Here is a 55,788-nt window from a genome sequence, read left to right on the forward strand (position 1 = left end):
CGGAAGAGACTCGGGATTTCCACATGCGATAGCCCTGCCCTCCAGGGGAGGGTAAGATTCGGCCTACCCGTGCCGGTGCCCGTGCTTGCGCGACTTCCCCGGCTTGCCCTCGCCGGTCGGGATCATCACCACGCGGCCGTAGCGCACGCCGCGTTCGGCGATGATGTGGTCGGCGAAATGCTTGACCTCATCGGCCGAGCCGCGCAGCGCCGTCATCTCCATGCAATTGTCGTCGTCGAGATGGACGTGCAGCGTCGCCAGCGCGAGGTCGTGGTGGCCGTGGAATTCCTGCACCAGTCGCTTCGACAGATCGCGGGCGGCGTGGTCGTAGACATAGACGAGGCCGGCAACGCATGGACCGGTCTGCGCGGTGTCCTCGGTGCTCTGTTGCAGGCCGGCGCGGGCGAGATCGCGGATGATCTCGGAGCGGTTCTGGTAGCCGCGTGCTTCCGCCGCCGCGTCGATCTCCGCCAACAGATCGTCCTCGATCGTGATCGTAATTCGCTGCATCGGGTCCTCTCCGCGCATACCGCCGAATGGCTGTTTTACACGGATTTGGTCACTCTCACAGCTGCGTCGCACGCAGGCGCAGCGCATTCCCGACCACGCTCACCGAGGACAGCGCCATCGCCGCCGCCGCGATGATTGGCGAGAGAAGCACGCCGAATGTGGGATAGAGGATGCCGGCTGCGATCGGAATTCCGGCGGCGTTGTAGATGAAGGCGAAGAACAGGTTCTGGCGGATGTTGCTCATGGTCGCCTGCGACAGTTTTCGCGCGCGGACGATGCCGATGAGATCGCCCTTGAGCAGGGTCACGCCAGCGCTCTCCATGGCGACGTCCGTGCCGGTGCCCATGGCGATGCCGACTTCGGCGGCCGCCAGCGCCGGCGCATCGTTGACGCCGTCGCCGGCCATCGCAACGACGCGGCCGGCCTTCTGCAGTCTTGTGACCACCGCGCTCTTCTGATCCGGCAGCACCTCGGCTTCGACCTCGGCGATGCCGAGCCGGCGCGCCACCGCTTCCGCCGTGGTGCGGTTGTCGCCGGTCAGCATGATGACCTTGATACCCTCGGCAGCGAGCGTCTTCAGCGCCTCCGGGGTCGAGGGCTTGACCGGATCGGCGATCGCGAACAGGCCGGCCAGCCGGCCATCGACGGCCATGTTGATCACCGTCGCGCCGTCGCCGCGCAGCCGTTCGGCTTCGGTGTCGAGCGCCCCGGTGTCGAGCGCCCCGGTGTCGACGCCAATCGACGTCAGATATTTTGCGTTACCGAGCGCGATGGTCTTGCCGTCGACCTTGCCGGTGGCGCCCTTGCCGGTCGGCGAGTCGAAGTGCTCGACCTGGCCGAGGGCAAGCTGCTTCTCTTTGGCCGCGCGCACGATGGCGTCGGCCAGGGGATGCTCGCTGGCGCGCTCGACGCTGGCTGCAAGCCGGAGGATGTCGTCCTCCGCAAAACCGGACGCGGGCACAAGCGCGACCACCTTGGGCTTGCCTTCGGTCAGTGTTCCCGTCTTGTCGACCACCAGCGTGTCGATCTTTTCCATCCGCTCCAGCGCCTCGGCGTTCTTGATCAGCACGCCACCTTGCGCGCCGCGGCCGACGCCGACCATGATCGACATCGGGGTCGCCAGTCCCAGCGCGCAGGGGCAGGCGATGATCAGCACGCTGACGGCGGCGACGAGACCGAAGGCCAGCCGGGGCTCCGGTCCGAACCAGGCCCAGGCTGCAAACGCGACAAGGGCGACAGCGATGACGGTCGGCACGAACCAACCGGCAACTTGGTCGGCCAGACGCTGGATCGGCGCGCGCGAGCGCTGTGCATCCGCGACCATCTGCACGATCTGCGACAGCAGCGTCTCGCGTCCGACCTTGTCGGCACGCATGATGAAGCTGCCCGACTGATTCAGCGTACCCGCGATGACCTTTGCGCCAGTTTCCTTGGTGACCGGCATGGATTCGCCCGTGACGAGGGATTCGTCGAGCGAAGAGCGCCCTTCCAGGATGACACCGTCGACCGGCACCTTCTCGCCGGGGCGAACGCGCAAGCGATCGCCGGCATGAAGCGTGTCGATCTCGACTTCATGCTCGCTGCCGGTATCGTCAACGCGGCGCGCGGTCTTCGGGGCGAGCTGCAGCAGCGCCTTGATCGCCCCGGAGGTCGCGTCGCGCGCACGCAGCTCCAGCACCTGGCCGAGCAGCACCAGCACGGTGATGACGGCCGCCGCCTCGAAATAGACCGCGACCGCGCCTTCATGGCCGCGAAACGTATCGGGGAAGGCCTGCGGCACGAGCGTGCCGGCGAGGCTGTAGACATAGGCAACCCCGGTGCCCATCGCGATCAGCGTGAACATGTTGAGATTGCGCGTCAGCAGCGACTGCCAGCCGCGCACGAAGAATGGCCAGCCGGCCCACAGCACCACGGGCGTCGCGAACACGAGCTGGATCCAGTTCGACAGCGTCGGGTCGATCCAGTTGTGCGGGCCGGCGAGGTGGCCGCCCATCTCCAGCACCACCGCCGGCAGCGCCAGCGCGCCGCCGATCCAGAACCGCCGCGTCATGTCGGCGAGCTCCGGATTGGGACCGGTCTCCAGGCTCGCGACCTCCGGCTCCAGCGCCATGCCGCAGATCGGGCAACTGCCGGGTCCGACCTGGCGGATCTCCGGATGCATCGGGCAGGTGTAGATCGTGCCCGCGGGCATCTCGGGCTCGGGTGCCTTCTCCTTGGCGAGATATTTGGCGGGATCGGCCGCGAACTTGGTGCGGCAGCCCGCCGAGCAGAAATGGAAGGTCTTGCCCTGATGGTCGAAGTGGTGCTTCGAGGTCGCGGGATCGACGCTCATGCCGCAGACAGGGTCTTTGACCTTGGTCGCGGTGTCGCCGTGATCATGCGCGTGATGGGCATGGCCGGAATGATCGCCGTGTCCGCCGCAGCACGAGGAAGCTGCAGGCTTGGCGGCCGGCGGCGCCGCCTTGCTCGAACAACCGCATCCGGCGTGAGCGTCTGCGTCGTGATCATGCCCGTGTTTCGCGTCGTTCATTGCCCTGCTCCGGCTGTATCCGGGTCCTGCCTAGACTCTTGCAACCAATACCCGGTAGGGGTATATAGACCCCATGCGCAAGGACATCAAGGCATCTGTCGGAAAACGCCTCGGCCGGATCGAGGGTCAGGTTCGCGGCCTCTCGAAAATGGTAGAGGAAGACCGCTACTGCATCGACATCGTGACGCAGATCTCGGCGGTGCGTGCCGCGCTGCGCCGGGTCGAGGAAGAGATCCTGAAGGACCACGTCGCCCATTGTGTCGAGCACGCGATCGCGAGCGGCGACAAGGCCGACCAACGTTCGAAGATCGCGGAGCTGATGGCGGTGATCGGACGGGCGGAGCGGTAGTTCGCGCTCTTCCCGGCTGTCGTGGCGCAAGGCCGTCGTCCCTGCGAACGCAGGGACCCATAGTCACAGGCAGATGTTGGGCTACGGCTAGTCGTGCGGTACTTCTACCGCAGGCAATCGATAGATCGCGCGGTATGGGTCCCTGCGTTCGCAGGGACGACAGCGAGATTTACGCCGCAATCTCGCAAATATCTCCGCGATGCCGCGCGCGGTACGTCGCGAGTTCGTTGAGTAGCACAAAATGCTCGGAGAACGCGGCTTCCATCTCGGCCGCCGCCTCGCGCATCACTTGCTCAGCCGGAATCTCATCCGGCGCTTCTTGGTCAATCGCTTCAGGAACGAGCGGCGGCGCACTGATCGTTTCTGGAAACACACTGAATGTGCCCGCTACCTCCTCGAGCGGCTTCTGCTTGTCGGCCCAGTGCAGCGCGGTGTAGTCGAATCCGTGCACGATGGTGGGTTTGACGACTTCGAAATAGGGCGAGATGTCGAAGTCGCGGGGCATGTAGAGCGAGGAATCGCGGATGTGCAGGATCTCGCGACGGGCGGCGCGGCTGCCGGCCTTGGTGATCTTCGGCAGGATCGGATAGCGCACCGCATCGAACGCCTGCGCGATCAGCGCCGAGCAGATGATCTTGGTCGGATCGCCCGAGCCGATCGCGATCATGCGTCGCCGCCAGCGCTGCGGCACCGGCAGCGGAAACAGGAATCGCATGAGGTCGACGATGTTCTTGGTGTCGTAGCCGAAGCCGATGCGGTTGATCGCATAACGGCAGACCGTGGTGCGGTCCTCATAGGACAGCCCGACCGGTCGGCAGACGCGGGTGTGATAGGGGAAATATTTCGACAGCGGTGCCGAGGTGACGCCTTCGCCGATATTGGCCTCGATCAGCACGTGCGGCTCGCCGTCGGGTTCCTCGGCGCCTTCGACCGGGCCGACATAGAGCGCGGCATGCGACCAGGTCGACTGCGTCAGATATTTGATGATGCCGGAGATGCGGTTGTTGCCCTCGACCAGCAGCACGTCGCCGGGTTCGATGACGCCGCGCAGGTGCTCAGGGTCGCTCGGCGTGAACGGCTCGTAGCCGGGCACCTCCTTGGAGAGGTACGCGGCAATCAGCTTGCCGACTGAATCTAGGACCGTCCCCATTTCAAACTCCCCCCACGGCCTTTTCCGACCGTCTTTTTCCCTTCTCTATCATGGTCGAAACGTCTTGCAATTCGGTTCATCAGTCCGTGAGGTCAAGCACGATTGATTCACCATGATGGTTGCCGTGCAACATCAGATGCGGCAAGGTTCGCTGAGTGTTCCCGTCAGCCGCAAGTCCTCGGAAACCATGACATGACAATCACGCGCCGCGGTTTCCTTGTCGCGTCGGCGGCCGTTGCTGCGATGCCGATCCTGCGCGCAAGTGCCGCGCCCCTGCCGCGCGAGGCCGACATCGTCGTGATCGGCGCGGGGGCTGCCGGAATCGCCGCAGCGCGGCGCATCATGGCAACGGGCCGCAAGGTCATCGTGCTGGAAGCGGGAGCCCAGATCGGTGGACGCTGTATCACCGACAGCACGACCTTCGAGGTGCCGTTCGAGCGTGGCGCGCGCTGGATGCACAATCCCGACACCAATCCGATGATCCGGCTTGCGCGCAATGTCGGGCTGGATGTGTTGCCGGCTCCCACGGGCCAGAAGATGCGCATCGGCCGTCGCAACGCGCGCGCAGGCGAAACCGAGCAGTTCCTGGCCGCGCTGGTGCGCGCCAACCGCGCCATCGACGAGGCCTCGCGGGCCAAGCTGGACACCTCCTGCGCCTCAGTCCTGCCCAAGGATCTCGGCGACTGGGCGGGCGCGGCCGAATTCATGCTGGGCGCGGGCTTTGCCGGCAAGGACCTGAAGGAGCTGTCCGCAATCGACAAGGGGCGTGCGCAGGATCGCAACGCGGCGATTGCGTGTCGTCAAGGTCTGGGCACGCTGATCACGAAGCTCGGCGAGCAGGCGCCGGTGGCGCTGTCGACGCCGGCGAGCCGGATCGCCTGGAGCAACCGCGACGTCAGCGTCGAGACGCAAGCCGGCAAGATCGCCGCGCGCGCCGTCATCGTCACGGTCTCAACCAACGTGCTGACATCGGGCATGATCAAGTTCACGCCCGATATTCCCAAACGCACGTTGGACGCGGCGTCGAAACTCGGCCTCGGCAGCTACGATCGCATCGTGCTGCAGCTGCCGGGTAATCCGCTCGGCCTGTCGCGCGACGATGTCCTCATCGAGCAGAGCAACTCGACGCGCACCGGCATGATGTTTGCCAATATCGGTGGCTCCTCGCTCTGCTCCATCGATGTCGGCGGCGCGTTCGGCCGCGACCTTTCCGAGCAGGGCGAGAAGGCGATGGCCGCCTTCGCGCAGGAATGGATCACAAAGCTGTTCGGCAGCGAAGCCGCGTCCGCCGTGCAGAAGACCAGCGCGACGCGATGGAATGCGTCGCCTTACGTGATGGGCGCGATGTCGGCGGCCTCCCCGGGCGGTCAATTGTCACGAAGAATCCTGACAGAGCCGATCGGCAACGTGTTCCTCGCAGGCGAGGCCACCCACGAGACGCTGTGGGGCACCGTCGATGGCGCCTGGGAAAGCGGCGAGCGCGCCGCGGACGCCGCCTTGCGCAAGATCGGTGCACTGAAGGACGAGCCCGCCGACGTGCCGACGCAGTCGACGAAGAAGCGGCGCGTGCCGAGGCCGCATTAGGGCAATCTGCTGCAAAACACTCCGCTGTCGTCCCGGACAAGCGCGCCTCAAGGCGCGCGCCGATCCGGGATCCATAACCACAGGGAGTAGTTTGACGAAGACTCGCGGTGACCAGCTCGCACTAAAAGAGCTGACCGGGGTAATGAGTCCCCGCGTTCGCAGGGACGACGGCAGGGGCTACCGCAAGATCCCGTCCAGCGCCGGCAGTCCGAAAACCACCGCCATCGCGATCAGCGCGTAGCAGATGCCGCGAAACATCTTTTCGCTCGCACGGCCGAACAGCGAGGCGCCGAAAGCAACGCCAACCGCATAGACCGGCCCCACGATCAGCGAGAGCACCAGAGATTCGCGGCTGATCAGCCCCGTGGTCGCATAGCTGACCATCGAGAAGAAATCGGACGCGCCGAAGAACAGCAAGATGTTGGCGCGTGCGACGATCGGGGCGATCGGGCGTCCCAGCCAATAGCCGACGATCGGCGGGCCGCCGGTCTGCGCGAGGCCGCTGCAAAAGCCCGAGAGGCCACCAATGCCGACCGAGAGCCAGGCGTGGTCCTTGCCGCGATAGCGCCAGCCTGAGAGCAGCAGAAGCAGCAGCGCGGCGACGAAGCAGGAGATGATCCAGCGCGTGGTGACGGGCTCGAGCACGCTGAGGAAATAGGTGCCGACGGGGACGCCGACCAGCGCGCCCAGCACGATCACGGCGGTCGCCTTGCGGTCCGCCTTGCGCCAGGCGTCCGGCAGCAGCGGCGCCGCCGCGACGAAATCGATGACGAGCAAGAGCGCCGCGACCAGCCGGGGCGCTGCGAAGCTGCTGGCCAGCGGCATAAAGATCAGCGCCGAGCCGAAGCCGGAGAAGCCGCGGGCGGTGCCCGAAACGAAGGCGACGGCGCAGAGCGCCATCGCAATGGTGAGGCTGACGTCCTTCGGAAGTAAATCCGCGAAGGTCATCCGCGCAAGACGCCGCCGGTCTTCTTGGTGACCTCGGCGACGATCTTGGCCGCGACGGCTTCGATCTCCTGATCGGTCAAGGTCTTCTCGCGCGGCTGGAGCGTGACCGCGACCGCGATCGATTTCTTGTCGTCGTCGATGCCCTTGCCCTCGTAGACGTCGAAGACGTTCACGCCGGTAATCAGCTTCTTGTCGACACCCTGCGCGGCACGCACGATGTCGGCGGCTTTGACGGTGCGGTCGACGATGAAGGCGAAGTCGCGGGACACCGGCTGGAACGCCGACAGCTCGATCAGGGGCTTTGCGCGCGTCGGCTTCTTCTTGGCCTCGGGGATGCGGTCGAGGATCACCTCGAACACGACGAGCGGGCCGTCGGCGCCGAGCGCCTCGAGCGCGCGGGGATGCACCTCACCGAAATAGCCGAGCACGTTCTGCGGCCCGATCTGGATCGTGCCGGAGCGCCCGGGATGCAGCCATTTCGGGCCGCCCGCGACGATCTGCAGCGCCTGCATCGGCGCGCCGGCTGCTGCCAGCACCGCAAGTGCATCCGCCTTGGCGTCGAATGCATCGGCTGGCGCCGAGCCGGTCCAGTGCCGTCCGAGTCCTTCGGACGACGCAAAGCCGCGGCGCACGCCGCTCGCCGCCATGAACTGGTCCTGCGGACGATCGCCCTTGAAGATCTGGCCGACCTCGAACAGCGCGACGTCGCTCACGCCGCGATTGGCGTTGGCTTGAGCCGCTGCGATCAGGCCCGCGAGCAGGGTCGGGCGCATGTCGGAGAGGTCGGACGCGATCGGGTTGGCCACTTCGAGGTCGCGCTGGCCGCCGCCGAACAATTCGGCAGCAATCTTGGTGATGAACGACCAGGTCACGGCCTCGACGATGCCGCGGCTCGCCAGCGCACGCCGGGCGCGGCGGGTGCGCAGCTGCAGCGGCGTCAGCACCGGCTTGCGCGCGTCGTCGCCGCGCTCGAACGGTGTCATCGGCACCTTGTCGACGCCGAAGATGCGGACGATCTCCTCGACGATGTCGGCCTTGCCGTGCACGTCGGAGCGCCACGAGGGCACCGCGACCTTCACGACCGGGCCGGGGCCCGCCATCATGAAGCCGAGATGCGTCAGGATGCGCTTCATCTCCGGCTGCGGCACCTCGATGCCGGAGAGGCGCTTCACTTCAGTGATCGGGAAATCGATCACGCGGTCATCGGCAAAGGACTTGCCGACCACGACGTTCTCTGACGGCGTGCCGCCGCACATCTCCATCACCAGCCTGGTCGCGAGCTCGAGGCCGGGCACCATGAAGGCGGGATCGACGCCGCGCTCGAAGCGGTAGCGCGCGTCCGAATTGATGCCGAGCTTGCGGCCGGTCTGGGCGATGTTGATCTCGTTCCACAACGCCGATTCGATCAGCACGTCGGTAGTGCTCTCGTCGCAGCCCGAGGCCTCGCCGCCCATGATGCCGGCAAGCGATTCCACGCCATGCTCGTCGGCGATCACGCAAGTTGAGGGATCGAGATTGTAGGTGCGGCCGTCGAGCGCGAGCAGCGTCTCGCCGTCGCGCGCGCGGCGCACCACGAGATTGCCCTTCACCTTGTTGGCGTCGAACACGTGCAGCGGGCGCGCGCGGTCGTAGGTCATGAAGTTGGTGATGTCGACCAGCGCGTTGATCGGGCGCAGGCCGATTGCCGTCAGTCGCTTCTGCAGCCATTCCGGCGACGGTCCGTTCTTCACACCGCGCACGAGGCGGAGCGCGAAGCCGGGACAGAGCGTGGCGTCCTCGACCGTGACCTTCACGGGACACGGAAATTCGCCCTTGATCGGCTTGATCGTGGGGTCCTTGAACTTGCCCATGTCGGCGGCGGCGAGGTCACGCGCGATGCCGTGCACGCCGGTGCAGTCCTGCCGGTTCGGCGTCAGATTGATCTCGACCACGGGATCGCCGAGCGCGGCCCATTCGGCATAGCCGGCGCCAACAGGGGCATCCGCCGGCAATTCCATGATGCCGTCATGATCGTTGGAGATCTGCAGCTCTGCGGCCGAGCACAGCATGCCGCGGCTCTCCACGCCGCGAATGGTGCCGACGCCCAGCGTGATGTCCTTGCCGGGAATGTAGGTTCCGGGCGGCGAGAACACGCTGACGAGACCCGCACGCGCATTCGGCGCGCCGCACACCACCTGCACCGGCGCACCGCCATCGCCGGTGTCGACCATGCAGACGCGCAGGCGATCCGCATTCGGATGCTGCTCGGCCGAGATCACCTTCGCGATGGTGAAGGGTTTCAGCGCCTTCGCCTTGTCCTCGATGTTCTCGACCTCGAGCCCGATCATGGTGAGCTTCTCGGCGAGCCTGTCGAGCGGCTCGTCGGTCTCGAGATGGTCCTTCAGCCAGGAGAGGGTGAATTTCATGGCTGTTTCTTCTCCACGGAGACGGTCTGCTCCCTCTCCCGCTTGCGGGGGAGGGCTGGGGTGGGGGCTCTCTCCGCGACGGTGGTCGCGATTGTTTCGAGAACGCCGCCACGATTGGTCATGACGTCGAGATTGCTGAAGCGAAGCACCTTGAATCCCTTCGCTTCGATCGCGGCAGAGCGACGCGCGTCGGCGCGTTCGCCTTCATCAGTGAAGTGCTGGCCGCCATCGAGCTCGATGACGAGCTTGGCGGCGTGGCAGATGAAATCGGCGATGTAGCGATCGATCGGCACCTGGCGACGGAAGCTCGCGCCGTTCAATCGGTGGCCGCGCAGCTCCGACCAGAGGATGCGCTCCGCATCGGTCAAGTCGCGCCTGAGCGCGCGCGCATTGCCTCGCAGCTTGCCTGAGACCGTCCAGTCCGGATGTTCAGGATCGACCATTGGCAACCCCATCGCCGAGAGACCCCCACCCCAACCCTCCCCCGCAAGCGGGAGAGGGAGTCCGACCGTCCTTGTGGCTAGAGCAATCGTGTCCCGGCAAGCGTTCACGAGCTCAGCCCTCCGGCAAGCGTTGGCACTTCGAGCGGCTTGAAGCCGTAATGGGACAGCCAGCGGACGTCGCTGTCGAACAGCTGGCGCAGGTCGGCGATGCCGTATTTCAGCATGGCGATGCGGTCGATGCCCATGCCCCAGGCAAAGCCCTGGTACTCGTCGGGATCGATGCCGCAGGCGCGCAGCACGTTCGGATGCACCATGCCGCAGCCGAGAATCTCCAGCCAGTCCTCGCCCTCGCCGAAGCGGATCTCGCCCTTGTCGCGGCGGCACTGGATGTCGACTTCCAGCGACGGCTCGGTGAACGGGAAGAACGACGGGCGGAAACGCATGTTGATGTGGTCCACCTCGAAGAACGCCTTGCAGAACTCGTGCAGGATCCATTTGAGGTGGCCGAGATGCGAGGTCTTGTCGATGACGAGGCCTTCGACCTGGTGGAATTGCGGCGTGTGGGTCGCGTCCGAATCGATGCGGTAGGTGCGGCCCGGGCAGATCACGCGGATCGGCGGCTTCTGGCTCAGCATGGTGCGCACCTGCACCGGCGAAGTGTGGGTTCGCAGCAGCATTCGCGAGCCGTCTTCCTTCGGATGGAAGAAGAACGTGTCGTGCATCTCGCGCGCCGGATGACCTTCCGGGAAGTTCAGCTTGGTGAAGTTGTAATCGTCGGTCTCGATGTCGGGGCCTTCGGCGACCGAGAATCCCATGTCGGCGAAGATCGTGGTCAGTTCGTCCCAGACCTGGCTCAGCGGATGGATGCGGCCGGCCTCCGCCGGCGCATCGCGCAGCGGCAGGGTGACGTCGACGGTTTCGGACGCGAGCCGGGCATCGAGCGCGGCCGATTTCAGCACATCGCGCCTTGCGGCCAGCGCCGCAGTGACCTTGTCCTTGGCCTGGTTGATCGCCGCGCCCTGGGTCTTGCGTTCGTCGGGCGACATTTTGCCGAGCGTGGCGAGCAGCGCGGAGATCGAGCCCTTCTTGCCGAGCGCTGCGACGCGCACCGCTTCGAGCGCGGCTTCGTCGCCGGCGGCGGCGACGTCGGCGATGATCTGGGCTTGGAGCTGGGCTAGATCGGTCATGGCAATCCCTTTTGGCCAGGATGCTGAGCCGATGATCCTAGCCCGTTACGCCCGGCCCAAAAGCGCGAAGCGCGTCTTCGCGTTAGATGCGCCGGGCTTCCACGTCGGAGAAGTGTTTGCGCGAGAGACGGCCGGGGCAGTCAAGCGCAAGACGCGCCTCTGCCCGGGCCATCACAAGCTGAACGCTGCGCAGCGCACAGTGGAGGACAGCTTTTACGCCGTCCAGTGCAGCCTTCTAGGCGGCGAGAGCGGCTTTGGCCTTCTCGGCGATCGCCTGGAACGCCGCAGGCTCGCTGATCGCGAGATCCGACAGCACCTTGCGGTCCACGGTGATCCCCGACTTGGCCATGCCGTCGATAAACTTGCTGTAGGTCAGGCCGAACGGACGGACGGCAGCGTTGATGCGCTGGATCCAGAGCGCGCGGAACGTCCGCTTCTTACGCTTGCGGTCGCGGAAGGCGTATTGCTGGGCCTTCTCCACGGCCGGCTTGGCAGCGCGGATGGTGTTCTTGCGGCGGCCGTAGAAGCCCTTGGCGGCCTTGTAGACTTTCTTGTGCTTGGCGTGGGCGGTCACACCGCGTTTGACGCGTGCCATGACGAATATCCTTCAGAGATGACTTAGGTTTGGGATCGCCGCGAAAGGCGCGGCGGAGCTGGCAATGATCTTGGACGATCGCTGGACGCGATCAGGCGTTCGGCAAGAAGTACTTCTTGACGTTGTCGCCGTCGGTCTTGAACAGCACGGCGGTGCCGCGCAGCTGACGGATCTGCTTCTTCGTCCGCTTGATCATGCCGTGACGCTTGCCGCGATGGGCGAACATCACTTTGCCGGTGGCAGTCACCTTGAAGCGCTTTTTGGCGCCCGATTTGGTCTTCAACTTGGGCATTTGGCTCTCCTAATGGCCACAGAATTCCGCCCGCGAAGGCGGCTGGCCGTCAAAAATGCTCGTTAGAGCGTTGATTGTGCTCAGGTTTTGCGAACAAGCGCAAAGCCCACACGAAACACCGCCACGGCAGCCCTTAATCAGCCGGGCGATGAAGGCCGGGCTTATGACAGGAAACGGGCGAATTGGCAACGATGAACCGGCGGAACCTGGCCGCCGACTATTCGGAATTGCTACCTTCATGTCCAAGTTTGTCGCCTGGAGCAGGACCAAAATGGCTCATTTCCCCCAATCGCTTCCGTCCTTCACCAATTTCGCTCGTCCGCGCCATCTGGCGCTGTTCGCCGTGCTGGCCACGGCCGCGCTGCCATCGACGGCCGACGCCCGCGGCGCCGGCTATGACGGCATCTGGAACGTCACTTTCGCCACCACACGGGGCAATTGCAGCTCCGGCTACAGCGTCCCCTTCACCGTGACCGGCAGCCGGGTCTCCTCCGCCGGCGGAGGCCGGGTCACGGGCAGGGTCAATCGGGGCGGCGCCGTCGCCGTTCAGGTCTCGGTCGGCGCCTCCCATGCCAGCGGCGGCGGCCGGCTCGCCGGCGTGAACGGCACCGGCTCCTGGAAGGGCGTCATTTCCGGCGACCAGTGCAGCGGTACCTGGCAGGCGACGCGGACGTAGTCGCCGGGAAGGTGGCGCGCTCCTTCCCCAGCATACGGGGGAGGGTCAGGAGAGGGTGCAGCGCCCGCGGCTTTTACCTCGCCCAAAAAAACAAAACGGCCCGCCGGAGATCCGGACGGGCCGTCGAATCCTTAGTCCTGAACGGCAGCCGTCAGCGCGGCGCCAGCACCATGACGACCTGACGGCCCTCAAAGCGCGCGTCCTGCTCGACCTTGGCGAGCTCGGCCACGTCGGTCTTGATCTTGTCCAGCAGCTTGGTGCCGATCTCCTGGTGCGCCATTTCGCGGCCGCGATAGCGCAGCGTGATCTTGACCTTGTCGCCCTCTTCGAAGAACCGCTGCATCGCGCGCATCTTCACGTCGTAATCGTGGTCGTCGATCATCGGGCGGAGCTTGATCTCCTTGATCTCGACGATCTTCTGCCGCTTGCGGGCTTCGGCAGCCTTTTTCTGGGCGGAATACTTATACTTCCCGTAGTCCATGATCTTGCAGACGGGAGGGCTGGTATTCGGCGAAATCTCGACCAGATCCATGCCGGCTTCCTGAGCCATGCGAATGGCGACGACGGTCTCGACCGTGCCTTTGTTGTCACCGGTCTGATCGATCAGCTGGATCTGCGCATTGCGAATATCATCATTGATGCGCGGCCCGTCTTTGCTGGCAACGGGCGGGGCTTTATTGGGACGGCGAATGGGTGGTTCTCCAAAGTTGTGAAAGAAGCGGCTATCTTGAAGGAAGATGCGGTTGCCGGCAAGCAAGTCGCTCGTGCGGCAAGCGAAAAACCCTCAAATGCGAGGCATTTTAGTCACGCCTGGGCACGCTGATCGACATAGACACCTTGCTTCTGTTCCGCAAGCGTCCCAAAGGGCCAATGCCACATCCAGTCGCCTCGCTGGAGGCGCCCCTGACAGCTCAAACTGCAAAACCAGAGTAAACGTTCCATGACCGATGCAATTGCCGATGCCGTCCTCGACTTCATCGAATTGGGCGAGGGGCCGGCCGCGCGCAGGATCGCGGTGCGCCACCGTGCCGGGAAGGCTCCGGGGCCCGGCCTGGTCTGGCTGGGCGGATTCAAGTCCGACATGCAGGGCGGCAAGGCCGTGGCGCTGGACGGTTGGGCCCGTGATCACGGCCGCGCAATGGTCCGGTTCGACTATTCCGGCCACGGCGAATCCGGAGGTGATTTCGCCGACGGAACCATCGGCAGCTGGCTCGAGGATAGCGTCGCGGTCTTCGAACGTTTTTGCGACGGTCCACAGGTCCTGATCGGTTCATCCATGGGCGGCTGGATGGCGCTGCTGCTCGCGCGCGAGATCAAGAAGCGATCCGGCAGGGGATCACTGGCGGGCCTCGTGCTGATCGCACCGGCGCCCGACTTCACCGAAGAGCTGATGTGGAAGAAGTTTCCGCCCGCGGTGAAGCAGGAGATCGAGACCAAGGGCTTCTGGCTGCGCCCGTCGGAGTATGGCGACGGCTCGCCCTATCCGATCACGCGGAACCTGATCGAGGAGGGGCGCAATCACCTCGTGCTCGGCAGCGCCATCGATCTCGGCTGTCCCGTCCGCATCCTGCAAGGCGCGCAGGACCCTGACGTGCCCTGGCAGCACGCCTTCGCGCTGACGCATCGCCTGCCGGCCGACGACGTCGTGCTGACCATGATCCAGGACGGCGACCACCGCCTCTCCCGCCCGCAGGACATCGCGCGCATTCTTGCCGCGGTGGCGGAGATCGGGTGAAGTGAGCCACAACAAGAAATGCCGGGAGGCAATCCAATGACCGCCACCGCCATGTTGCGCGCGTTCTGCGAGGCCGTCGAGCAGCGCAACGGCAAAGCCTTCGCCGATCTCTTCACCGAGGACGGCGTCTACCACGACGTCTTCTACGGCGCCTTCGCGGGCCGTGCGAAGATCGCCGAAATGATCGACGACTGGTTCTATCGCACGGCGACCGATTTTCGCTGGGACATGCATGCCCCCGTGTCGGACGGCACCACGCTCTATGCGCGCTACACGTTCAGCTACAGATCGACGCTGCCCGAAGCGAATGGTGCACGGGCGATGTTCGAGGGCGTCGCGATCATGACGTTACGCGAGGGCAGAATCGTCAGTTATCACGAGGTCGCCAACACCGCGCCGGCCTTCGTCGACCTGAAGTTCGCGCCGGAGCGGATCGCGAAGATCGTCGCCAAGCAGGGCGCGGAATTGAAGGCGAGGCCGGAGATGCAGCGGCATCTCGGTTAGCCAGCCGTCCCCTTAAGGCGGCGGCACCTTCGCCATCGGCTTGCGCTGCGCCAGCGCCGCGACCGTGGCGGTGCCGATCGGGCCCTGCTCGTCATAGAGCCAGCACTCGCCGATCGCGACGCCGTCGGTGGCCTGATGGTTCACCACGTCGAAGCCGATCCACTTCGTCACCGGCAGGCGGTGCAGATAGATCGTCACGTCGCTGTTGATGTAGCCGAGCCCCTTGTCGCCGGCGTTCGCAAACGGGCTGGCGAAATCGGCGCCAACGGCGACATGGACGAACGGCGTCATCGCAACGCCGGCGACGAGCTCGCGCACCTCGCTCATCCACAGCCGTCGCGGTCCGAGCGAGCCCATATGGCCGACGATGGGACGCGTCGTCCATTTGCCGTTCATGCCAAGCCTGGGATCGCTGGGCTTGGGAATGTCATCCGGCTTCGGCACGTCCCAGCTCGGCGGCGACCAGACATTGCCATCAGGATTTTGCGTCTTGCGCAGCAACTGGCACGAGGCCCGCGCCATGCTGACGCCGCCGGAGACGAACTCGGCTTCCACCACACGAATGCGCAGACCATCGCGCACCAGGCGCGTCGTCACCTCGATCGGCTTGTCGATGGTCGGCAGCCGAAACATGTCGACGGTGAGCCGTGCCGGCACGAATTCCGGACCGGAATGGCGCTCCTCGATGGCAAAGCCGAGCAGGCCGACGATGACGCGTCCGTGCAGCGATTTCGGGTCCCACGGACCGTTCGCCACTTCCGTCGGGTGGAATGTCTCGCCCTCACGGGTGAAGAAAGGCATGTTTGTTGTCATGCGCGCGACTTTGCGGGAAGCGGCGCGGAAATCAAGTGTGGTGAGACGCGCGCACCGTGACCACAACAATGGTGCCATCGCCCGACTTGATCGGGCGATCGAGTACTCCGAGACGTCAGTGATCGACTCGATAGGCCGCAGCGTACTGGATTCCCCGCCCCCGTGCGCAATTGCGCACTAGGCGAGGAATGACCGAGCGCTAGGAAGCGTGCTCCCACTCCTCACGCACGCTGTCATCATGCTCGTTGGCAATCGTACTTGCGCGAACCGCATCGAACTCTTCCCGCGCCACCAATTGCCCCAGCGCCCACACCGCGGCGCCGCGTACCAGGGGGCTCCCATCATCCAGCAATCGCCGCGCTTCGTCCGCCAGCGTCGCGTCGCTCGAGTTGCCGATCGCAATCAGCACGTTGCGCAAGAAGCGGTCGCGGCCGATGCGCTTGACCGGGGACTTTGTGAACAGCGCACGGAATGTCGCATCGTCAAGCCGTGCCAGCTCCGCAAGACCGGGCGCCCGCAGTTCGTCGCGCGCCGCGAGTTTCGCTTCACGCCCCTCTTGTGCGAACTTGTTCCAGGGGCAGGCGGCGAGGCAGTCGTCGCAGCCATAGATGCGATTGCCGATGGCTTTGCGGAATTCGTGCGGGATCGGTCCCTTGTTCTCGATGGTGAGATAGGAGATGCAGCGCCGTGCATCGAGCTTGTAGGGCGCGGGAAACGCCGAGGTCGGGCAGATGTCGAGGCAGGCCTGGCACGAGCCGCAATGATCGATCTCCGCGTCGTCGCGCGGCAGCTCGAGCGTGGTGTAGATCGCACCGAGAAAGAGCCATGAGCCGAATGCGCGCGAGACGAGATTGGTGTGCTTGCCCTGCCAGCCGAGACCCGCGGTCTGCGCCAGCGGCTTCTCCATCACGGCGGCGGTGTCGACGAACACTTTCACGTCCGACGGCGCGGTCGCGACCAGCCAGCGCGCCAAAGCTTTCAGCCGCTTCTTGATCAGGTCGTGATAGTCGTCGCCCTGCGCATAGACGGAGATCGCCGCACGCGTGCGCTGCTCGAGAATTGCGAGTGAATCGGAGTCGGGGCCGTAATTGACGCCGAGCATGATGACGCTGCGCACGTCGCTCCACAGTCCCCGCGGATCGACCCGACGCTCCGGCTGGTTCGCGAGCCAGTCCATGTCGCCATGGCCGCCCGAGGCGATGAACTCGAGGAAGTGTCGTCCGGCCGCCTCGATCGTGCCTGATACTGTGACGCCGATGCAGTCGAAGCCGAGCGCGCGCGCTTCGTCTTCAAGCGCTGCCTTCAGTTCAGTCGGAGCGGAGTTCAGAAATCCAGGTCCACGTAAGTTCGCGACGCCGGCACGCCGGCCAGCCATTCGCTGAGCAGCGGACGGAACGACGGGCGGGATTTCACCCGCGCGTACCACGCCTTTGCCGCGTCGTCCTCGCTCCATGGCACATCGCCCAGATAATCGATCGCCGAGAGATGCGCCGCGGCGGCGAGATCCGCGTAGGTGAGCCGGTCGCCGGCGAGGAAGTTGCGCGTCTGCGCCAGCCAGCCGATATAGGCCAGATGATAGCGCACATTGGCCTTGGCCGCGCGCATCACGTCGGCCGAAGGCGGGCCGCCGCCATTCTCCTCGCTCATGAAGCGCTTGTAGATGCGCTCGGTGACGAGGGGGTGCGAGACCTCCTCGAAGAATTTCTCGTTGAACCAGGCCATCAGCCGGCGCACCTCGACGCGCTCGGCGACCGTCTCCGGCATCAGGCGCTTGGGTCCCATCTCGGCGCCATAGGCCTCGTCGACATATTCGGCGATGATGGCCGCGCCCGGGATCGGCGGCTGCTCGTCGTCCAGCAACACCGGCGTCGTGCCGGCTGCGTTGAGCAGCAGGAATGCCTCGCGCCGTTCCCAGCTGCGCTCTTCGACCAGCTTGAGGTCGAGCCCGTATTCGCCCGCGATCAGACGGATGAAGCGCGAATGCGGACAGAACGGATGATGAAACAGCGTAAACATGAAGCCTTTGACTATTTGATGGTGCTTAAGAATCCATCAATGTTTGTGCGGCGCCACACTAGCCCTTCAAAACCGCGAAGCAAGGGCGTCATTTCGCATTTTGCGATTGCGGCATGGGGGCGAATAAGCGAGAAGAGCCCCGCTTTTCCAGCCGAAATGGACCGTAAATATGTCAGACGCAATACGGGCAGTGATCCTCGGCATCATCGAGGGTGTGACCGAGTTCCTTCCCGTATCCTCGACCGGTCATTTGCTGCTCGCGGAGCGCTTCTTCCACCTCGGCGAAGGCGCTTTCTGGGATTCGTTTACGGTTCTGATCCAGCTGGGCGCGATCCTTGCGATCGTCGGGCTGTATTTCAGGAAGCTCTGGGACGTCGTCATCGGCTTTTTCACGGGCGATGCCTATGCGCGCCGCTTCGTCATCGGCGTGCTGGTGGCTTTCTTGCCCGCGGTCATCGTCGGCCTCGTCGCCGGCAAATACATCAAGACCCTGCTGTTCAATCCCTGGGTCGTCTGCTTCACGCTGATCGTCGGCGGCGCCATCCTGCTCTGGGTCGACAAGCTCGATCTCAGGCCGCGCGAGCACGACGCCACCAGGTTCCCGCTGCTGATGTATCTCTATATCGGCATCGCGCAGTGCGTCGCGATGATCCCGGGCGTGTCGCGTTCCGGCGCCAGCATCGTGGCAGCCATGCTGCTCGGTGCAGACAAGCGCGCGGCGGCGGAGTTTTCATTCTTCCTCGCCATCCCCACCATGATCGGCGCCTTCGCCTACGATTTCTACAAGAACCGCGCCGAGATGACGATGGATCACATGAACATCGTCGCCATCGGCTTCGTGGTGTCGTTCATCACCGCGATCATCGTGGTCAAGACGTTTCTGGAATACGTCACCCGGCACGGCTTCGTGGTGTTCGCGTGGTGGCGCGTCATCGTCGGGACGCTCGGCCTGATCGCACTGGCGCTCGGGCGTTAAGATTCAAGACCCGCGCCCGGGCCTCCCACCACGCTTTCAACGCAAAATAAGCTTTTGATCGGTAGGCAGTTTCCAAGGCAGGGCGGTACGCGTCCTGCACAGGAGCTGAGCCATGACCCTCGTCAGCGGCTGGGGGCGTTTCCCGGTCGTCGATAGCGACGTGCTGCGCCCGCGCTCGTTCGCGGCGGTCGGCGAGGCTGTCTCGGCCGGCACCGTCGCGCGTGGCAGCGGCCGCGCCTATGGCGATGCCGCGATCGGCTCCGTCAGGACGGTCGCGATGACCGGCTTCGACCGGGTCCGGTCGTTCGATCCGGCCACCGGCCGCATCCGCCTGGAAGCCGGCGTTCTCCTGTCGGATCTGATCGACACTTTCGGCCCGCGTGGCTTCCTGCCTTTCGTCGTGCCCGGCACGCGCTTCGTCTCGGTCGGCGGCGCCATCGCGGCCGACGTGCACGGCAAGAACCATCATGGCGAAGGCGGCTTCGGGCGCTACGTCGAGAGCCTCTTGCTGCGCACCGGGCAAGGCGATGTGATCGAGGCCTCGCGCGAGCAGAACGCCGACGCGTTCTTTGCGACCGTCGGCGGCATGGGCCTGACCGGCATCATCCTCGAAGCGACGATACGGCTGCGGCGGGTCGAGACCGGATGGATCCGCGAGCGCGTGATCTCCGCGTCCGATCTCGATGCCGCGATGCGCGCACTCGAGGCGAGCAATTCCGCGACCTATTCGGTGGCCTGGATCGACTGCGTGGCGCGAGGGCGCGATCTCGGCCGTTCGCTGATCTATCTCGGCGAGCACGCGGGCAGGGGTGAGCTGGCGGAAGGTGCCGACGCATTTCCGGCCGGCAGGAAATCCGGCCTCAGCGTGCCGGTCGACCTGCCTTCGATGGCGCTGAACCGCACCAGCGTCCGGGCCTTCAACGAGCTCTACTACCGCATGGGCGCGCGTCGCGCCGGCGGCAGTCATGTGGTCTCGCTCTATCCGTATTTCTTTCCGCTCGACAGCATCGGTGACTGGAATCGCATCTACGGCAAGCGCGGCTTCCTGCAGCATCAATGCGTGATCCCGGAAGCGGGCGCACGCGCCGTGCTCGGCGAAATCCTCGATCGCGTGGCGCGGCGCGGCGATGCGTCCTTCCTCGCCGTGCTCAAGAAGCTCGGCCAGGGCGACGGCATCCTGTCGTTCCCGCTGCCCGGCTACACGCTGGCGCTGGATTTCCCGGTCAAGGGCGACATCCTGAATTTTCTCGACGAGATCGATCGTGTGGTCGTCGACGCCGGCGGACGGCTGTATCTCGCCAAGGACGCGCGCCAGTCGCGCGCGACGTTCGAAGCCGGCTATCCCGCGCTGTCGCGCTTCAAGGCGATCCGCAAATCGCTCGATCCAGCCGGGGTCATCCGCTCGAAACTTTCACAGCGTCTGTTTGATGAGGTCTAGCCCGTGACGTCGCGCAAATCCGTTCTGGTGCTCGGTGGCTCCTCCGATATCGGCCGCGCCGCCGCGCGCGCCTTTGCCAAGGCGGGGTACGATGTCGGGCTCGCAGGCCGCGACGTCGCCGCGCTGGAGCCCGACGCTGCCGATCTGCGCGCGCGCTACAATGCCGAGGTCGACCTCCATCAATTCGATGTGCTCGACACCGCCTCGTTCGACGGCTTCATCGCCGGCCTTCCCGCGCTGCCTGATGTCGTCATCTCGATCGTCGGCCTGCTCGGCCTGCAGCAAAATGCAGAAAGCGATCTCGCCCATGCCACTGCGATCATGCGCTCGAACTACGAAGGGCCCGCGCTGATCCTCGGCCTGTTCGCGGACAAATTCCTGGCGCGGGGCAGCGGCACCATCGTCGGCGTGTCCTCCGTCGCCGGCGACCGCGGCCGCGCTTCGAACTACGTCTATGGTTCGGCCAAGGCCGGCTTCTCGGCGTTCCTGTCGGGCCTGCGCGCCCGCGCCAGCCGCGGCGGCGTGCATGTCGTCACCGTCAAGCCCGGCTTCGTCCGCACCAAGATGACGGAAGGCATGAAGCTGATCGGTCCGCTCACCGTCGAAGCGCCGGTGGTTGGCGATGCCATCCTGGCCGCGGTCGAGAACAAGACTGACGTCGTCTATGTCAGCGGCAAATGGCGCCTCGTGATGCTGATCATCAAGGCGCTGCCGGAAGCGGTGTTCAAGAAGCTGAAGTTTTGACTGACGGTGCGCTCCCTCGCCCCGCTTGCGGGGAGAGGTGAAGAAGAATCTCACACGCCCATGCGCTGGAACTGACCCGCCGCGCGAAAACGCCAGAGATATTGCGGGGCGATCGCTTCCAGCGAATCGGCTGATATGCCGAGCCCTTCCAGCGTCAGGCCGGCGGCCTTGGCCGTATCGGACACGACGTTGTCGCGCTCGAGCAGCGTGACCTGGTCCGGCGTCAGCTTGAACGCGCCCGGCGCGAATTGCAGGAAGGCGGCCTTGAAGCGGGCGAGGCCGAACGGCAGCGGTACCAGCATCCGCTCGCGGTCGGTGATCTCGAGGATGGCCTCGATGATCTCGCGCATGGTCAGCACTTCCGGCCCGCCGAGCTCATACGTCGCGCCGGCCTTGGCCTTGCCGTCGACGGCGTCCGCGATCGCGGTGGCGACGTCGCCGACATAGACCGGCTGCATCTTGGTCTCGCCGCCGATCAGCGGCAGCACCGGCGACATCCGGGCCAGCGCGGCAAAGCGGTTGGTGAACTGGTCCTCGGGGCCGAACATCACCGAGGGGCGGAAGATGGTGGCGGAGGGCACCGCAGCCAACACCGCAGCCTCGCCGGCCGCCTTGGCCTTGGCGTAGCGCGAGGGCGATTCGGCGTCGGCGCCGATCGCCGAGACGTGAACCATACGGGCCCCGGCGGCCGCGGCCGCCTTGGCGACGGTCTCGGCGCCCTTGGCCTGGACGGCGTCAAAAGTCTGCGGGCCGCTCTCGGCGAGGACGCCGACCAGATTGATCACGAGATGCGAATCACGCAGCGCCGCCTCGACCGAGGCCGGATAGCGCAGGTTGGCCTGCACGGTGTGGACCTGCCCGACCTTGCCCGAGGGCTGGAGGTATCCGGCCAGTTCCGGCCGCCGGACCGCGACCCGGACCCGGTAATCGCGCTTGCACAGGGCCCGGACGACATTCCGGCCCAAAAACCCCGATCCGCCGAAAACCGTGACGAGAGTTTCCAGATTCGATGCCATGGGAGCCAATCCTGCGGAAAAGAGTGCGTCTTGTCAGGCTTGTATCGAGCCGGTTTGCGTTGCGCAATCGGCATCCCGAACCGGGCCTCAAGCATGAATTGACAACGGCGTCACCGAACCGTAGTAACCGCCTCCGTGCCCCAAACGGCATGCCCAGGTGGTGGAATTGGTAGACGCGCTGGCTTCAGGTGCCAGTGGCTTAACGGCCGTGAAGGTTCGAGTCCTTTCCTGGGCACCATCGCTTTCTTTCGCGTGGCTTCAAAGCGCGATCTGGGAGGATGAAGGGTACTCCGGTCCGATCCAGTATTGCTGAATTGGTCCAGAATTGTCGCTCACCGGTCTTTTCGCGGCCCGCCGCCGTCACGATATTTTTCTCGACGAGATCGTGAAAGTTGTGATTTCGTTGGCGGACCAAAAGGTTGGGATCATGGCAACGCTCGACATCAGTCGTCTGACGCCCAAGGAGCGGCTTGAGCTCATTGGCGAGCTTTGGGACAGCCTCTCACCCGCTGACGTGCTGTTGACCCCGGCCCACGAGGCCGAACTCGACCGTCGGCTTGCGAGTTTCGACTCGGACCGCCGCGAGGCGATTTCGTGGGAGGACCTTGACGCTGAGCTTGACCGTCGGTCGCGCTAATTGGCCAAGCTTCTTTTTACGCAAGCGGCTCGGGCCGATCTCGTCGACGCAGTCACTTGGTACGGTACTCACGCCCCGCACGTTGTACCGCAATTCCGCGATGCCCTGCGTGCCGCGCTGGCCCGGATTGCGGAGCATCCCAAGCAGTTTCCACCGGCTTACAAAGACACATGTCGCGCTCTGCTACGTCGGTTCCCGTACATCATCGTTTTTCGCGAACTGCAGGATACAATCTATGTCGTTGCGGTCTTTCACACGAGCCGCGACCCCTTGATCTGGCAAAGCCGTCCGTAGCTAGGTTGTGATCACGGACGCTTCGAGGCCTGCGCGCCAACTGGGTTGCGATTTTCTGGTTCGTGGCATCAGTGGATTCGCCCGCCCTCACATCACGCTTCTCCCCGCCCGCTCCGCCACCTCCTTCTGCACGAAATACATCGCGACCAGCGTGACCAGCGTCGTCGTGACCACGACGTAGCCGATCCGGTCGAAATGGAGCAGCGAACCGTCCGGTCCCTGCGCGACGATCGCGGCTGCCAGCACCGAGCCGAGGCCGCCGGAGAGTTGCTGCAGCGAGGCGCTGACCGCGCTGAACGAGCCGCGCTGGGTCGCGTCGGGGATTGCCGATATCAGCGCCTGCGACGGGATCATGCGCGAGAAGATGCCGACGAACATCAGCACGTTGACGGTGATCGCGGTCACCAGCGAGACGTGGCCGAGATGGGTGTAGATCAGCACCATGATCACGGTCATCACGCAGCCGAACACGAAGGTCGGGTATTTGCCGAAGGCGTCGCTGGCCCGGCCGACCAGTGGCCCCGTGACGATGCTGAACAGGCCGGAGACGAGATAGATCGTCGGCAGATGCGCCATGTCGATACCGAGATTGTTCACGGTGAAGGCGCTGGAGAACGGCATCAGCATGTATCCGCCCGTCGCCAGCAGCGTCGTGACGGCGAAGGCCAGGGTGTAGCGCGGCTGTGCGACGGTCGCGATCAGGTGGTGGAACGGGTTTCTGTCCTGCTTCAGCTTCAGATGCGCATCGACCGGCTCCATGGCGAAGGCGATGACGGCGATCGCGACGATCGACACGATGACGATCGCGATGAAGCAGACGTGCCAGCTCCAGTGATTGGCGAGAAACAGGCCTGCGGGAATGCCGAGCACCTGGCTCGCCGCGAACGAGGTCTGGATGAATCCCATCACGCGGCCGCGCATGGAGAGCGGGAACAGATCGGTGATGATGGCGAGCACGATCGAGCCGATCACGCCGCCGAACAGGCCCGTCACGATCCGGCCCATCAGCAGCACGTGATAGTTCGGCGCCACCGCGCAGAGCATGGTGCCGAGCGTGAAGCCGACATAGAAGAACAGCAGGATCCGCTTGCGGTCGAAGCGATCGGCAAAGCCGGCGGCGAGGATGCCCGACAATCCCGCGCTGAACGCGTAGGCCGACACCGCGACGCCGAATTGCGCAGCGGTGATGTCGAGCGCGGGCATCAGGATGGCGCCGAGCGGCGACATGATGATGAAATCGAGGATGATCGTGAACTGCGTGAACGCGAGCAGCGCGATGAGGAGCGCCTGGTAGCGCGAGAAGCCGCGCTGGCGTTCCCTGGGGTTGTCGATCGGCGCGGCGAGCGTCTGTTCGGTCATGGGTCTCGATTCGTGGTGAGTGGGAGAGAAATGGGCAGATAGGGAGGGCCCGCATGAATTCCACGGGGCGCGCGCCATTGGCTCGGCCGATTCGGGCAGTTCGAGCGCCGCTGTGGGTTCCATGCAACAGCCGGGGCGCTCCGCCAACGGTTCCCTCCTCGCGAAAAGGAGTGCGCGGACTGAGAAGCCGGCATCGGGCGGGGCCCCCCATGAACATGGGAGGACGCAATGCCGCGCAGGCCTTTGCGCATCGAGCGCCTTCCCAAAACCCTAGGCCGCATGCTTTGTCGCGAAGGCGTCAAATGCATTGGCGTGGTGACGGGCTGGGACTGGAATTGACGGCGGTCTTCATTCTTCTTCTTGCCGGTTGCGAGTTTGGAAGACGGGGGAACCGACATGATGATTTCACCGCGGACGCGAGTAGCCGCCATTCTGGCAACAGCGCTCATTGCCGTGATCACGGCCTGCGCCGGCGGTCCGGACGCCCGGGCTCAGTTCGTGTGCGTGGATGGGGCCGCGTCCGAGCAAGGCGCCTCGGCCGCCGGATCAGCGGGCAATTTTGCCTGCGGGCCCTCCGCCTCCGCGCCGGGTGCGGGCAGCAACAACTCCGCGATCGGGAGCGGCGCTTACGCTGACGGAAATGCCAGCAGCAATATTGCCGTCGGTTCCGCCAACGCCAGCGGCCACAGCAGCTCCAACATGGCGACCGGAAACAATGCCAACGCCAGCGGCAACAACAGCTTCAACAGCGCGACCGGAGCGGGAGCCATCGCCAGCGGTGACACCAGCAAAAACATCGCGTCCGGTAACAACGCGCAAGCCAGCGGCGACAACAGCAACAATATCGCGACCGGCGCCGGAGCCAACGCCAGTGGCAACAACAGCGGCAATCTCGCGACCGGGCTGACCGCCCTCGCCAACGGAGACAACAGCAGGAACGTTGCGACCGGGCGCAGTTCCAATGCCTCCGGCAACAACAGCAGAAATGTTGCGAACGGGTTTCTCGCCAGGGCTTACGGCGACAACAGCTCCAACACCGCGACGGGGACCAACGCCAACGCCTACGGCAACGGCAGCGCTAACATCGCGACCGGCCCAAACTCCAACGCGACCGGCGACAATAGCTTCAATATCGCGACCGGCGTGAATACCAACGCGAGCGGGTCCGGAAGCTATAACGTCGCCACCGGCAACGCCGCCACCGCATTTGGCACCAACAGCTCGAACGCGGCTACCGGCTATCTGGCGAATGCCAACGGCGCCAATTCGAGGAATATCGCGAACGGCACGCAATCCAATGCCAGCGGGACCGGCAGCTTCAACATTGCGGTCGGAAACGGCGCCAACGCAAGCGGAGATGGTGTTGCGAACACCGCGGTCGGCAACGGCGCCAATGCCACCGGCGCGAATTCGTCGGCCTTTGGCAATGGTGCGTCGGCGACGCTCGCGAATTCCACCGCGATCGGCAATGGTGCCGCCGCGACGCGCACGAACCAGCAGGTCTTCGGCACCGCGAGCAATACCTACACGATGACAGGCCTCACCTCGGCCGCGAGCACGGCGGCGCAGTCCGGACCGGTGCAGCTGGTCACGACGGATGCCGCCGGCAATCTCGCCGCGACCTCGCTCGGTGCACTCGGGCTTGCAGGCTCAGGCGAAATCGCGAACATCAACAGCCAGCTCGCCGGCATCAACGCCCGCCTCAACGAGATCGACGGCAGGACCGGCAAGGCGATCAACGGTGTTGCGATGGCTTTTGCGATGTCCGGCTCGCCATGGCTGATGCCGTCCGAGAAGATCGCGATGAGCATGAACTGGGGCACCTTCCAGAACACCAATGCGCTCTCCATGAGCGCGGCGCTGCGCGTCAGCGAGAATGTGCAGGCCAGTGGCGGCCTGACCTACGGCACCAATGGCGGTGGATTAGGGGGCCGCGTCGGAATGCGCGTCGGCTGGTGATGGCGGGCTTTTGCAATTCGGCGCAACTGATCGCGCGCGCCGCGATGGCGCTGGCGCTGCTGATGAGCGGCAGCCACACTGCATGGGCTCAACAGAAGGCGCCCGCGCCGGCTGCAGCTGCCGCGCAGCCAACGCTGCCCGTCTCGCTGGAGCAGGCGCTCTATCTGATCCGCTCGACATTGCTCACCCTCAACGATGCCAACCGCACCGGCAATTACACCGTGCTGCGCGACCTCGCCGCGCCCGATTTCCAGGCGCGCAACACCGCCGCCGATCTCGGGCTGAATTTCCTCGACCTGCGGCGTCGCAATTTCGATCTCTACGGCGTTGCATTGCTGGCGCCACAATTCACCGACGCGCCCGCACGCGACCCACAGGGCATGCTGCGTCTTGCCGGTTACTTTCCGACCCAGCCGCAGCAGATCAAATTCGATCTCACCTTTCAGATCGTCGGCGGGCAATGGCGCCTGTTCGCGATCGCCATCGCCACGCCCGACGCCGCATCCGCGCAACCACAGGCCCAGGCGGGGCCCGCCAGGCCGGCCGCGCCGGCGCAGAAGAAGTCGCCGTGAGCGCGGGGGCGGCATCCCATCCATCACTCTGACGAAAATGGGGTTTTTGCCAAGTCCAGCGAGCCTGACCGCCGCGGCTTGCGCTGCCGTCCGCCCGATTAAGCCGCCCTTAGCGAATGCCCCCTAGGCTCGCGGCCGTCCATATCCCTGCTCCCCGGCCGGATGCCGGTCATTTGCGGCAGTTAAGAGCGTTTTCGGATGGAGCAGCCTGCCCGGCACTACGATTCTGGCGTATCGACCCCGTCGGCAGCCCCCGCGGCGGCGCGGACGCTGCTCGTCGATCTCGAAGGCGGCCTGCTGCGGTCCGAGCTGCTGATGGAGGCGCTGTTCTCCAGCCCCGGCCGCATGTTGGCCCGCTTCGGCGCGGGCGGACGACCGGGTATGGCGGCGCTTACCGATATTCTGGCGAAGGCCGAGATCGACTACGCCCATCTGCCCTATGAGTCCGATGTGCTGAACCAGGCGCTGGCGGCGCGGGCGCGGGGCGAGAAGATCTATCTGGTCGCCGACCGCTTCGCCCGTCATGCCGCTTGCATCGCAGCGCATCTCGGTTTCGACGGCGTGGTTGCGCCGGCGGATCTCGCCGCAGGCGACCTCCCCTTCGATCGCGCCTCCCTCGCGCGCGTCAGTGCGCGCGCGCGGGGCCGTGCCAGCCTGAAGACCTGGGCCAAGGCGCTGCGCGTCTATCAATACGCCAAGAACACGCTGGTGTTCGTGCCCGTCATCACCGCGCATCAGCTCAACTTTGCCTCGCTCGGTTCCGCGCTGCTGGCGTTCCTGGCGTTTTCGGCCTGTGCGTCGGGCGCCTATCTGATGAACGATCTGCTGGATCTCGCCGCCGACCGGCAGCATCCGACCAAGCGCCATCGCGCGCTCGCGGCCGGCGACTTGCCGATCTCCTCGGCGCTGGCGGCGATCCCCGCGCTGTGGCTGTTCGCAGTCGCGGCCGCCCTCTTCATCTCGCCGCTGTTCCTCGGCGTGCTCGGCGCCTATCTCGCCACCACGATCGCCTATTCGCTCGTGCTCAAGCGCAAGATGCTGGTCGATATCGTCACGCTCGCCGGCCTCTACACGCTGCGCATCGTTGCCGGCGCGGTCGGCGTCGGCGTGGTGCTGTCGGAATGGCTGCTGATCTTCTCGCTGTTCGTGTTCACCTCGCTGGCTCTGATCAAGCGCTTCAGCGAGCTCAGCATGCGCGAGAGCGCCGGCCTCGCCGATCCCTCCAACCGCGACTATCGCGTCACCGATCTGCACGTCATCGGCGCGATGGCGGCGGCGAGCGCGATGAACGCGGTGACCGTGTTCTCGCTCTATGTCTCCTCGACCGCGGTGACGCCGCTGTACAGCCGACCCTGGATGCTGTGGCTGCTGACCCCGCTGCTGCTGTACTGGTTTGGCCGCGCCCTGATGATGGCGCATCGCCGCGAGATGCCCGACGATCCCATTCTCTACGCCTTCCGCGACGGCCCGAGCCGCATCACGGTCGCGGCGATGATCTGCATCATGCTGGCGGCGATCTGACCGAACCCCGCGCTTGCGCGGCCCGCCGGCAATGGCTACATCGCGGGCAATCCGAATTAGCTATTGTGCCGACGCAACCGAATTCGACCCGAGGTTTTGAAACGCCATGACCGTACGCCTGCACCGCGGCGACCTGCCCGACCTGTCCCGCTACACCGGAGCGGTTGCGATCGACACCGAGACCATGGGGCTGAATCCGCATCGCGACCGGCTCTGCGTGGTGCAGCTCTCGCCCGGCGACGGCAGCGCCGACGTGGTGCAGATCCCCAAGGGCCATACCGACGCGCCGAACCTGAAGGCCCTCCTGGCCAATCCCGCCATCACAAAGATCTTCCACTTCGCGCGGTTCGACGTCGCGGTGCTGTACCAGACCTTCGGCGTCATGACCGGGCCGATTTACTGCACCAAGATTGCCTCCCGCCTGACCCGCACCTACACCGACCGCCACGGCCTGAAAGACCTCGTGCGCGAGGTGCTCAATGTCGACCTGTCCAAGCAGCAGCAGTCCAGCGACTGGGGTTCCGACAGCCTGACCGAGCCGCAGCTCGCCTATGCCGCATCCGACGTGCTGCATCTGCATGCCTTGCGCGAACGGCTGGATGCCATGCTGGTCCGGGAGGGCCGCACCGCGCTCGCAAAAGCCTGTTTCGACTTCCTGCCGACCCGTGCCCTGCTCGACCTCCAGGGCTGGGAGGAAGAGGACATTTTCGCGCATTCCTGAGCCCTGACCCGTCGGTTAGACTTGGGCTGCGCCCCGTTTCGGACACTTTCGTGCGGCCTGTCGAAGCCCGATATGCCAAGGCTGATATGTCCAAGGCTGTCCAGGCTGCACATTGGGGCCATGACGGGTACAATGGATTTGCCCCTCAACCCGGCCTGGCGAGCGACACCTCAGGAGCGCAGGTGAATTCGGCCCACAGTACCACCTACGATGCCGCGCTTGCGGCGAAGTTTGCCAGCGCGGCGCGCCACAGCCGCCTGGTGCGGATTCTGCGGGTCTCGGTTCCGGCGACGGTGGTCGTGGCCATGGCCGTGATCATCTACATCGCGTTCTTCAACAAGTTCAGGATGCCGGAGCTGCCGCTCACCGTCGAGAACCTGGTGGTGTCGGGCACCAAGATCACGATGGAATCGCCGCATCTGTCCGGCTTCACGCCGGATCAGCGGCCCTACGAGCTCTGGGCCAAGACCGCGACGCAGGACATCACCGATCCCGACCATGTCGATCTCAACGATTTGCGCGCGAAGGTGCTGATGGAGGATCAATCGACCCTGCTCCTCGATGCCCGCACCGGCCGCTTCGACAACAAGCAGCAGCAGCTCGATCTGCACAAGGACATCTTCCTGCGCACCTCCACCGGCTATGAAGCGCGGCTGAACTCCGCCTTCGTCGACATGAACAAGGGCACGGTGTCCTCGGACGAGCGTGTCGACGTCAAGCTGACCAACGGCACGTTGACCGCGGACCGCTTGCGCATCACCGAAGGCGGCGACGTCATCCGTTTCGAAGGCAATGTGGTGATGCATCTGGACAAGCTGGACGAGCCGGCCGCACAGCCTGCGCCGGTCGAGCCTGCGCCGCCGGTGAAGACGCGTACGCCTCAGAACAAGTCTGCCAATTCAAAGTGATTTTCATGACCAACATCTTTTCGCGCAGCGACGACAAGCGGTGCGCCATCGTCAGCGCGGCCGCACTTGCCGTCGGCATCGCGTTCGCCGCCACGGGCGCGGCCATCGCGCAGAGCACCATGCAAGGCGTGCCCAACGCGATGCAGGGCTTTTCCCAGAATCGCGACCAGCCGATCCAGATCGAGGCTGCTTCGCTCGAGATGCGTGACAAGAAGAAGGAGGCGACCTTCGCCGGCAACGTGAAGGTCGTGCAGGGCGATACCACCATGACCTCGAAGACGCTGGTGGTGTTTTACGAATCGGGTGGCGGCGACAAGCCGGCCACGCCTCAGCCTGCGGCCAAGGCGGCCAAGGGTGCGCCGATGCAGTCGGCGCAGCCAGGTCCGGGCGGCAGCTCCTCGATCAAGCGGCTGGAGGCCCGCGGCAACGTCGTGGTCACCCAGAAGGACCAGGTGGTGACCGGCGACACCGCCGTGTTCGACACCAAGACCAATCTCATCACCATGCTCGGCGGTTCCGGCCAGGTCGTCCTGACCCAGTGCAAGAATGTGCTGCGCGGCGACCGGCTGATGGTCGACATGACGACAGGCGTGTCGCGCGTGGAATCCGACAATGGCCGGGTCCAAGCGCTGCTGCCGCAGGGCGGCGGCAACGATTGCGGTTCGGGCAAGGGGGGCGGGGCGCCGCCTTTGCAATTGCCCGGCGCAAGTAAACCGAAATAAATTCAAAGGCTTGGTTCGGATGTTGCCGAACCGAGGTTGAAGCTTGGCCGGCGAGACTGTATCTAGCGCGCAGGGCTTTCGAAGCGGGGACCGCCGCTTTTCGGGCGTGTTTCACTGGGCATGAGACATCCCTTCACTCATGCTGCGTCGGCTCATCGAGAGGCCGGTGCGGCAGACCCCGCGAATTCGCGCGGGATCGTCGCGAAAGGCTAGAAGGCGGGGATGGTCGATCTTTTCAGCATGTTCCGTCGGCGCCCCGCCAAGCGCGGCCGGCCAGGATTTGCGCGTCAGGACATCACCGCGCTCGGTGACAGCGTCGGCGGGCTGGTGGCCAGCCCGATCAGGGACTCGGCGCCGCTGGCGCGCGACCAGGCGATGCATGCGCCCGATCAGTTCCAGGGAGATTATCAAGGCGATTACAAGCCCGATTACCATGCCGAGCCACGTCCGCAGGCCGTTCATCCCTTGCGGAACGCCGCCAGGTCGAATGGCGATGGCGGGCCTCAGCTCCTGAAGCGGCCGGGCTTCCTGGCTGTGCATAGCGTGGAAAAGGCCTATGGCAGCCGCAAGGTGGTGCGCGGTGTCAGCATCTATGTGCGCCGCGGCGAAGCGGTCGGCCTGCTCGGGCCGAACGGCGCCGGCAAGACCACCGTGTTCTACATGATCACCGGCCTGATCAAGGCCGATCGCGGCGCGATCGAGCTCGACGGCCACGACGTCACGAAGCTGCCGATGTACCAGCGCGCGCGGCTCGGGATCGGCTATCTGCCGCAGGAGGCCTCGATCTTCCGCGGCCTCACCGTCGAGCAGAACATCCGCGCCGTGCTCGAAGTCGTCGAGCCCTCGCGCAAGAAGCGCGAGGAGCAGCTCGATTCCCTGCTCGACGAGTTCAACATCACCCGCCTGCGCAAATCGCCGTCGATCGCGCTCTCGGGCGGCGAACGCCGCCGCGTCGAGATTGCGCGCGCGCTGGCGACGCGTCCGAACTACATGCTGCTCGACGAGCCCTTCGCGGGCATCGATCCGATCGCGGTCGGCGACATCCAGGACCTCGTCCGCCATCTCACCAATCGCGGCATCGGCGTGCTCATCACCGACCACAATGTGCGTGAGACGCTCGGCCTCACCGATCGCGCCTATATCGTCTATGCCGGTGAAATCCTGACCGAGGGGAGTCCGGATGAGATCGTCGCCGATCCGGACGTACGCCGCCTTTACCTTGGCGAGGAATTCCGCCTCTAGCCCGTTTTTGCGTTTCGTCAAGACGTGTACATCGGGCCCGGACTAGGATAAGCAAAAATCGGACCAATTTTGGGAACGGTTCTTGCTTCATGGCGCTTACGCAGAGATTAGAGTTCCGGCAATCGCAGTCGCTGGTCATGACGCCGCAGCTGATGCAGGCGATCAAGCTGCTGCAATTGTCCAATCTCGATCTCACGACCTTCGTGGAGGAGGAGCTCGAGCGGAACCCGCTGCTGGAGCGGGCCAACGACGAGGCTCCGGGCGGCGAAGCCCCGGCCGAGGCCGGCCAGTTCAGCGATAACGACGATTTCGGCGGCAGCAGCGACGAGCCGGGCGGCGGTCCGGGCGAGGCGTTCGAGCCGGGCCAGGAAGAGTGGATGAGCAAGGATCTCGGCACCCGCGCCGAGATCGAGCAAACCCTGGACACGGGCCTGGACAACGTCTTCTCCGAGGAGCCTGCCGAGGCGGCCGCGCGCAACGCCCAGGATGCCGCTCCGACCACCTACACCGAATGGGGCGGCGGCGCCTCCGGCGATGAGGACTACAATCTCGAAGCCTTCGTCGCGGCCGAGACGACGCTTGCCGACCACCTCGCCGAGCAGCTTTCGGTGGCCTTCACCGGGGCCGCACAGCGCATGATCGGCCAGTACCTCATCGACCTCGTCGACGAGGCTGGCTATCTGCCGCCCGATCTCGGCCAGGCCGCGGAACGTCTCGGCGCAACGCAAAAGGACGTCGAAGACGTCCTCGCCGTGCTGCAAAAATTCGACCCGCCCGGGGTCTGTGCGCGCAATTTGAGCGAGTGCCTCGCGATCCAGCTCCGTGAGCTTGACCGCTACGACCCCGCGATGCAGGCCCTGGTCGAGCATCTCGATCTCCTCGCCAAGCGTGACATCGCGGCACTTCGAAAGCTCTGCGGCGTCGACGACGAGGACATTGCCGACATGATCGGCGAGATCCGCCGCCTCAATCCCAAGCCCGGCATGAAGTTCGGCTCGGCGCGTTTGCAGACCATGGTGCCGGACGTCTATGTCCGCCCGGGTCCGGACGGCGGTTGGCATGTCGAGCTCAACAGCGACACCTTGCCGCGCGTGCTGGTCAACCAGACCTATTATTCCGAGCTGTCGAAGAAGATCGGCAAGGACGGCGACAAATCCTATTTCACCGACGCGCTGCAGAACGCGACCTGGCTGGTGCGCGCGCTCGACCAGCGCGCCCGTACCATCCTGAAGGTCGCGACCGAGATCGTGCGCCAGCAGGACGGCTTCTTCACCCACGGCGTGGCGCACTTACGGCCGCTCAATCTGAAGGCCGTGGCCGACGCCATCCAGATGCACGAATCCACGGTGTCGCGCGTCACCGCCAACAAATACATGGCGACCAATCGCGGCACGTTCGAGCTGAAATATTTCTTCACGGCTTCGATCGCCTCGGCCGACGGGGGCGAAGCGCATTCAGCCGAAGCCGTGCGCCACCACATCAAGCAGCTGATCGATTCGGAGGAGCCCAGCGCGATCCTGTCCGACGACACCATCGTGGAACGCTTGCGCGCCTCGGGAATTGATATTGCCCGCCGCACGGTCGCGAAGTACCGCGAAGCCATGCGCATTCCGTCCTCGGTGCAACGCCGCCGCGACAAGCAGAGCGCCCTTGGTAACGTTCTCTCCACCGCACTGTCCGATCGCTCCCGCAACACCGAACCGGCCTGATTGCGCTGGCGCGAAATCGCGCTACTCTCCTCCATTCGCGACCGATCCAATCTTGGCAAGCAAACCAAGCGAGGCATCACATGACTCTTCGGATTTCGGGCAAGAGCGTCAGTGTCGGCGAGGCCCTGCGCGGCCGCGTGACCGACCGGACTGAAGAGGTCCTGCGCAAATATTTCGACGGCAATTATTCCGGCCACATCACGCTCAGCAAGGACGGCTTCGGCTTCCGTACCGACTGCGCACTGCATCTGGATTCCGGCATCACGCTGGAAGCCGATTCGAACGCGCCGGATGCCTATGCCAGCGCCGACCAGGCCCTGGTGATGATCGAGAAGCGCCTCAAGCGCTACAAGAGCCGCCTCAAGGACCGCTCGGCCCGCAAGGCCCATGTCGCCTCCGCTGCGCTCGCGGCCTTGGACGCCACGGCTTACGTGCTGGAGGCGCCGGGCGAGGGTGAAGACGAGGATGAGGTGACCGGCTACAGCCCGGTGATCATCGCCGAATCGACCACCTCCTTGAAGCCGCTGTCGGTCAGCGAGGCCGTCATGGAACTCGATCTCAGCGGGGCACCCTGCCTGGTATTCCAGCATGGCTCCAGCGGCCGGGTGAACATCATTTACCGCCGGGCCGACGGCAATGTCGGCTGGATCGACCCGCCTGGTGCGAAACCGGACGGCAAGACGGGCGGCTAGGCCGAAACCAAAGCCCGTATGATCCCCAGGGCTTAACAATGACCGTGGCAAAGCCGCACGCGGCAGTTGGCACCGGGATTGCGTTGGAGTAGAAGCGCCCCACATCAGGATCGGGGCTAAGTCCCCCTCCTGCTTCACCTTCTTGCCGCCGGCCGGGCTCGATTCGACTGAGCCGGCCATTTCGGAACCTGACGGTTTAATTCACCTCGGAAACCTTCCATGCCGATTACCGATCTGGTCGCACCCGAGGCGATTCTCCCGGCATTGAAGGTCAACAGCAAGAAGCAGGCTCTGCAGGAGCTCGCCGCCAAGGCCGCCGAGTTGACCGGACAGAACGAGCGTTCCGTGTTCGAGGTGCTGCTGCAGCGTGAGAAGCTCGGCACCACAGCAGTCGGCTATGGCGTCGCCATTCCGCACGGCAAGCTGCCCAAGCTGGAAAAGATCTTCGGCCTGTTCGCACGCCTCGATCGTCCGATCGATTTCGAGGCCATGGACGGCCAGCCGGTCGATCTGGTCTTCCTGCTGCTCGCTCCCGAAGGCGCCGGCGCCGATCATCTCAAGGCGCTCGCCCGCATCGCCCGCCTCTTGCGCGACCAGGACATCGCCAAGAAGCTGCGCGCCTCGCGCGACGCCCAGGCGATCTACTCCGTGCTGGCCCTGCCGCCGGCGACCGCGGCGTAAGCTTTCTCCTGTTCGAACCCGCACGGCTTCGTCTGCGACTGATCTTGCAGCCGGGCGCGGCGATATGTCGTCACCATGCTGACCTGCCACCGGCACAATTTCGGCGCGGGGATTTGTCGACATGACGTGTGGTTCGATCGGCCGGCTTGTCGGTCTGGGTCTGGCTTGCTCCCTCGCCATCGCCGCGACGGACGTGGCTCGCGCTGACCAGGCGTCGAATGATCGCGTCATCGCGGAGAAGACGGAGATCATCGCGGCCGACCCGATCAACGCGGTCGCTTACGAGCTGCGCGGCGAAGCCTATTACATCAAGCACGACTGGACTCGCGCCTTCGAGGATTGCAGCGCCGCGATCCGGATCGATCCGAATTTCGGGCGGGCCTATCATTGCCGCGGCCGCGCCTATTCCGCCAAGGGCGATCGCGACCACGCCATGGCCGACTACAACGAGGCCATTCGTCTCGATCCCGGTTACGGAGCGTCCTACGCCTCGCGCGCCGAGGAATATTTCAACAAGGGTGATTACGATCTCGCGATTGCGGGATTCACCGATGCGATCGAACGCAGCCCCAAGCAGGCCTACCGTGCGCTGGTCAAGAGAGGGGAGGCGTACGCTGCGAAGGGCGACACCGACCGGGCCGTCACCGACTACAGCGAGGCGATGCAGCGCAATCCAGCCGCCGCCTTGCCTTACGAGCTGCGCAGCACCATTCGTCTTGGCAAGGGTGACGTCGATGCGGCTTTCGCTGACTGTGACAGCGCCGTCCGTCTGGAGCCCGCAAGTGCCGGCGGCCATTATTGCCGGGCCATGGTGTTCCTGAAGAAGGACGATGTCGACGGCACCATCCGCGAGCTGGATGACGTCACCAGGATCATGCCGTCTTTCGAGAAAGCCTATGTCGTTCGCGCCGTGGTTCTGCACGGAAAGGGCGACGACAAACGTGCCCTTGCAGATCTCGACGAAGCCATTCGATTACAGCCGGGGAGTTTGGAGGCCTACCGCAATCGTGCGGGCGTGTTCCGGGATCTCAAACAGTACGATCGCGCGCTCGTCGACTACAACGAGGCGCTCCGGCTCGATCCGAACAACCAGGTCACGCTGGCCAGTCGCGGCCTGCTCTACATGATGCGATCCGACCCCAAGCATGCGCGCGCCGATTTCGACAGCGTGCTCGCGCTGCCGCCGGCTGACAAATGGGCCGTCGACACCGCGCGCGAAGGGCTTAGTTTGCTGAAGTGAACAATGGTGGGCACGGCCGCCGATACACCGTCATTGCGAGGAGCTCTTGCGACGAAGCAATCCAGACGGCCGCTGCGGAAGCAGTCTGGATTGCTTCGCTGCGCTCGCAATGACGATGCCACGTCGTTATCGCTCAAAATGAAAACGGGCACGCCTTCGTCCGAAGGCATGCCCGCTCAAAACTCTCTTTGTGCGACGTGCGCGCTTAGTGCACGCTGACGGCCTGCAGTTCGTTGCTCCAGGCGTTGGCGATCGCAGCTTCCCGGCTGTCGGTCAGCATGATCGGCGTGCCGTCGGCGGCGTGGAGCGCGAAGAGCTTGAGGCCCGGCGCGATTTTCGGCGCTTCGGGAAACAGGCCCGGCACGTCCTCCGAGCGGATCTGCTTCACATAGGCGATATGGCCTTCGCCGAGGGTTGCCAGCGTCTCCGGGGAGACGGCCTTGGCTTCGTATTCGAACGCAACGTGACCTTCACTCATGGTCTCGACTCCTCTGGAACACTAAGCGGTCGAGTCCGCTACTCGTTCCATTATTCGTGCTCATTGATAGCGATTGTCTTAACGATCCTCTCCGGTTCAGGCCGGGCCAGGTCGATCGACAACAACCCGTTCTTCAGATCCGCACCCAGCACCAGCATCCCCTCCGCCAGCACGAAGGTGCGCTGGAAGTGGCGCGCGGCAATGCCGCGATGGATGTATTGCCGGGTCTTGTCGTCCTGCTGACGCCCGCGGATCACGAGCTGGTTTTCCTCAATGGTTACATCGAGTTGGTCACGTGTAAATCCGGCGACCGCCAGCGTGATGCGTAAGCGCTCGGGCTGGCCGTCCGATCGGTCGCACCTCTCGATGTTGTAGGGAGGGTAGCCGTCGGCGCCTTTGACGACGCGATCGAGCACGCGCTCAATCTCGTCGAAGCCCAGAAGGAACGGACTGGATAACGTGGGAACACGAGACATAGTTTACAAAGTCCTCTCGAAGCGACTTTGGTGTTTCGGGGCCCGATCAAGGCACCCCTTGCTCAGCAATATGGGCATATCCCCTTGTGTGTTCAAGGACGTAGCCGGGAGGCTGTGGATGGCCCATGGCGGCGTATCCAGTCCATTTGCCGCTGCGAATGTGTCAGCGATGTCTCCGAACGCTTCGTCAGGAATCGGCGCCGGCACGACGATTTTCGAGACGGATTTTCCCAACGAAAACAGAGCCCCTTCTACTGTGCATGGGGTTGTTTTCGCACTTTTGGGTCGGCGGGCCTCGGAACGCTCAGGCCTCTAGCCGCTTCCGTCCATCGCCGCTGAACAGATGCAGCTTCTGGCGAACCGCGGCAACGCGGATCCTTGCGCCGATGGCGGGGGCTTCGGTTCCGGGAATGCGGACGATGATCTCGCCGGGCGGCAGCTCGCCGGGGGTGGCGGCGACGTGCTGCTCTTCCTGCTCGCGCGAGCCGTAGACGAAGGTTTCGGCGCCGACGCGCTCGATCGCTTCCACGGTGAGCGGCAGGGCGACGCCGCCGGCCGGGGTCTGGTCGGTAATGACGAAGTCTTCCGGGCGGATGCCGAGGATGCCGGCATCGGCAGCCGCGCTGCCGGCGAGCTGCGAGCGGATCTCCTCGGGCCGCGTCGACATCAGATTCATCGGCGGAGCGCCGATGAAGGAGGCGACGAAGGTGGTCGCCGGCTTCTCGTAGATGGCGAGGGGATTGCCGACCTGCTCGACCTGGCCGCCGTTCATCACGACGAGGATGTCGGCAAGCGTCATGGCCTCCAACTGGTCGTGGGTGACGTAGATCGACGTGGTGTTGAGCCGGCGCTGCAGTTTGCGGATCTCGACCCGCATCGCGATGCGGAGTTTCGCGTCGAGGTTCGACAACGGCTCGTCGAACAGGAACACCTTCGGCTGGCGCACGATGGCACGGCCCATGGCGACGCGCTGACGCTGGCCGCCGGAGAGCTGACGCGGCTTGCGCTCCAGCATCGGCGACAGCTCGAGCACGCGTGCGGCTTCCTCGACGCGGGTCTTGATCTCGGCCTCCGCCATGCCGCGGTTGCGCAGGCCGTAGGCCATGTTGTTGTAGACGCTCATATGCGGATAGAGCGCGTAGTTCTGGAACACCATCGCGATGTCGCGATCGGCGGGCTCGACCTGGTTGACGACACGGCCGCCGATGTCGATCTCGCCGCCGGTGACAGTCTCGAGGCCGGCGACCATGCGCAGCAATGTGGACTTGCCGCAGCCGGAGGGACCGACCAGCACGCAAAACTGTCCGTCGCCGACATCGACGTTGACGCCCTTGATGGCCTCGAAGCCGCCGGGATAGGTCTTGCGGACGTTGCGCAGGGTGACGTTAGCCATGAAAACTCGCTTGTTACTTTTCCGTCTCGACCAGACCGCGCACGAACAATTTCTGCATCACGACGACGACGAAGACCGGCGGCAGCATGGCCAGCACGGCGGTTGCCATCACGATCGGCCATTCGGTCAGCGCGTCGGTGGTGGTGATCATCTTGCGGATGCCGACCTGGATGGTCTGCATGTCGTCGCGGGTGGTGATGAGCAGCGGCCAGAGATACTGGTTCCAGCCGAGGATGAACAGGATCACGAACAGCGCCGCCATGTTGGTGCGCGACAGCGGCAGCAGCGTGTCCCAGAAGAAGCGCAAGGGGCCGGCGCCGTCGATGCGCGAGGCCTCCAGCAGCTCGTCCGGCACGGTCATGAAGAACTGGCGGAACAGTAGCGTCGCGGTGGCCGAGGCGATCAGCGGCAGCGCGAGGCCCGCATAGCTGTCGAGCATGTGCAGATCGGCGACGATCTTGTAGGTCGGATAGATGCGGACCTCGACCGGCAGCATCAGGGTGATGAAGATGAGCCAGAAGATCGGCATGCGGAACGGAAAGCGGAAATACACGATCGCATAGGCCGAGATGATCGAGATCGCGATCTTGCCGACCGCGATCAGCAGCGCCATTACCAGCGAGTTCAGCATCATGTTGCCGACCGGCTCGCGGGTCGAGCCGCTCGTGCCGACGAAGATGGTCTGGTAGTAGGTCTCAAAGAAATGACCGCCGGGCAGCAGGGACATCTGCCCGTTCGCGATCAGCGCGTTGTCCTGGGTCGAGGCGACGATCGCGATGTAGACCGGGAAGGCCACGATCGCGATCCCGATCCAGAGGATGAAATGGGCGACGTAGCGCCGGATGCCCTCGTCCTCGACCATCAGTAGGTCACCTTGCGTTCGACGAAGCGGAACTGAATTCCCGTGAGCACGATGACCATGATCATCAGGACCACCGATTGCGCAGCAGAGCTGCCGAGATTGCCGCCGAGCAGGCCGTCGGAATAGACCTTGTAGACCAGCGTCTCCGTCGACTTGCCGGGACCGCCGCGGGTCATGGTGTCGATGATGCCGAAGGTGTCGAAGAAGGCGTAGACGATGTTGACGACCAGGAGAAAGAAGATCGTCGGCGACAGCAGCGGGAAGGTCACGGTCCAGAACCGCCGCATCGGGCGCGCGCCGTCGATCGCGGCGGCTTCGAGCACGCTTTTCGGGATCGCCTGCAGGCCTGCGAGGAAGAACAGGAAATTGTAGGAGATCTGCTTCCAGGCGGCGGCGAGGATGATCAGCGACGCGGCCTGGTCGCCGTCGAGCAGCGGGTTCCAGTCGATCCCGGCGGCGCGCAGATAGCGCGAGATCACACCGAGCGAGGGATGCAGCATGAAGATCCAGAGGACGCCGACGACCGGCGGCGCGACCGCATAGGGCCAGATCAGCAGCGTGCGGTAGAGCGTCGAGCCGCGCAGCGGCTTGTCCGCCATCACCGCGAGCAGCAGCGCAAAGGACAGCGACGAGACCGCGATGGCGAACGAGAAGAAGAAGGTGCGGAGGATCGATTCGAAATAGGCGGGATCCCTGAACAGCTCGACGTAATTGTCGAACCAGACGAAGCTGGTCGACAGACCGAAGGCGTCCTGGAGCAGGAAGGACTGGATCACGGCCTGCAGGGCCGGCCAGTAGAAGAAAATCAGGACGATCGCGAGCTGCGGCGCAACCAGCGCGTAAGGCAACAGCTTCGATTGGAAAATGGCTTGCTTTTGCATGATGCCCGCAGGAGCGGCAGGCCGGCTTGGCCGGCCTGCCGTCCGTCGCCTTACTTCACGGCGGTCTTTTCGAACTGACGCAGCATGGTGTTGCCGCGTTCGACTGCGGCATCGAGCGCCTGCTTGGCGGTCTTCTTGCCGGCGAGCGCCTGCTCGATTTCTTCCGCCCAGACGTCACGCAGCTGGACCATGTTGCCAAGGCGCAGGCCGCGCGAATTCTCGGTCGGCTCCTTGTTGGTCAGCTCGAGCAGCGGGGTCTCGAGATAGGGCTGGTCCTTGTAGAAGCCCTCGGCCTTGGCCTTCTCATAGGCCGCCTTGGTGATCGGCAGATAGCCGGATGACTTGTGGATGTAGACCTGGCGATCGGTATCGGAGAGGAAGGTCAGGAACTTCGCGACGCCCTTGTATTCCGCGGCTGACTTGCCGCCCATGATCCAGAGCGAGGCGCCGCCGATGATCGAGTTCTGCGGTGCGCCCTTGACATCAGGATAATACGGCATCGGCACTGCGGTGAAGTTGAACTTGGCCTGCGCCTTGACGTTGCCGAAGAACGCCGAGGAGGTCAGGTAGAGCGGGCATTCGCCCGAGGTGAAGCGGCCTTCGCCGGTGTTGGTGCGGCCGGCATAGTCGTAGGTCTTGTCCTTCTGGAGCTCGACCAGCTTCTCGAGATGCTTGACCTGGAGCGGGCCGTTGAACTCGAGCACGGTGTCGAAACCGTCGAGGCCGTTGGCCTTGGTCGAGAGCGGCACGTTATGCCAGGCCGAGAGCTGCTCGAGATTGACCCAGGTCACCCACGAGTTGGAGAAGCCGCACGTCGCATGACCGTTGTCATGGAGCTTCTTGGCCGCGGTGAACATTTCGGGCCAGGTCTTGGGGATCTCGACATTGGCCTTCTTCAGCTCATCCAGATTGACCCACATGACGGTCGACGACGAGTTGAAGGGGAACGACAGCATCTCGCCCTTCGAGGTCGAGTAATAGCCGGTGATCGCGGGCAGGTAGGCTTTCGGATCGAACTTCTCGCCGGTTTCGGCCATCAGCTTGTAGACGGGCTTCACGGCGCCGGTCGCGGCCATCATGGTCGCGGTGCCGACTTCGAACACCTGCATGATGTGCGGGGCGTTGCCGGCGCGGAACGCGGCGATGCCCGCATTCATTGTGTCGGCGTAGTTGCCCTTGTAGGTCGGAATCACCTTGTAGTCGGTCTGCGCCGCGTTGAAGTCGTTGGCGAGCTTGACGATGACGTCGTTGTTGGCGCCGGTCATCGCGTGCCACCACTGGATTTCCGTCACGGCCAGCGCCGGTGATGCGCCGAGACCAACCGTGAGTGCCACAGCAGCAGCCGTGCCAAAATGTCGAAGAGCCATCAAGAAAACCTCCCTTGCCCGTCACTAAAGAAGCGCTTGCGCTAGCAGCGCCATATGACGTTCACATGACTGTGTAAGCGGGAGAAACGAAAGCAGCAAGCGCTGCTAAATGGGAAGTCGTCAAATAGGCGAAGACGAAACGGGACAGCCTCCTCCGTTCGCGGTGCACTATCGTGCCCGCGCCGCAGTGCGGCATCATTCGTTGGATGGAGGCGGTGGCCCCCTAAAGCCCGATGAGCTTTGGACGATTCGTCATCGCGCTTTAGGTCGTTGTTTGCGCATGATCTTTCCGGAGAACCGCTTCGCACTTTTCCGGATCATGCTTTAGCGCTTGCGCTCGGGGCCACAGACCGTGCCCTTTTCGACCATCGCGTCGATCTCGGCCTTGGAATAGCCGAACTCGCCGAGGACCTCCGCCGAGTGCTGGCTGAATTTCGGCGGCAGCCGGCGCAGGCTCGGCTTGCTGCGGTCGAGCCGGATCGGTGACGCCACGCCCTTGTACCAGTCCTTTTCGATAATATCGCCGCGCGCGATCGTATGCGGGTTCTGCAAGGCCTGGTCGATCTTCTGCACCGGCCCTGCAGGCAGGCCTGCGGCCAGCAGGCGATTGCACAGCGGCTCGGCTTCATGCTGGCTGAACACGGCGGCGAGCTCGGCGCGCAGCGCCTCGCGGTTGGCGATGCGGTCCTTGTTGCGGGCAAAGCGCGGGTCGGTGCCGAGCTCGGGCTTGCCGATCTCCTTGGCGAGCTTACGGAAGGTGCCGTCATTGCCGACACCGATGAAGATGTTGTCGGTCTTGGTCGGGAAGATCGCGTAAGGTACGAGGTTGGGGTGCTCGTTGCCGGTGAGCGAAGGCGGCTTGCCATGCATGAAATAGTTCGCAGTGTGCGGATGCATGATGGCAAGGCCTGTCTCGTACAGCGTCGTCTCCAGGAACTGGCCCTTGCCGGAACGCTGCCGCTCGGACAGCGCCATCAGGATGCCGATCGCCGCGTAAAGTCCGGTGGTGATGTCGACCAGGGGCACGCCGATCCGCATCGGCCCGCTCTCGGGCGAGCCGGTCGCCGCGATCATGCCGGTCATGGCCTGGATGATGGCGTCGTAGCCGGGATTGCCGCCGCGCGGGCCGTCGGCGCCGAAGCCGCAGATCCGGCAATGCACGAGGCGCGGGAATTTCTGGCTGAGCACATCGTTGCCGATACCCCATTTCTCCAGCGTGCCCGGCTTGAAGTTCTCGATCAGGACGTCGGCGGTCTCCAGCATCTTCAGCAGCACGATTCGGCCGCCTTCGGAGGCGAGGTCGAGGCCGATCGAGCGCTTGTTGCGGTTGATGCCGATGAAATAGGCCGCGTCTTCCTCGTGGAAGGGAGGGCCCCATTCGCGCACCTCGTCGCCGGCGGGCGGCTCGACCTTGATCACGTCGGCGCCGTGGTCGGCGAGAATCTGGGTGCAGTAGGGACCGCCGAGCACGCGCGTGAGATCGATGACGCGGAGCCCGCTCATGGCACCTGTGGCGGCTTCAGAACTCATGCCTTCGCTTCCCCTGTGTCGACGTTTGGTCACAGGCCTAGCGAGGTTTTTTTGCGCCAGCAATGGCTTGCTGCGTAGGGCCGCATGCGCTGCCGCTGCGCAATCCCGCGATGTGGGAAATCAACGGAAACGGCCGGCCCGAGGGGGATCCCGGGCCAGCCAATCCGCCGTTCGGTCAGACGACCGTCAGGCGAACGTCGACATTGCCGCGCGTGGCGTTGGAGTAGGGGCACACCTGGTGCGCCTTGGCGACCAGCGCTTCGGCCTCGGCCCGGGCGAGGCCCGGCAGCGAGACCGCGAGATCGATATCGAGGCCGAAGCCGCCCTCGGAGCGGGGGCCGATGCCGACCGTCGAGGTGACGGAAGCGTCGGCGGGAACCTTGGGGCCGCCCTGCGAGGCCACGAACTTCATCGCGCCGATGAAACAGGCGGCGTAGCCGGCCGCAAACAGCTGTTCGGGATTGTTGCCGGCGCCGCCGCCACCGCCGAGCTCCTTCGGCGTGGTGAGCTTGACGTCGAGCGCGCCGTCGAGGGTTGCAGCATGGCCGTCGCGGCCGCCGGTGGCCTTGGCGCTGGTCTTGTAGAGGACGTTCACGGACATTGTCGTCTCCCTTGGGTTTCGATGGGGTGCGATCTCTATCGCAGACAATTAGATTGTGCACAATTGAAATTCCGGGGTCTCACATTTAATTGTTCGCAATTGAATGTGCCGGCGCGCGGCGCCACAATGAGACAAGTCCTTTAGAGATTCCCCATGCCTCGAAAATCATCGGCAGCGGACGCGCCGCTGCGGCTCGACAACCAGATCTGCTTTGCGGTCTATTCTGCCGCGCACGCCTTCAACCGCGTGTACAAGCCGCTGCTCGACCGGCTCGGCCTGACCTATCCGCAATATCTGGTGATGCTGGTGCTGTGGGAGCGCGACGACGTCCCGGTCAAGGACATCGGCGAGCGGCTGTTCCTGGACTCGGGCACGCTGACGCCGCTGCTCAAGCGGCTGGAGGCGGCCCATCTCGTCAAGCGCACCCGCTCCAGCGAGGACGAGCGCCAGGTCCTGATCGCGCTGACGGCGCAGGGTCATGCCCTGAAGGAGAAAGCGCGCGCCGTGCCGCAATCGATCCTGGCGGCGTCGGACTGCTCGGTGTCGGAGCTGGTCGCGATGAAGGACGAGATCGTCGCGCTGAGGGATCGGTTGAATGCGGTGATCGGGGAGTAGGGGGCGGCGGTTAGAGGCGTTTCTTGGCGAACGCACGGCCGGACGCCGACTTCAGATATCTCTCGAATGCGAGGGCCTGCTTCTCGTTGCTGAACGCAACATAAGTCTTGAGACGCCAAGGCCCGTATTTCGAGGTGTGGGGAACTTCGCCGGCGTTGTGCTTTGTCAGCCGAGCGCGCAGGTCGTCGGTGATCCCAACATAGAAGTGGAGGGAATCAAGGCTTTCCAGGATGTAGACGTACTTCACGGCGCACTCCCCGGTTGCTGAGAGGAGTTTACACTCGCTTGGGATTTGATGAAGCCCGGCTTCGCCCTATGGGCTACGCCGCGGCAGCCTTCGCTCACTTCGCTACGAGGGACTGTCCCAGGCTTGCCGAGCCGTAGCTCGCGAAGCGAGCGAAGGCTGGTGGAGCCAGGCGGGATCGAACCGCCGACCTCTTGCATGCCATGCAAGCGCTCTCCCAGCTGAGCTATGGCCCCTTAGTCCTTAACCGGGGTGAACCTGGTTGATCACCCCTGGACCGGCGAGCCTTCCGACTCGCGCGGTGCACCCTTTTTCACAGATCTGGGCTGATCTCAAGTCTCTTCATCACCTCCGACATCACCAATGATGTCGGTCACGTCCTCATCGCCCTCTTCTTCGTCGGCAATGAAGGTCGAATCATCGTCATCGTCGTCGTCGAGGGTCTCGTCGACCTCGATATCGTCCTCGGACTCGGGCACCACGGCCTTGACCTTGCCGGTGTTCTCCTCGGCATCGGCCTCCTCGAGCGAGACCATCTCTTCGGCCTCGGCCGGCTCCGGCGTGGTGTCCTGGGCCATGCTGCGGGCCTCGGCGCCGCGGGAGGCGCGCGCAGGCGCCACGGGGGCGATCGGCACCACCTCGCCGGTATAGGGCGAGATCACCGGATTCTTGTTGAGGTCATAGAACTTCTTGCCCGTGGTCGGGCAAATACGTTTGGTTCCGAGTTCGGACTTGGCCACGGCAGGAATCCTGGGAATGTCTGAAAAGCGGTGCTTCACTTGGCTAGTTGGCGGCCCGCTGTCAATAGCGCATTACGGGAGAACGACATGCCCGTGACGGGGCCCGGACCTTGTGGTACCTGCCGCCCAGCCCCTTGTGGGCGTATCCAAGGACACAATCGTGACCCATTCCGACCAAACCAGGCCGCTCCAGTCGCGCGCCAGCGGTCCCCTGACCGGGAAAGTACGGGTCCCCGGGGACAAGTCGATCTCCCACCGTGCCCTGATCCTGGGCGCGCTCGCGGTCGGCGAAACCAGGATTTCGGGCCTGCTCGAGGGCGAGGACGTCCTCAATACCGCCAAATCCATGCAGGCGCTGGGTGCCAGGGTCGAGCGCACCGGCGATTTCGCTTGGAAAGTCAACGGGGTAGGCGTTGCAGGCTTCGCCCCACCCAAGGCGCCGCTGGATTTCGGCAACTCCGGCACCGGCTGCCGGCTGGTGATGGGCGCCGTCGCCGGCTGCCCGATCTCGGCGGTTTTCGACGGTGATGCCTCGCTGCGCAGCCGCCCCATGCGCCGGATCCTCGATCCCCTGGAAAAGATGGGCGCGAAGGTCATTGCCGGGGGTGAGGGCGGCCGCCTGCCGCTGACGCTTCAGGGCGCGCGCGATCCGCTGCCGATCACCTACACGACCCCGGTCGCCTCGGCCCAGATCAAGTCGGCCGTGCTGCTGGCGGGCCTTGCCGCGCCGGGCACCACGACCGTGATCGAGACCGAAGCCAGCCGCGACCATACCGAATTGATGCTGAAGCACTTTGGCGCCGACATTGCCTCGGCGCGCGAGGGCGTGCATGGCCGCCGCATCACGCTGAAGGGCCAGCCAGAGCTTCATGGCGCGACCGTCGTGGTGCCCGCTGATCCCTCCTCGGCGGCGTTCCCGATGGTCGCAGCGCTGATCGTCGAGGGCTCCGACGTCGTCCTGTCCGACGTCATGACCAATCCGCTGCGCACCGGCCTGTTCACCACGCTGCGCGAAATGGGCGCCTCGATCGAGGAAAGCGAAGTGCGGGGCGATGCCGGTGAGCCCATGGCGCGCTTGCGTGTGCGCGCCTCGAAGCTGCGTGGCGTCGAGGTGCCGCCGGAGCGTGCGCCCTCGATGATCGACGAATATCTGGTGTTGGCCGTGGCGGCCTCCTTCGCCGAGGGCACCACCATCATGCGCGGCCTGCACGAGCTGCGCGTCAAGGAATCCGATCGCCTGGAAGCCACCGCCGCCATGCTGCGCGTCAACGGCGTCAAGGTCGAGATTTCCGGCGACGATCTGATCGTCGAGGGCCGCGGTCACGTTCCCGGCGGCGGCACTGTCGCCACCCACATGGATCATCGCATCGCGATGTCCGCGCTGGTGATGGGCTGCGCCGCCGACCAGCCGGTGGCCGTCGACGACACCGCCTTCATTGCCACCAGCTTCCCGGACTTCATTCCGATGATGCGTTCGCTAGGGGCCGAGTTTTCATGAGGCCGCGACCGTGAGCAGAGCCCTCGACCGGCATACCTTGCTGTGAGGAGGTTGGGATGCGCCCAAAAACCCTTGCTGAGGCCGTCGATTTCATACGCGCAGGTGCGCCGCAGGATACCACTCTGGCCAAGTTCATAGACACGTTCGATCTGGCCGGGACGAGCCTCGCTCAATACGAGACGATCGAGGACGAACCGGCGTTGACGCAGAACGAACGGCTCGACGCCTTGGTTGGTGCGATCGCCGAATATCTGGCTAAACAACGTCGTCTTGGCCGGGTGCCGGCCTGGGTCTGCGATCCGGCCCGACGCCTTGCCGAGCCATGGTTCACTGCATCGTCCCCCTCCGATGCCATGCGCGAATATCTCACCTTTGCGAGTCCTGCGGAGTTCGCGTCTCGCAATATCTTTACCGAAGAACGGCCATTACGGCGTGCGCGTGGGCCGCAGACAGCCAAGGTTTGAGTGACATGATCATCGCCATCGACGGGCCCGCGGCCTCGGGCAAGGGGACGCTCGGCAAGCGTCTTGCGCACCATTACGGCTATCGTCATCTCGATACCGGCGTGATCTACCGCGCGGTCGCCTATGCCCTGATGCAATCAGGTCATGATCTCCGCGACGAGGCGGCGGCGGTTGCGGCGGCGCTGGAGCTCGATCCCGAAAAGTTCGGCAATCCCGCGCTGAAGACCCAGTTGGCCGGCGAAGGTGCCTCGATCGTCTCGGCGATCCCGAGGGTCCGCGAGGTCCTGCTCAATTTCCAGCGGCAATTCGCCGCCGATCCCCCCGGGGCGGTGCTGGACGGCCGGGATATTGGAACTGTGATCTGCCCGGACGCCGACGTGAAGATTTTCGTCGTCGCCGATCCCAAGGTCCGTGCCCGCCGCCGCACCATGGAGGCCAAGGCGAGGGGCGAGGAGGCCGACGAGGCGGCCGTGCTCGCCGACATCATCCAGCGCGACGAACGCGACAAGAACCGGCCGATTGCGCCTTTAAAACCGGCCCCGGATGCTTACTTGCTAGATAACTCCCAACTGGATATAGAAGGCGGCGTCCGGGCCGCCATCGACATTATCGAGGCCGTCCGAGCGGGCCGTCCGCGGGGTTAAGCCGCAGACGTCATTGGAGGAAGCGCCCGCTCCCGCTCTTTGAGGTCGATACATCAGGTCCCTGCTTGGGACTGATGCGATCCAGGCTCCGGACACAAGATTTCCACGTATCGAACGTGCGGGCCCTGCCGGCCCGCTTCCGCTGTTTCGGCGCCAGCCGAAGCCGCGAGCGGTCGCTCGAAGGTCTTGCGGACCTTCCGACACTGCGCGTGCGATGCGCCCATGAACCCAACGGCCGGCAAGACATCCGCAACTGGAGAACAAATGGCTTCGACTTCTGCTGATACCTATAGCCCGTCGCGCGACGATTTCGCCGCGATGCTCGACGAGTCCTTCGCAGGCGGCAACCTGCAGGAGAGCTCCGTCGTCAAGGGCAAGGTGGTTGCAATTGAAAAGGACATGGCCGTCATCGACGTCGGCCTGAAGACCGAGGGCCGCGTCGCCCTGCGCGAGTTTTCCGGCCCCGGCCGTGACAGTGAACTGAAGGTCGGCGACGAGGTCGAAGTGTTCCTCGATCGCATCGAGAACGCCCTCGGCGAAGCCGTGCTGTCGCGCGACAAGGCGCGCCGCGAGGAGAGCTGGGGCAAGCTCGAGAAGGCCTTCCAGAACAACGAGAAGGTCAACGGCGTCATCTTCAACCAGGTCAAGGGCGGCTTCACCGTCGACCTCGACGGTGCCGTGGCCTTCCTGCCGCGCTCGCAGGTCGACATCCGTCCGATCCGCGACGTTGCGCCGCTGATGAACAACTCGCAGCCGTTCCAGATCCTCAAGATGGACCGCCGCCGCGGCAATATCGTGGTGTCGCGCCGCACGGTTCTCGAAGAGACCCGCGCCGAGCAGCGCCAGGAGCTGGTGCAGAACCTCGAAGAGGGTCAGGTCATCGACGGCGTGGTCAAGAACATCACCGATTACGGTGCGTTCGTTGATCTCGGCGGCATCGACGGTCTGCTGCATGTCACCGACATCGCGTGGCGCCGCGTCAACCACCCGACCGAGGTGCTCTCGATCGGCCAGACCGTGAAGGTCAAGATCATCAAGATCAACCACGAGACGCACCGCATCTCGCTGGGCATGAAGCAGCTGCTGGACGATCCGTGGCAGGGCATCGAAGCCAAGTACCCGCTGGGTGCCCGCTTCACCGGCCGCGTCACCAACATCACCGACTACGGTGCGTTCGTCGAGCTCGAGCCGGGCATCGAAGGCCTGATCCACGTCTCCGAGATGTCGTGGACCAAGAAGAACATGCACCCCGGCAAGATCGTGTCGACCTCGCAGGAAGTCGATGTGCAGGTGCTGGAAGTCGATTCCGTCAAGCGCCGCATCTCGCTCGGCCTCAAGCAGACCATGCGCAACCCCTGGGAGGTCTTCGTCGAAGGTCACCCGACCGGTTCGGTGGTCGAGGGCGAAGTCAAGAACAAGACCGAGTTCGGTCTGTTCCTGGGCCTCGAGGGCGACGTCGACGGCATGGTCCATCTCTCCGACCTCGACTGGAAGCTTCCGGGCGAGCAGGTGATCGACAACTACAAGAAGGGCGACATGGTGAAGGCCGTGGTGCTCGATGTGGACGTCGAGAAGGAGCGCATCTCGCTCGGCATCAAGCAGCTCGAAGGCGACCCCTTCGCCGAGCCGGGCGATGTCAAGAAGGGCGCGGTCGTGACCTGCGAAGTGCTCGAAGTGAAGGAGAGCGGTATCGAGGTGAAGATCACCGGGACCGACTTCTCGACCTTCATCAAGCGCTCCGAGCTCGCCCGTGACCGCAACGACCAGCGCGCCGAACGCTTCGCCGTCGGTGAGAAGGTCGATGCCCGCGTGATCCAGTTCGACAAGAAGGCCCGCAAGGTCCAGGTGTCGATCAAGGCGCTCGAAGTCGCCGAAGAAAAGGAAGCCATCGCGCAGTACGGCTCCTCCGATTCGGGTGCGACCCTCGGCGACATCCTGGGCACCGCGCTCAAGAACCGCGACAGCAAGTAAGCGAAACGCTGTTTCGCTGCATCGAAGCCCCGGCGCGAGCCGGGGCTTTTTTGTTGCCGTCTCTACAAGCTCCGCCGTCGCCCCGGACAAGCGCAGCTCCTGACAATGCGCCGCATTGTCGGGAGCGGAGCGAAGATCCGGGGTCCATACCCACAGGACGTGGTTTGGCGAAGATTCTGAGTGGGCGTCTTGCGTCACATTGCGCCCTGGGGTTATGGGTCCCCGCGTTCGCGGGGACGACGAGTGAGTTTGGGGTCTCGCGCCCGGCTCTCACGCGCGCCCAAGCCTTGTTTTCTTCAAATTGCGCCGCAATTGATGTATCCAGATAAGCCGTTGGTCACGCCGTGACGGCACAACGCGTCCTGCCTTACATTTGGAGATATTCCGATGTCGCTCGATTCGGACATCATCGTCGATCGCCGCCGGATCCGTCGCAAGCTGACGTTCTGGCGCGTCATGGCTGCGCTGATCTTGATCGCGGCGATTGCAGGCTTTGCGCTGATCGCGACGCCCGGCGCGCGCGGCACTTTCGCATCCGCCGGCTCGATCGCGCGGGTTCATATCGAGGGGTTGATCCGCAGCGATTCCGATCGCACGCAGGCGCTGGAGCGGCTGGAGAACTCGCAGGCCGCCGCAGTCATCGTCCACATCAACTCGCCGGGCGGCACCACCGCCGGCTCCGAGCAGCTCTACGACTCGCTCGTCCGGCTGAAAGCGAAGAAGCCGCTCGTCGTGGTGGTCGAGGGTCTGGCTGCCTCCGGCGGCTACATCACCGCGATTGCCAGCGACCACATCATCGCCCAGCAGAGCTCGCTGGTCGGCTCGATCGGCGTGCTGTTCCAATACCCCAACGTCTCCGAGCTGCTGAAGACCGTCGGCGTCAAGGTCGAGGAGGTGAAGTCGTCGCCGCTGAAGGCCGCGCCCAACGGTTTTGAGCCCACCAGTCCCGAAGCAAGGGCCGCCCTCGATGCGCTGGTGAAGGACTCCTTCGCCTGGTTCAAAGGCCTGGTGAAGGATCGGCGTGGCATGGATGACACGCAGCTCGAAAAAGTTGCCGACGGCCGTGTCTTCACCGGACGCCAGGCGATCGATCTCAAGCTGATCGATCAGCTCGGCGACGAGAAGACGGCAGTGACCTGGCTGGTCGAGCAGAAGGGCGTCAAGAAGGGTCTTTCCGTGCGCGACTACAAGCTCCAGCCGCGGTTTGGCGATCTGCCGTTCCTCAAGACGGCCGCTGCCGTCACGCTGGAAGCGCTTGGTTTAGGCTCGATTGCGCGTCAAATCGGGCAAACCGGCGTCGCGCAGGCCGTCGATCGGCTCGGAATGGATGGAATGCTGGCGCTGTGGCAGCCGGCTGCCTCAAACTGACCGGAAACGGGCGAGTTCCAGAGGTTTTTCCCGTCTGGCGCGTGCCGGCGCAGCCCGCTTTTTCGGCATTTGTCACGTATTTTCACGACGCTCAACCTTGATTTAGCGTCTTGACAGATCACGGTATTTTCACGGAAATGGTCATCCGCACGCTCCCGGGTCCTATCTCTCGATGATCAAATCCGAACTTGTTCAGCGTATCGCCGAGCACAACCCGCATCTGTACCAGCGGGATGTCGAGAACATTGTGAATGCGATTCTCGAAGAGATCGTAGCGGCTCTCGCGCGCGGTGATCGCGTCGAGTTGCGCGGCTTCGGTGCCTTCTCGGTCAAGCATCGCCCTGCACGCGCCGGGCGTAATCCGCGCACCGGCGCCCATGTGCCTGTCGATCAGAAGAGCGTTCCGTTCTTCAAGACCGGCAAGGAAATGCGCGAACGGCTGAACCGCGACCATCCGGATCCCGGTGCGCCCGACTAAGGCTGTCGTCCTTGGGGGGTAACCGAAACGGCCGCATGATGCGGCCGCCAGCTTGATTCAAGACGAGCGATCGCGATGCGAAAGTTCCTGACCGCGCTGATCGTGATTCCGCTGGGCCTGATCCTGGTGGCGTTTGCCGTCGCCAACCGGCATTTTGTCACGGTCTCGTTCGATCCCTTCATTTCGAACGACCCGTCATTGGAGATCACGCTACCTCTGTTTCTGCTGCTGATCCTCGTGGCTGTGCTGGGTGTCGTGGCCGGTGGCTGTGCCGTCTGGTTCGGCCAGCGGCATTGGCGGCGCGCCGCGCGCCGGCATGAGGCCGAAGCACGGGCTGCAAGGGGCGAACTGGCCGATTTGCGGGCCCAGGCGGCCGCGGCAAGGCCCGAGCCCCAGCGCCTTCCCGTTCCCTCCGGGGTCGGGCTTTACGGGCCTGTCGGGCGAGACAAGCAGCGCGCGACGTTGTAGAAGCGGCCCCGACCGAAAACCCTGTTTTCCGGCCGCGGCTTGCGGCCTCCATTTGCTTTGAGACCATGTCCCTGCTCATCAAAATCTGCGGCCTGTCCACGCGAGAGACGCTTGAAGTAGCGCTCGACGCCGGCGCCGACATGGTGGGGTTCGTGTTCTTTCCGCCCTCGCCGCGCCACCTGTCCCTGGAGCTCGGGCGTGAGCTCGGCCGCCAGGTGAAAGGCCGCGCGCTCAAGGTGGCGCTCAGCGTCGACGCCGACGATGCGACGCTCGACAACATCATGGATGCGCTCTCGCCTGATATCTTCCAGCTTCACGGCAAGGAAAGCGTCGCACGGCTGCGCGACATCAAGCAGCGGTTCGGCCGCCCGGTGATGAAGGCGGTCCCGGTCGCGACATCAGCCGATCTCGCCGTGCTGCCGGGCTATGCCGCGGTCGCCGATCGCATCCTGTTCGATGCGCGCGCGCCGAAGGATGCGACGCGGCCCGGCGGCTTGGGGGAGCCGTTTGACTGGCACCTGCTCGAAAATCTTGATCTGAAGCTGCCCTACATGGTCTCGGGCGGGCTGCACGCCGATAACCTGGCCGAAGCGCTTCGCGTCACCCGCGCCGGCGGCGTCGACGTGTCCTCCGGCGTCGAGAGCGCCCCCGGCGTCAAGGATCCTGAAATGATCAAGGCCTTCATCCGCGCCGCGCGCGCTACCCAAGAGTTGAGCGTCAGAGAGTTGAGCGTCCGATGACCATCGCCAAGCCAAATTCCTACCGCAGCGGCCCCGACGAGCGCGGCCATTTCGGCATTTTCGGCGGACGCTTCGTCGCAGAAACGCTGATGCCGCTGATCCTCGATCTGGAGAAGGCCTACACCGCGGCCAAGGCCGATCCGTCCTTCCAGGGCGAGATGAACGGCTATCTCAAGAACTATGTCGGCCGGCCCTCGCCGCTCTATTTCGCCGAACGCCTCACCGAGCATCTCGGCGGCGCGAAAATTTACCTGAAGCGCGAAGAGCTCAACCACACCGGTTCGCACAAGGTGAACAACGTGCTCGGCCAGATCATGCTGGCGCGGCGCATGGGCAAGAAGCGCATCATCGCCGAGACCGGCGCCGGCCAGCACGGCGTCGCCACCGCGACGCTGTGCGCGCGCTTTGGCCTCGAATGCGTGGTCTATATGGGCGCCGTCGACGTCGAGCGGCAGCAGCCCAACGTCATCCGCATGGAGATGCTGGGCGCGACGGTGGTCCCGGTGCAGTCCGGCACGCGCACGCTGAAGGACGCCATGAACGAGGCGCTGCGCGATTGGGTCACCAACGTGCACAACACGTTCTATTGCATCGGCACGGTCGCGGGCCCGCATCCCTATCCGACGCTGGTGCGCGACTTCCAGTCGATCATCGGCAACGAGACCAAGACGCAGATGCAGGAGGTCGAAGGACGCCTGCCGGATTCGCTGGTCGCCTGCATCGGCGGCGGCTCGAATGCGATGGGCCTGTTCCATCCGTTCCTCGACGATCCCTCCGTCGAGATCTTCGGCGTCGAAGCCGCGGGCCATGGTCTGACGCAGCTCCATGCGGCCTCGATCGCGGGCGGTCGTCCCGGCGTGCTGCACGGCAACCGCACCTATCTGCTGATGGATGCCGACGGCCAGATCCAGGACGCGCATTCGATCTCGGCCGGCCTCGACTATCCCGGCATCGGCCCCGAGCATTCCTGGCTGCACGAGGTTGGCCGCGTCAACTATCTCTCCGCGACCGACGACGAGGCGCTCGCCGCGTTCCAGCTGCTGTCGAAGCTCGAAGGCATCATTCCGGCGCTCGAGCCGGCGCACGCCATCGCCAAGGTGATGGAGCTCGCGCCGAAGCGGCCGAAAGACCACCTGATGGTCGTCAACCTCTCCGGCCGCGGCGACAAGGACGTCCCGCAGGTCGGCGACATCCTGAGGGGCAAGAAGTGACCACGCGTATCGACACCCGTTTCGCCGAACTGAAGAAGCAGGGCCGCGCGGCCTTCGTGACCTATGTGATGGCCGGCGATCCCGATCTCACGACGTCGCTCGATATCGTCAAGGCGCTGCCCAAGGCAGGCGCCGACGTCATCGAGCTCGGCATTCCCTTCACCGATCCGATGGCGGATGGTCCCTCGATTCAGGCTGCAGGTCTGCGCGCGCTCAAGGCCGGCATGACCTTGAGGAAGACGCTGGAGCTGGTGCGCGACTTCCGCAAGGCCGACAGCGTCACGCCGCTGGTGCTGATGGGGTATTACAATCCGATCTACATCTACGGCGTCGACAAGTTCCTGGCTGATGCCAAGACGTCGGGCGTTGACGGCCTGATCATCGTCGATTTGCCGCCGGAGGAAGACGAGGAGCTCTGCCTGCCCGCGCTGAAGGCCGGCCTGAACTTCATTCGCCTGGCGACCCCGACCACCGACGACAAGCGCCTGCCTGCGGTGCTCGCGAACACGTCGGGCTTCGTCTACTACGTCTCGATCGCCGGCATCACCGGTGCCGCGGCCGCGGACGCCAATGCCGTCGGCGATGCCGTCGCCCGCATCAAGCGGCACACGAGCTTGCCGATCTGCGTTGGCTTTGGCATCCGCACGCCGGAGGCGGCGCGCGCCATTGCCGAGAAGGCCGATGGTTCGGTGGTCGGCACCGCGCTGGTCGATGCGCTCAAGAACAGCCTCGATGCCGAGGGGCGGGCGACCGCCAAGACCGTTAACGCCGTCGCCGAGTTGACGGCGGCCCTGGCCCGGGGCGTCAAGGGCGCGAAGCAAGCGGCCGGATAGGCCATAATTCCGCTTTTGGAGCGGGCGACACGGCGGCTTGCCGGGCAGGAGCCCGGCCGCCATATATCCTTTCTGGCGACCCCTAGACGGGCTCGCACATCGGAGCAAACCATGAACTGGCTTACCAATGTGGTCCGGCCGAAGATCCGCAACATGCTGCGGCGGGAGACGCCGGAGAATTTGTGGATCAAGTGCCCGGATTCCGGACAGCTCGTGTTCTACAAGGACGTCGAGGCCAACCAGTTCGTCATTCCCGGCTCGAACTACCACATGCGCATGGGCGCGGTGGCGCGCTTGAAGTCGATCTTCGACAACGAGACCTGGTTCGACGTCGCGCTGCCCGACGTCACGCCCGACCCGCTCAAGTTTCGCGACGAGAAGAAATACGTCGATCGCATCAAGGACGCCCGCGCGCGTACCAATTTGAATGACGCGATCAAGGTCGGCTACGGCAAGCTCGAAGGCGCCGGCGTCGTCGTCGCCGTGCAGGACTTCGACTTCATGGGCGGCTCGCTCGGCATGGCCGCAGGCGAGGCCATCGTGCGCGGGCTCGAGCTTGCGGTCGAGAAGAAGTCGCCGTTCATCGTGTTCGCGGCCTCCGGCGGCGCGCGCATGCAGGAAGGCATCCTGTCGCTGATGCAGATGCCGCGCACGACGGTTGCCGTGCAGATGCTGCGCGAGGCGAAGCAACCCTATATCGTCGTGCTGACCAACCCGACCACGGGCGGCGTCACCGCGTCCTATGCGATGCTCGGCGA

At 64.5% G+C, this 55,788-nt stretch carries 58 protein-coding genes and 2 tRNA genes (1 of these 60 only partly in view); 34 read left to right on the forward strand and 26 right to left on the reverse strand.

Features of this window, described 5'->3' with window-relative positions; all coding sequences use genetic code 11:
- Positions 1-63: 63 nt before the first annotated feature.
- The gene (gene nikR, locus Q0743_RS30370; protein WP_298245118.1) at positions 64-510 is read right to left on the reverse strand and encodes a nickel-responsive transcriptional regulator NikR; all 447 of its coding nucleotides are present in this window, start codon (positions 508-510) and stop codon (positions 64-66) included.
- 55 nt (positions 511-565) lie between these two features.
- Entirely contained in the window at positions 566-3,040 is a 2,475-nt protein-coding gene (locus Q0743_RS30375) for a heavy metal translocating P-type ATPase (protein WP_298245119.1), read from the reverse strand.
- Between the two features lie 73 nt (positions 3,041-3,113).
- Between Q0743_RS30375 and Q0743_RS30380 the strand changes: the two genes are divergently transcribed.
- The gene (locus Q0743_RS30380; RefSeq protein WP_097660436.1) at positions 3,114-3,389 is read left to right on the forward strand and encodes a metal-sensitive transcriptional regulator; all 276 of its coding nucleotides are present in this window, start codon (positions 3,114-3,116) and stop codon (positions 3,387-3,389) included.
- Positions 3,390-3,558: 169 nt separating this feature from the next.
- On the opposite strand, the gene Q0743_RS30385 is transcribed toward Q0743_RS30380, so the two are convergent.
- Positions 3,559-4,539: a YiiX/YebB-like N1pC/P60 family cysteine hydrolase gene (locus Q0743_RS30385; protein WP_298245120.1), complete on the reverse strand. Its 981-nt coding sequence runs from the start codon at positions 4,537-4,539 to the stop codon at positions 3,559-3,561.
- Positions 4,540-4,731: 192 nt separating this feature from the next.
- On the opposite strand from Q0743_RS30385, the gene Q0743_RS30390 reads away from it, so the two are divergent.
- Positions 4,732-6,123, forward strand: a complete 1,392-nt coding sequence (locus Q0743_RS30390) for an NAD(P)/FAD-dependent oxidoreductase (protein ID WP_298245121.1) — start codon at positions 4,732-4,734, stop codon at positions 6,121-6,123.
- A gap of 177 nt (positions 6,124-6,300) precedes the next feature.
- Here Q0743_RS30390 and Q0743_RS30395 read toward each other — a convergent pair whose 3' ends face one another.
- The 6 genes from Q0743_RS30395 to rpmI all read right to left on the reverse strand — a co-directional run bounded on the left by Q0743_RS30395 (position 6,301) and on the right by rpmI (position 11,993).
- On the reverse strand, positions 6,301-7,071 hold the full coding sequence (locus tag Q0743_RS30395) for a sulfite exporter TauE/SafE family protein (RefSeq protein ID WP_298245122.1): 771 nt from the start codon (positions 7,069-7,071) through the stop codon (positions 6,301-6,303).
- Entirely contained in the window at positions 7,068-9,476 is a 2,409-nt protein-coding gene (pheT, locus tag Q0743_RS30400) for a phenylalanine--tRNA ligase subunit beta (protein WP_298245123.1), read from the reverse strand. Before pheT ends, Q0743_RS30395 begins: the two co-directional genes overlap by 4 nt.
- Positions 9,473-9,919 (reverse strand): endonuclease domain-containing protein, encoded by a 447-nt coding sequence (locus Q0743_RS30405; protein WP_298245124.1) that lies wholly within the window; start codon positions 9,917-9,919, stop codon positions 9,473-9,475. Before Q0743_RS30405 ends, pheT begins: the two co-directional genes overlap by 4 nt.
- 104 nt (positions 9,920-10,023) lie before the next feature.
- Positions 10,024-11,106: a phenylalanine--tRNA ligase subunit alpha gene (gene pheS, locus Q0743_RS30410; RefSeq protein WP_298245125.1), complete on the reverse strand. Its 1,083-nt coding sequence runs from the start codon at positions 11,104-11,106 to the stop codon at positions 10,024-10,026.
- Positions 11,107-11,341: 235 nt separating this feature from the next.
- Complete coding sequence (rplT, locus tag Q0743_RS30415; RefSeq protein WP_097663298.1) at positions 11,342-11,701, reverse strand: 50S ribosomal protein L20; 360 nt, start codon at positions 11,699-11,701, stop codon at positions 11,342-11,344.
- A 91-nt stretch (positions 11,702-11,792) separates the two neighbouring features.
- Positions 11,793-11,993, reverse strand: coding sequence for a 50S ribosomal protein L35 (gene rpmI / locus Q0743_RS30420; protein ID WP_008143958.1), 201 nt, complete (start codon positions 11,991-11,993; stop codon positions 11,793-11,795).
- A 271-nt stretch (positions 11,994-12,264) separates the two neighbouring features.
- On the opposite strand from rpmI, the gene Q0743_RS30425 reads away from it, so the two are divergent.
- Positions 12,265-12,669, forward strand: coding sequence for a hypothetical protein (locus Q0743_RS30425; protein WP_298245126.1), 405 nt, complete (start codon positions 12,265-12,267; stop codon positions 12,667-12,669).
- A 151-nt stretch (positions 12,670-12,820) separates the two neighbouring features.
- On the opposite strand, the gene infC is transcribed toward Q0743_RS30425, so the two are convergent.
- A complete protein-coding gene (infC, locus tag Q0743_RS30430; protein WP_082884999.1) occupies positions 12,821-13,360 on the reverse strand; it encodes a translation initiation factor IF-3 in 540 nt (179 codons plus the stop codon).
- Between the two features lie 249 nt (positions 13,361-13,609).
- Between infC and Q0743_RS30435 the strand changes: the two genes are divergently transcribed.
- Together Q0743_RS30435 and Q0743_RS30440 are read left to right on the forward strand one after the other, a co-directional pair.
- Positions 13,610-14,404: an alpha/beta hydrolase gene (locus tag Q0743_RS30435; protein WP_298245127.1), complete on the forward strand. Its 795-nt coding sequence runs from the start codon at positions 13,610-13,612 to the stop codon at positions 14,402-14,404.
- 36 nt (positions 14,405-14,440) lie between these two features.
- Positions 14,441-14,908, forward strand: a complete 468-nt coding sequence (locus tag Q0743_RS30440; RefSeq protein ID WP_298245128.1) for a nuclear transport factor 2 family protein — start codon at positions 14,441-14,443, stop codon at positions 14,906-14,908.
- Positions 14,909-14,920: 12 nt separating this feature from the next.
- Here Q0743_RS30440 and Q0743_RS30445 read toward each other — a convergent pair whose 3' ends face one another.
- The 3 genes from Q0743_RS30445 to Q0743_RS30455 form a co-directional block, all read right to left on the reverse strand.
- Positions 14,921-15,709 (reverse strand): acyl-CoA thioesterase domain-containing protein, encoded by a 789-nt coding sequence (locus Q0743_RS30445; protein WP_298245129.1) that lies wholly within the window; start codon positions 15,707-15,709, stop codon positions 14,921-14,923.
- Between the two features lie 211 nt (positions 15,710-15,920).
- A complete protein-coding gene (gene queG, locus Q0743_RS30450) occupies positions 15,921-17,096 on the reverse strand; it encodes a tRNA epoxyqueuosine(34) reductase QueG (RefSeq protein WP_298245130.1) in 1,176 nt (391 codons plus the stop codon).
- The gene (locus Q0743_RS30455; RefSeq protein ID WP_097663303.1) at positions 17,045-17,737 is read right to left on the reverse strand and encodes a glutathione S-transferase family protein; all 693 of its coding nucleotides are present in this window, start codon (positions 17,735-17,737) and stop codon (positions 17,045-17,047) included. The genes queG and Q0743_RS30455 overlap by 52 nt, the downstream gene beginning before the upstream one ends.
- A 169-nt stretch (positions 17,738-17,906) precedes the next feature.
- Here Q0743_RS30455 and Q0743_RS30460 point away from each other — a divergent pair, with 169 nt between their 5' ends.
- From Q0743_RS30460 to Q0743_RS30470, 3 genes are all read left to right on the forward strand, one after another.
- Positions 17,907-18,713: an undecaprenyl-diphosphate phosphatase gene (locus Q0743_RS30460; protein WP_298245131.1), complete on the forward strand. Its 807-nt coding sequence runs from the start codon at positions 17,907-17,909 to the stop codon at positions 18,711-18,713.
- Positions 18,714-18,825: 112 nt separating this feature from the next.
- A complete protein-coding gene (locus Q0743_RS30465; RefSeq protein WP_298245132.1) occupies positions 18,826-20,151 on the forward strand; it encodes an FAD-binding oxidoreductase in 1,326 nt (441 codons plus the stop codon).
- 3 nt (positions 20,152-20,154) lie between these two features.
- On the forward strand, positions 20,155-20,895 hold the full coding sequence (locus Q0743_RS30470) for an SDR family oxidoreductase (protein ID WP_298245133.1): 741 nt from the start codon (positions 20,155-20,157) through the stop codon (positions 20,893-20,895).
- 50 nt (positions 20,896-20,945) lie between these two features.
- Here Q0743_RS30470 and Q0743_RS30475 read toward each other — a convergent pair whose 3' ends face one another.
- Positions 20,946-21,911: a complex I NDUFA9 subunit family protein gene (locus Q0743_RS30475; protein ID WP_298245134.1), complete on the reverse strand. Its 966-nt coding sequence runs from the start codon at positions 21,909-21,911 to the stop codon at positions 20,946-20,948.
- 151 nt (positions 21,912-22,062) lie between these two features.
- Here Q0743_RS30475 and Q0743_RS30480 point away from each other — a divergent pair.
- The 3 genes from Q0743_RS30480 to Q0743_RS34330 all read left to right on the forward strand — a co-directional run bounded on the left by Q0743_RS30480 (position 22,063) and on the right by Q0743_RS34330 (position 22,842).
- Positions 22,063-22,149 (forward strand) — tRNA-Leu (locus Q0743_RS30480).
- A gap of 87 nt (positions 22,150-22,236) precedes the next feature.
- Positions 22,237-22,548: an addiction module protein gene (locus tag Q0743_RS30485; protein WP_298245135.1), complete on the forward strand. Its 312-nt coding sequence runs from the start codon at positions 22,237-22,239 to the stop codon at positions 22,546-22,548.
- Positions 22,549-22,842 carry a type II toxin-antitoxin system RelE/ParE family toxin gene (locus Q0743_RS34330; RefSeq protein WP_367184955.1) on the forward strand — a complete coding sequence of 98 codons (294 nt, stop codon included), beginning with the start codon at positions 22,549-22,551 and terminating at the stop codon, positions 22,840-22,842.
- An 87-nt stretch (positions 22,843-22,929) separates the two neighbouring features.
- On the opposite strand, the gene Q0743_RS30490 is transcribed toward Q0743_RS34330, so the two are convergent.
- Entirely contained in the window at positions 22,930-24,201 is a 1,272-nt protein-coding gene (locus tag Q0743_RS30490; protein WP_298245136.1) for an MFS transporter, read from the reverse strand.
- Positions 24,202-24,900: 699 nt separating this feature from the next.
- On the opposite strand from Q0743_RS30490, the gene Q0743_RS30495 reads away from it, so the two are divergent.
- From Q0743_RS30495 to Q0743_RS30545, 11 genes are all read left to right on the forward strand, one after another.
- Positions 24,901-26,160, forward strand: coding sequence for a hypothetical protein (locus tag Q0743_RS30495; protein ID WP_298245137.1), 1,260 nt, complete (start codon positions 24,901-24,903; stop codon positions 26,158-26,160).
- Complete coding sequence (locus Q0743_RS30500; RefSeq protein ID WP_298245138.1) at positions 26,160-26,732, forward strand: hypothetical protein; 573 nt, start codon at positions 26,160-26,162, stop codon at positions 26,730-26,732. The genes Q0743_RS30495 and Q0743_RS30500 overlap by 1 nt, the downstream gene beginning before the upstream one ends.
- Before the next feature lie 198 nt (positions 26,733-26,930).
- On the forward strand, positions 26,931-28,253 hold the full coding sequence (locus tag Q0743_RS30505; protein WP_298245139.1) for a UbiA family prenyltransferase: 1,323 nt from the start codon (positions 26,931-26,933) through the stop codon (positions 28,251-28,253).
- Positions 28,254-28,359: 106 nt separating this feature from the next.
- The gene (locus Q0743_RS30510; protein ID WP_097663313.1) at positions 28,360-28,974 is read left to right on the forward strand and encodes a ribonuclease D; all 615 of its coding nucleotides are present in this window, start codon (positions 28,360-28,362) and stop codon (positions 28,972-28,974) included.
- A 182-nt stretch (positions 28,975-29,156) separates the two neighbouring features.
- A complete protein-coding gene (lptC, locus tag Q0743_RS30515; RefSeq protein WP_298245194.1) occupies positions 29,157-29,882 on the forward strand; it encodes an LPS export ABC transporter periplasmic protein LptC in 726 nt (241 codons plus the stop codon).
- Positions 29,883-29,887: 5 nt separating this feature from the next.
- Complete coding sequence (locus Q0743_RS30520; protein WP_298245140.1) at positions 29,888-30,604, forward strand: LptA/OstA family protein; 717 nt, start codon at positions 29,888-29,890, stop codon at positions 30,602-30,604.
- 222 nt (positions 30,605-30,826) lie between these two features.
- A complete protein-coding gene (lptB, locus tag Q0743_RS30525) occupies positions 30,827-31,846 on the forward strand; it encodes an LPS export ABC transporter ATP-binding protein (protein WP_298245141.1) in 1,020 nt (339 codons plus the stop codon).
- Between the two features lie 89 nt (positions 31,847-31,935).
- Complete coding sequence (gene rpoN, locus Q0743_RS30530) at positions 31,936-33,555, forward strand: RNA polymerase factor sigma-54 (protein ID WP_298245142.1); 1,620 nt, start codon at positions 31,936-31,938, stop codon at positions 33,553-33,555.
- An 80-nt stretch (positions 33,556-33,635) separates the two neighbouring features.
- The gene (gene raiA, locus Q0743_RS30535) at positions 33,636-34,247 is read left to right on the forward strand and encodes a ribosome-associated translation inhibitor RaiA (RefSeq protein WP_298245143.1); all 612 of its coding nucleotides are present in this window, start codon (positions 33,636-33,638) and stop codon (positions 34,245-34,247) included.
- Between the two features lie 219 nt (positions 34,248-34,466).
- Positions 34,467-34,928 (forward strand): PTS IIA-like nitrogen regulatory protein PtsN, encoded by a 462-nt coding sequence (gene ptsN / locus Q0743_RS30540; RefSeq protein WP_008141251.1) that lies wholly within the window; start codon positions 34,467-34,469, stop codon positions 34,926-34,928.
- Positions 34,929-35,121: 193 nt separating this feature from the next.
- A complete protein-coding gene (locus tag Q0743_RS30545; protein WP_298245144.1) occupies positions 35,122-36,168 on the forward strand; it encodes a tetratricopeptide repeat protein in 1,047 nt (348 codons plus the stop codon).
- Positions 36,169-36,373: 205 nt separating this feature from the next.
- Here Q0743_RS30545 and Q0743_RS30550 read toward each other — a convergent pair whose 3' ends face one another.
- The 8 genes from Q0743_RS30550 to Q0743_RS30585 all read right to left on the reverse strand — a co-directional run bounded on the left by Q0743_RS30550 (position 36,374) and on the right by Q0743_RS30585 (position 43,756).
- Complete coding sequence (locus Q0743_RS30550) at positions 36,374-36,646, reverse strand: DUF1150 domain-containing protein (protein WP_100178644.1); 273 nt, start codon at positions 36,644-36,646, stop codon at positions 36,374-36,376.
- A 50-nt stretch (positions 36,647-36,696) separates the two neighbouring features.
- On the reverse strand, positions 36,697-37,122 hold the full coding sequence (locus Q0743_RS30555) for an Hsp20 family protein (protein WP_011083554.1): 426 nt from the start codon (positions 37,120-37,122) through the stop codon (positions 36,697-36,699).
- A gap of 304 nt (positions 37,123-37,426) precedes the next feature.
- Positions 37,427-38,515 (reverse strand): sn-glycerol-3-phosphate import ATP-binding protein UgpC, encoded by a 1,089-nt coding sequence (locus Q0743_RS30560; RefSeq protein WP_298245145.1) that lies wholly within the window; start codon positions 38,513-38,515, stop codon positions 37,427-37,429.
- 13 nt (positions 38,516-38,528) lie between these two features.
- The gene (gene ugpE, locus Q0743_RS30565; protein ID WP_298245146.1) at positions 38,529-39,377 is read right to left on the reverse strand and encodes a sn-glycerol-3-phosphate ABC transporter permease UgpE; all 849 of its coding nucleotides are present in this window, start codon (positions 39,375-39,377) and stop codon (positions 38,529-38,531) included.
- Entirely contained in the window at positions 39,377-40,258 is an 882-nt protein-coding gene (gene ugpA / locus Q0743_RS30570) for a sn-glycerol-3-phosphate ABC transporter permease UgpA (RefSeq protein ID WP_298245147.1), read from the reverse strand. The genes ugpE and ugpA overlap by 1 nt, the downstream gene beginning before the upstream one ends.
- A gap of 50 nt (positions 40,259-40,308) precedes the next feature.
- Complete coding sequence (ugpB, locus tag Q0743_RS30575) at positions 40,309-41,625, reverse strand: sn-glycerol-3-phosphate ABC transporter substrate-binding protein UgpB (protein ID WP_298245148.1); 1,317 nt, start codon at positions 41,623-41,625, stop codon at positions 40,309-40,311.
- A gap of 324 nt (positions 41,626-41,949) precedes the next feature.
- The gene (locus Q0743_RS30580; protein WP_298245149.1) at positions 41,950-43,155 is read right to left on the reverse strand and encodes a CaiB/BaiF CoA-transferase family protein; all 1,206 of its coding nucleotides are present in this window, start codon (positions 43,153-43,155) and stop codon (positions 41,950-41,952) included.
- A gap of 175 nt (positions 43,156-43,330) precedes the next feature.
- Positions 43,331-43,756 (reverse strand): organic hydroperoxide resistance protein, encoded by a 426-nt coding sequence (locus tag Q0743_RS30585; protein WP_018645071.1) that lies wholly within the window; start codon positions 43,754-43,756, stop codon positions 43,331-43,333.
- Positions 43,757-43,909: 153 nt separating this feature from the next.
- On the opposite strand from Q0743_RS30585, the gene Q0743_RS30590 reads away from it, so the two are divergent.
- Complete coding sequence (locus tag Q0743_RS30590) at positions 43,910-44,371, forward strand: MarR family winged helix-turn-helix transcriptional regulator (protein WP_194405183.1); 462 nt, start codon at positions 43,910-43,912, stop codon at positions 44,369-44,371.
- A gap of 10 nt (positions 44,372-44,381) precedes the next feature.
- Here Q0743_RS30590 and Q0743_RS30595 read toward each other — a convergent pair whose 3' ends face one another.
- The 3 genes from Q0743_RS30595 to Q0743_RS30605 all read right to left on the reverse strand — a co-directional run bounded on the left by Q0743_RS30595 (position 44,382) and on the right by Q0743_RS30605 (position 45,355).
- The gene (locus Q0743_RS30595) at positions 44,382-44,618 is read right to left on the reverse strand and encodes a GIY-YIG nuclease family protein (RefSeq protein ID WP_298245150.1); all 237 of its coding nucleotides are present in this window, start codon (positions 44,616-44,618) and stop codon (positions 44,382-44,384) included.
- A 157-nt stretch (positions 44,619-44,775) separates the two neighbouring features.
- Positions 44,776-44,851 (reverse strand) — tRNA-Ala (locus Q0743_RS30600).
- A gap of 96 nt (positions 44,852-44,947) precedes the next feature.
- Positions 44,948-45,355: a TIGR02300 family protein gene (locus tag Q0743_RS30605; protein ID WP_298245151.1), complete on the reverse strand. Its 408-nt coding sequence runs from the start codon at positions 45,353-45,355 to the stop codon at positions 44,948-44,950.
- A 160-nt stretch (positions 45,356-45,515) separates the two neighbouring features.
- Here Q0743_RS30605 and aroA point away from each other — a divergent pair, with 160 nt between their 5' ends.
- The 11 genes from aroA to accD all read left to right on the forward strand — a co-directional run.
- A complete protein-coding gene (aroA, locus tag Q0743_RS30610) occupies positions 45,516-46,853 on the forward strand; it encodes a 3-phosphoshikimate 1-carboxyvinyltransferase (RefSeq protein ID WP_298245152.1) in 1,338 nt (445 codons plus the stop codon).
- A 56-nt stretch (positions 46,854-46,909) separates the two neighbouring features.
- Positions 46,910-47,317 (forward strand): hypothetical protein, encoded by a 408-nt coding sequence (locus Q0743_RS30615; protein ID WP_298245153.1) that lies wholly within the window; start codon positions 46,910-46,912, stop codon positions 47,315-47,317.
- A gap of 5 nt (positions 47,318-47,322) precedes the next feature.
- Positions 47,323-47,961 (forward strand): (d)CMP kinase, encoded by a 639-nt coding sequence (gene cmk / locus Q0743_RS30620; protein ID WP_298245154.1) that lies wholly within the window; start codon positions 47,323-47,325, stop codon positions 47,959-47,961.
- A gap of 264 nt (positions 47,962-48,225) precedes the next feature.
- Positions 48,226-49,932, forward strand: a complete 1,707-nt coding sequence (gene rpsA, locus Q0743_RS30625) for a 30S ribosomal protein S1 (RefSeq protein WP_100178633.1) — start codon at positions 48,226-48,228, stop codon at positions 49,930-49,932.
- Positions 49,933-50,319: 387 nt separating this feature from the next.
- Positions 50,320-51,300: a signal peptide peptidase SppA gene (gene sppA / locus Q0743_RS30630; RefSeq protein ID WP_298245155.1), complete on the forward strand. Its 981-nt coding sequence runs from the start codon at positions 50,320-50,322 to the stop codon at positions 51,298-51,300.
- Positions 51,301-51,472: 172 nt separating this feature from the next.
- Entirely contained in the window at positions 51,473-51,778 is a 306-nt protein-coding gene (locus Q0743_RS30635) for an integration host factor subunit beta (RefSeq protein ID WP_007598410.1), read from the forward strand.
- 75 nt (positions 51,779-51,853) lie between these two features.
- Positions 51,854-52,246, forward strand: coding sequence for a lipopolysaccharide assembly protein LapA domain-containing protein (locus Q0743_RS30640; RefSeq protein ID WP_298245156.1), 393 nt, complete (start codon positions 51,854-51,856; stop codon positions 52,244-52,246).
- A 65-nt stretch (positions 52,247-52,311) separates the two neighbouring features.
- On the forward strand, positions 52,312-52,986 hold the full coding sequence (locus tag Q0743_RS30645; protein WP_298245157.1) for a phosphoribosylanthranilate isomerase: 675 nt from the start codon (positions 52,312-52,314) through the stop codon (positions 52,984-52,986).
- The gene (gene trpB / locus Q0743_RS30650; protein ID WP_298245158.1) at positions 52,983-54,197 is read left to right on the forward strand and encodes a tryptophan synthase subunit beta; all 1,215 of its coding nucleotides are present in this window, start codon (positions 52,983-52,985) and stop codon (positions 54,195-54,197) included. Before Q0743_RS30645 ends, trpB begins: the two co-directional genes overlap by 4 nt.
- Entirely contained in the window at positions 54,194-55,030 is an 837-nt protein-coding gene (trpA, locus tag Q0743_RS30655; protein ID WP_298245159.1) for a tryptophan synthase subunit alpha, read from the forward strand. Before trpB ends, trpA begins: the two co-directional genes overlap by 4 nt.
- A gap of 111 nt (positions 55,031-55,141) precedes the next feature.
- On the forward strand, positions 55,142-55,788 hold the 5' portion of the coding sequence (accD, locus tag Q0743_RS30660; protein ID WP_298245160.1) for an acetyl-CoA carboxylase, carboxyltransferase subunit beta. The gene runs 295 nt beyond the window's last position; 647 of the gene's 942 nt are visible here — the first part of the coding sequence; the start codon lies at positions 55,142-55,144; its stop codon lies off the right edge, out of view.

This window comes from uncultured Bradyrhizobium sp. (assembly GCF_936943645.1).
In the GTDB taxonomy this organism is placed as follows: domain Bacteria; phylum Pseudomonadota; class Alphaproteobacteria; order Rhizobiales; family Xanthobacteraceae; genus Bradyrhizobium.

Coding starts and splice junctions, on each gene's coding strand:
- nikR (WP_298245118.1), bottom strand. CDS start 510: ATGCAGCGAATTACGATCACGATCGAGGACGATCTGTTGGCGGAGATC.
- Q0743_RS30375 (WP_298245119.1), bottom strand. CDS start 3,040: ATGAACGACGCGAAACACGGGCATGATCACGACGCAGACGCTCACGCC.
- Q0743_RS30380 (WP_097660436.1), top strand. CDS start 3,114: ATGCGCAAGGACATCAAGGCATCTGTCGGAAAACGCCTCGGCCGGATC.
- Q0743_RS30385 (WP_298245120.1), bottom strand. CDS start 4,539: ATGGGGACGGTCCTAGATTCAGTCGGCAAGCTGATTGCCGCGTACCTC.
- Q0743_RS30390 (WP_298245121.1), top strand. CDS start 4,732: ATGACAATCACGCGCCGCGGTTTCCTTGTCGCGTCGGCGGCCGTTGCT.
- Q0743_RS30395 (WP_298245122.1), bottom strand. CDS start 7,071: ATGACCTTCGCGGATTTACTTCCGAAGGACGTCAGCCTCACCATTGCG.
- pheT (WP_298245123.1), bottom strand. CDS start 9,476: ATGAAATTCACCCTCTCCTGGCTGAAGGACCATCTCGAGACCGACGAG.
- Q0743_RS30405 (WP_298245124.1), bottom strand. CDS start 9,919: ATGGTCGATCCTGAACATCCGGACTGGACGGTCTCAGGCAAGCTGCGA.
- pheS (WP_298245125.1), bottom strand. CDS start 11,106: ATGACCGATCTAGCCCAGCTCCAAGCCCAGATCATCGCCGACGTCGCC.
- rplT (WP_097663298.1), bottom strand. CDS start 11,701: ATGGCACGCGTCAAACGCGGTGTGACCGCCCACGCCAAGCACAAGAAA.
- rpmI (WP_008143958.1), bottom strand. CDS start 11,993: ATGCCCAAGTTGAAGACCAAATCGGGCGCCAAAAAGCGCTTCAAGGTG.
- Q0743_RS30425 (WP_298245126.1), top strand. CDS start 12,265: ATGGCTCATTTCCCCCAATCGCTTCCGTCCTTCACCAATTTCGCTCGT.
- Q0743_RS30435 (WP_298245127.1), top strand. CDS start 13,610: ATGACCGATGCAATTGCCGATGCCGTCCTCGACTTCATCGAATTGGGC.
- Q0743_RS30440 (WP_298245128.1), top strand. CDS start 14,441: ATGACCGCCACCGCCATGTTGCGCGCGTTCTGCGAGGCCGTCGAGCAG.
- Q0743_RS30445 (WP_298245129.1), bottom strand. CDS start 15,709: ATGCCTTTCTTCACCCGTGAGGGCGAGACATTCCACCCGACGGAAGTG.
- queG (WP_298245130.1), bottom strand. CDS start 17,096: ATGGCTGGCCGGCGTGCCGGCGTCGCGAACTTACGTGGACCTGGATTT.
- Q0743_RS30455 (WP_097663303.1), bottom strand. CDS start 17,737: ATGTTTACGCTGTTTCATCATCCGTTCTGTCCGCATTCGCGCTTCATC.
- Q0743_RS30460 (WP_298245131.1), top strand. CDS start 17,907: ATGTCAGACGCAATACGGGCAGTGATCCTCGGCATCATCGAGGGTGTG.
- Q0743_RS30465 (WP_298245132.1), top strand. CDS start 18,826: ATGACCCTCGTCAGCGGCTGGGGGCGTTTCCCGGTCGTCGATAGCGAC.
- Q0743_RS30475 (WP_298245134.1), bottom strand. CDS start 21,911: ATGGCATCGAATCTGGAAACTCTCGTCACGGTTTTCGGCGGATCGGGG.
- Q0743_RS30490 (WP_298245136.1), bottom strand. CDS start 24,201: ATGACCGAACAGACGCTCGCCGCGCCGATCGACAACCCCAGGGAACGC.
- Q0743_RS30495 (WP_298245137.1), top strand. CDS start 24,901: ATGGCGACCGGAAACAATGCCAACGCCAGCGGCAACAACAGCTTCAAC.
- Q0743_RS30500 (WP_298245138.1), top strand. CDS start 26,160: ATGGCGGGCTTTTGCAATTCGGCGCAACTGATCGCGCGCGCCGCGATG.
- Q0743_RS30505 (WP_298245139.1), top strand. CDS start 26,931: ATGGAGCAGCCTGCCCGGCACTACGATTCTGGCGTATCGACCCCGTCG.
- Q0743_RS30510 (WP_097663313.1), top strand. CDS start 28,360: ATGACCGTACGCCTGCACCGCGGCGACCTGCCCGACCTGTCCCGCTAC.
- Q0743_RS30520 (WP_298245140.1), top strand. CDS start 29,888: ATGACCAACATCTTTTCGCGCAGCGACGACAAGCGGTGCGCCATCGTC.
- lptB (WP_298245141.1), top strand. CDS start 30,827: ATGGTCGATCTTTTCAGCATGTTCCGTCGGCGCCCCGCCAAGCGCGGC.
- rpoN (WP_298245142.1), top strand. CDS start 31,936: ATGGCGCTTACGCAGAGATTAGAGTTCCGGCAATCGCAGTCGCTGGTC.
- raiA (WP_298245143.1), top strand. CDS start 33,636: ATGACTCTTCGGATTTCGGGCAAGAGCGTCAGTGTCGGCGAGGCCCTG.
- ptsN (WP_008141251.1), top strand. CDS start 34,467: ATGCCGATTACCGATCTGGTCGCACCCGAGGCGATTCTCCCGGCATTG.
- Q0743_RS30550 (WP_100178644.1), bottom strand. CDS start 36,646: ATGAGTGAAGGTCACGTTGCGTTCGAATACGAAGCCAAGGCCGTCTCC.
- Q0743_RS30555 (WP_011083554.1), bottom strand. CDS start 37,122: ATGTCTCGTGTTCCCACGTTATCCAGTCCGTTCCTTCTGGGCTTCGAC.
- Q0743_RS30560 (WP_298245145.1), bottom strand. CDS start 38,515: ATGGCTAACGTCACCCTGCGCAACGTCCGCAAGACCTATCCCGGCGGC.
- ugpE (WP_298245146.1), bottom strand. CDS start 39,377: ATGGTCGAGGACGAGGGCATCCGGCGCTACGTCGCCCATTTCATCCTC.
- ugpA (WP_298245147.1), bottom strand. CDS start 40,258: ATGCAAAAGCAAGCCATTTTCCAATCGAAGCTGTTGCCTTACGCGCTG.
- ugpB (WP_298245148.1), bottom strand. CDS start 41,625: ATGGCTCTTCGACATTTTGGCACGGCTGCTGCTGTGGCACTCACGGTT.
- Q0743_RS30580 (WP_298245149.1), bottom strand. CDS start 43,155: ATGAGTTCTGAAGCCGCCACAGGTGCCATGAGCGGGCTCCGCGTCATC.
- Q0743_RS30585 (WP_018645071.1), bottom strand. CDS start 43,756: ATGTCCGTGAACGTCCTCTACAAGACCAGCGCCAAGGCCACCGGCGGC.
- Q0743_RS30590 (WP_194405183.1), top strand. CDS start 43,910: ATGCCTCGAAAATCATCGGCAGCGGACGCGCCGCTGCGGCTCGACAAC.
- Q0743_RS30615 (WP_298245153.1), top strand. CDS start 46,910: ATGCGCCCAAAAACCCTTGCTGAGGCCGTCGATTTCATACGCGCAGGT.
- cmk (WP_298245154.1), top strand. CDS start 47,323: ATGATCATCGCCATCGACGGGCCCGCGGCCTCGGGCAAGGGGACGCTC.
- rpsA (WP_100178633.1), top strand. CDS start 48,226: ATGGCTTCGACTTCTGCTGATACCTATAGCCCGTCGCGCGACGATTTC.
- sppA (WP_298245155.1), top strand. CDS start 50,320: ATGTCGCTCGATTCGGACATCATCGTCGATCGCCGCCGGATCCGTCGC.
- Q0743_RS30635 (WP_007598410.1), top strand. CDS start 51,473: ATGATCAAATCCGAACTTGTTCAGCGTATCGCCGAGCACAACCCGCAT.
- Q0743_RS30640 (WP_298245156.1), top strand. CDS start 51,854: ATGCGAAAGTTCCTGACCGCGCTGATCGTGATTCCGCTGGGCCTGATC.
- Q0743_RS30645 (WP_298245157.1), top strand. CDS start 52,312: ATGTCCCTGCTCATCAAAATCTGCGGCCTGTCCACGCGAGAGACGCTT.
- trpB (WP_298245158.1), top strand. CDS start 52,983: ATGACCATCGCCAAGCCAAATTCCTACCGCAGCGGCCCCGACGAGCGC.